60 protein-coding genes (1 of these 60 running past the window's edge) are annotated in these 57,671 nt (G+C 50.5%); 19 read left to right on the plus strand and 41 right to left on the minus strand.

Features of this window, described 5'->3' with window-relative positions; genetic code table 11:
- Positions 1–3: 3 nt before the first annotated feature.
- The 4 genes from FD07_RS12755 to FD07_RS05005 form a co-directional block, all read right to left on the minus strand.
- Entirely contained in the window at positions 4–1,170 is a 1,167-nt protein-coding gene (locus FD07_RS12755) for a MucBP domain-containing protein (RefSeq protein ID WP_020089146.1), read from the minus strand.
- Between the two features lie 247 nt (positions 1,171–1,417).
- Positions 1,418–1,669 carry a type B 50S ribosomal protein L31 gene (locus FD07_RS04995; RefSeq protein ID WP_020089147.1) on the minus strand — a complete coding sequence of 84 codons (252 nt, stop codon included), beginning with the start codon at positions 1,667–1,669 and terminating at the stop codon, positions 1,418–1,420.
- A gap of 100 nt (positions 1,670–1,769) precedes the next feature.
- Complete coding sequence (locus FD07_RS05000) at positions 1,770–3,059, minus strand: UDP-N-acetylglucosamine 1-carboxyvinyltransferase (RefSeq protein ID WP_020089148.1); 1,290 nt, start codon at positions 3,057–3,059, stop codon at positions 1,770–1,772.
- Between the two features lie 124 nt (positions 3,060–3,183).
- Positions 3,184–3,720 (minus strand): TetR/AcrR family transcriptional regulator, encoded by a 537-nt coding sequence (locus tag FD07_RS05005; RefSeq protein WP_020089149.1) that lies wholly within the window; start codon positions 3,718–3,720, stop codon positions 3,184–3,186.
- Positions 3,721–4,164: 444 nt separating this feature from the next.
- Here FD07_RS05005 and FD07_RS05010 point away from each other — a divergent pair, with 444 nt between their 5' ends.
- Positions 4,165–6,498, plus strand: a complete 2,334-nt coding sequence (locus tag FD07_RS05010; protein ID WP_020089150.1) for an ABC transporter ATP-binding protein/permease — start codon at positions 4,165–4,167, stop codon at positions 6,496–6,498.
- A gap of 600 nt (positions 6,499–7,098) precedes the next feature.
- On the opposite strand, the gene budA is transcribed toward FD07_RS05010, so the two are convergent.
- Positions 7,099–7,809, minus strand: a complete 711-nt coding sequence (gene budA, locus FD07_RS05015; protein ID WP_020089151.1) for an acetolactate decarboxylase — start codon at positions 7,807–7,809, stop codon at positions 7,099–7,101.
- Between the two features lie 13 nt (positions 7,810–7,822).
- Positions 7,823–9,499 carry an acetolactate synthase AlsS gene (gene alsS, locus FD07_RS05020; protein WP_020089152.1) on the minus strand — a complete coding sequence of 559 codons (1,677 nt, stop codon included), beginning with the start codon at positions 9,497–9,499 and terminating at the stop codon, positions 7,823–7,825.
- Positions 9,500–9,622: 123 nt separating this feature from the next.
- Here alsS and FD07_RS05025 point away from each other — a divergent pair, with 123 nt between their 5' ends.
- Together FD07_RS05025 and FD07_RS05030 are read left to right on the plus strand one after the other, a co-directional pair.
- On the plus strand, positions 9,623–10,045 hold the full coding sequence (locus tag FD07_RS05025; RefSeq protein ID WP_020089153.1) for a MarR family winged helix-turn-helix transcriptional regulator: 423 nt from the start codon (positions 9,623–9,625) through the stop codon (positions 10,043–10,045).
- Between the two features lie 64 nt (positions 10,046–10,109).
- Positions 10,110–10,385: a type II toxin-antitoxin system RelB/DinJ family antitoxin gene (locus tag FD07_RS05030; RefSeq protein ID WP_020089154.1), complete on the plus strand. Its 276-nt coding sequence runs from the start codon at positions 10,110–10,112 to the stop codon at positions 10,383–10,385.
- Positions 10,386–10,842: 457 nt separating this feature from the next.
- Here the strand turns inward: FD07_RS05030 and FD07_RS05040 are convergent, their stop codons facing one another.
- The 3 genes from FD07_RS05040 to FD07_RS05050 form a co-directional block, all read right to left on the minus strand.
- Positions 10,843–12,450, minus strand: coding sequence for a CTP synthase (locus FD07_RS05040; protein WP_020089156.1), 1,608 nt, complete (start codon positions 12,448–12,450; stop codon positions 10,843–10,845).
- A gap of 168 nt (positions 12,451–12,618) precedes the next feature.
- Positions 12,619–13,275, minus strand: coding sequence for a DNA-directed RNA polymerase subunit delta (gene rpoE, locus FD07_RS05045; RefSeq protein ID WP_020089157.1), 657 nt, complete (start codon positions 13,273–13,275; stop codon positions 12,619–12,621).
- 44 nt (positions 13,276–13,319) lie between these two features.
- Entirely contained in the window at positions 13,320–13,760 is a 441-nt protein-coding gene (locus tag FD07_RS05050; RefSeq protein WP_020089158.1) for a YwiB family protein, read from the minus strand.
- A gap of 351 nt (positions 13,761–14,111) precedes the next feature.
- Between FD07_RS05050 and FD07_RS05055 the strand changes: the two genes are divergently transcribed.
- The 4 genes from FD07_RS05055 to yidA (FD07_RS05070) all read left to right on the plus strand — a co-directional run bounded on the left by FD07_RS05055 (position 14,112) and on the right by yidA (FD07_RS05070) (position 18,078).
- On the plus strand, positions 14,112–14,945 hold the full coding sequence (locus FD07_RS05055; RefSeq protein WP_020089159.1) for a lipoate--protein ligase family protein: 834 nt from the start codon (positions 14,112–14,114) through the stop codon (positions 14,943–14,945).
- A gap of 119 nt (positions 14,946–15,064) precedes the next feature.
- A complete protein-coding gene (locus FD07_RS05060) occupies positions 15,065–16,432 on the plus strand; it encodes an HD domain-containing protein (RefSeq protein WP_020089160.1) in 1,368 nt (455 codons plus the stop codon).
- A 1-nt stretch (position 16,433) separates the two neighbouring features.
- Complete coding sequence (gene yidA, locus FD07_RS05065) at positions 16,434–17,249, plus strand: sugar-phosphatase (protein WP_020089161.1); 816 nt, start codon at positions 16,434–16,436, stop codon at positions 17,247–17,249.
- 19 nt (positions 17,250–17,268) lie between these two features.
- Positions 17,269–18,078, plus strand: coding sequence for a sugar-phosphatase (gene yidA / locus FD07_RS05070; protein WP_020089162.1), 810 nt, complete (start codon positions 17,269–17,271; stop codon positions 18,076–18,078).
- Positions 18,079–18,266: 188 nt separating this feature from the next.
- On the opposite strand, the gene FD07_RS05075 is transcribed toward yidA (FD07_RS05070), so the two are convergent.
- The 23 genes from FD07_RS05075 to trpS form a co-directional block, all read right to left on the minus strand.
- The gene (locus FD07_RS05075) at positions 18,267–18,617 is read right to left on the minus strand and encodes a DUF3899 domain-containing protein (RefSeq protein WP_020089163.1); all 351 of its coding nucleotides are present in this window, start codon (positions 18,615–18,617) and stop codon (positions 18,267–18,269) included.
- Between the two features lie 109 nt (positions 18,618–18,726).
- Entirely contained in the window at positions 18,727–19,707 is a 981-nt protein-coding gene (locus tag FD07_RS05080) for a ribose-phosphate diphosphokinase (RefSeq protein WP_020089164.1), read from the minus strand.
- An 83-nt stretch (positions 19,708–19,790) separates the two neighbouring features.
- Complete coding sequence (gene glmU, locus FD07_RS05085) at positions 19,791–21,170, minus strand: bifunctional UDP-N-acetylglucosamine diphosphorylase/glucosamine-1-phosphate N-acetyltransferase GlmU (protein ID WP_020089165.1); 1,380 nt, start codon at positions 21,168–21,170, stop codon at positions 19,791–19,793.
- 11 nt (positions 21,171–21,181) lie between these two features.
- On the minus strand, positions 21,182–22,021 hold the full coding sequence (purR, locus tag FD07_RS05090; protein WP_027825945.1) for a pur operon repressor: 840 nt from the start codon (positions 22,019–22,021) through the stop codon (positions 21,182–21,184).
- 464 nt (positions 22,022–22,485) lie between these two features.
- Entirely contained in the window at positions 22,486–23,283 is a 798-nt protein-coding gene (locus FD07_RS05095; RefSeq protein WP_020089167.1) for a metal ABC transporter permease, read from the minus strand.
- Positions 23,276–23,974: a metal ABC transporter ATP-binding protein gene (locus tag FD07_RS05100; RefSeq protein WP_020089168.1), complete on the minus strand. Its 699-nt coding sequence runs from the start codon at positions 23,972–23,974 to the stop codon at positions 23,276–23,278. The genes FD07_RS05095 and FD07_RS05100 overlap by 8 nt, the downstream gene beginning before the upstream one ends.
- Positions 23,974–24,909, minus strand: coding sequence for a metal ABC transporter solute-binding protein, Zn/Mn family (locus FD07_RS05105; RefSeq protein ID WP_020089169.1), 936 nt, complete (start codon positions 24,907–24,909; stop codon positions 23,974–23,976). Before FD07_RS05105 ends, FD07_RS05100 begins: the two co-directional genes overlap by 1 nt.
- Before the next feature lie 91 nt (positions 24,910–25,000).
- Entirely contained in the window at positions 25,001–25,936 is a 936-nt protein-coding gene (locus FD07_RS05110; protein ID WP_020089170.1) for an alpha/beta hydrolase, read from the minus strand.
- A gap of 231 nt (positions 25,937–26,167) precedes the next feature.
- Complete coding sequence (locus FD07_RS12735) at positions 26,168–26,299, minus strand: hypothetical protein (protein WP_020089171.1); 132 nt, start codon at positions 26,297–26,299, stop codon at positions 26,168–26,170.
- 137 nt (positions 26,300–26,436) lie between these two features.
- Positions 26,437–27,018, minus strand: coding sequence for a uracil-DNA glycosylase family protein (locus FD07_RS05115; protein ID WP_020089172.1), 582 nt, complete (start codon positions 27,016–27,018; stop codon positions 26,437–26,439).
- Between the two features lie 18 nt (positions 27,019–27,036).
- Positions 27,037–27,891, minus strand: coding sequence for a 4-(cytidine 5'-diphospho)-2-C-methyl-D-erythritol kinase (ispE, locus tag FD07_RS05120; RefSeq protein ID WP_020089173.1), 855 nt, complete (start codon positions 27,889–27,891; stop codon positions 27,037–27,039).
- Positions 27,892–28,081: 190 nt separating this feature from the next.
- A complete protein-coding gene (locus FD07_RS05125) occupies positions 28,082–28,318 on the minus strand; it encodes a Veg family protein (RefSeq protein ID WP_020089174.1) in 237 nt (78 codons plus the stop codon).
- A gap of 98 nt (positions 28,319–28,416) precedes the next feature.
- Positions 28,417–29,307, minus strand: coding sequence for a 16S rRNA (adenine(1518)-N(6)/adenine(1519)-N(6))-dimethyltransferase RsmA (gene rsmA, locus FD07_RS05130; RefSeq protein ID WP_020089175.1), 891 nt, complete (start codon positions 29,305–29,307; stop codon positions 28,417–28,419).
- Positions 29,300–29,869 carry a ribonuclease M5 gene (rnmV, locus tag FD07_RS05135; protein ID WP_020089176.1) on the minus strand — a complete coding sequence of 190 codons (570 nt, stop codon included), beginning with the start codon at positions 29,867–29,869 and terminating at the stop codon, positions 29,300–29,302. The genes rsmA and rnmV overlap by 8 nt, the downstream gene beginning before the upstream one ends.
- On the minus strand, positions 29,856–30,635 hold the full coding sequence (locus tag FD07_RS05140) for a TatD family hydrolase (RefSeq protein WP_020089177.1): 780 nt from the start codon (positions 30,633–30,635) through the stop codon (positions 29,856–29,858). The genes rnmV and FD07_RS05140 overlap by 14 nt, the downstream gene beginning before the upstream one ends.
- A 952-nt stretch (positions 30,636–31,587) precedes the next feature.
- Positions 31,588–33,630, minus strand: a complete 2,043-nt coding sequence (gene metG, locus FD07_RS05145) for a methionine--tRNA ligase (RefSeq protein WP_020089178.1) — start codon at positions 33,628–33,630, stop codon at positions 31,588–31,590.
- Between the two features lie 206 nt (positions 33,631–33,836).
- Positions 33,837–34,685, minus strand: coding sequence for a DUF72 domain-containing protein (locus FD07_RS05150; protein WP_020089179.1), 849 nt, complete (start codon positions 34,683–34,685; stop codon positions 33,837–33,839).
- An 11-nt stretch (positions 34,686–34,696) separates the two neighbouring features.
- A complete protein-coding gene (locus FD07_RS05155; protein ID WP_020089180.1) occupies positions 34,697–35,023 on the minus strand; it encodes a hypothetical protein in 327 nt (108 codons plus the stop codon).
- 10 nt (positions 35,024–35,033) lie between these two features.
- Positions 35,034–35,732 (minus strand): NAD-dependent protein deacylase, encoded by a 699-nt coding sequence (locus tag FD07_RS05160; protein ID WP_020089181.1) that lies wholly within the window; start codon positions 35,730–35,732, stop codon positions 35,034–35,036.
- 94 nt (positions 35,733–35,826) lie between these two features.
- Positions 35,827–36,792, minus strand: coding sequence for a hypothetical protein (locus FD07_RS05165; RefSeq protein WP_020089182.1), 966 nt, complete (start codon positions 36,790–36,792; stop codon positions 35,827–35,829).
- Positions 36,793–36,807: 15 nt separating this feature from the next.
- Positions 36,808–38,070, minus strand: coding sequence for a hydroxymethylglutaryl-CoA reductase, degradative (locus FD07_RS05170; RefSeq protein WP_020089183.1), 1,263 nt, complete (start codon positions 38,068–38,070; stop codon positions 36,808–36,810).
- 12 nt (positions 38,071–38,082) lie between these two features.
- Positions 38,083–39,003: a Ppx/GppA family phosphatase gene (locus FD07_RS05175; RefSeq protein ID WP_020089184.1), complete on the minus strand. Its 921-nt coding sequence runs from the start codon at positions 39,001–39,003 to the stop codon at positions 38,083–38,085.
- A gap of 20 nt (positions 39,004–39,023) precedes the next feature.
- Positions 39,024–40,043: a tryptophan--tRNA ligase gene (gene trpS / locus FD07_RS05180; RefSeq protein ID WP_020089185.1), complete on the minus strand. Its 1,020-nt coding sequence runs from the start codon at positions 40,041–40,043 to the stop codon at positions 39,024–39,026.
- Positions 40,044–40,528: 485 nt separating this feature from the next.
- Between trpS and helD the strand changes: the two genes are divergently transcribed.
- The 4 genes from helD (at position 40,529) to FD07_RS05200 (ending at position 44,353) form a co-directional block, all read left to right on the plus strand.
- Entirely contained in the window at positions 40,529–42,835 is a 2,307-nt protein-coding gene (helD, locus tag FD07_RS05185; RefSeq protein WP_020089186.1) for an RNA polymerase recycling motor HelD, read from the plus strand.
- A gap of 216 nt (positions 42,836–43,051) precedes the next feature.
- The gene (locus tag FD07_RS05190) at positions 43,052–43,648 is read left to right on the plus strand and encodes an SdpI family protein (RefSeq protein ID WP_020089187.1); all 597 of its coding nucleotides are present in this window, start codon (positions 43,052–43,054) and stop codon (positions 43,646–43,648) included.
- Positions 43,649–43,718: 70 nt separating this feature from the next.
- On the plus strand, positions 43,719–43,910 hold the full coding sequence (locus FD07_RS05195) for a type II toxin-antitoxin system HicA family toxin (protein ID WP_020089188.1): 192 nt from the start codon (positions 43,719–43,721) through the stop codon (positions 43,908–43,910).
- Between the two features lie 41 nt (positions 43,911–43,951).
- Positions 43,952–44,353 carry a type II toxin-antitoxin system HicB family antitoxin gene (locus FD07_RS05200; RefSeq protein WP_020089189.1) on the plus strand — a complete coding sequence of 134 codons (402 nt, stop codon included), beginning with the start codon at positions 43,952–43,954 and terminating at the stop codon, positions 44,351–44,353.
- A 97-nt stretch (positions 44,354–44,450) separates the two neighbouring features.
- Here the strand turns inward: FD07_RS05200 and FD07_RS05205 are convergent, their stop codons facing one another.
- Together FD07_RS05205 and FD07_RS05210 are read right to left on the minus strand one after the other, a co-directional pair.
- On the minus strand, positions 44,451–44,909 hold the full coding sequence (locus FD07_RS05205) for a hypothetical protein (RefSeq protein WP_020089190.1): 459 nt from the start codon (positions 44,907–44,909) through the stop codon (positions 44,451–44,453).
- 138 nt (positions 44,910–45,047) lie between these two features.
- Positions 45,048–46,232: a cation:proton antiporter gene (locus FD07_RS05210; protein ID WP_020089191.1), complete on the minus strand. Its 1,185-nt coding sequence runs from the start codon at positions 46,230–46,232 to the stop codon at positions 45,048–45,050.
- A gap of 305 nt (positions 46,233–46,537) precedes the next feature.
- Here FD07_RS05210 and FD07_RS05215 point away from each other — a divergent pair, with 305 nt between their 5' ends.
- Positions 46,538–47,530: a serine hydrolase gene (locus FD07_RS05215; RefSeq protein ID WP_020089192.1), complete on the plus strand. Its 993-nt coding sequence runs from the start codon at positions 46,538–46,540 to the stop codon at positions 47,528–47,530.
- Between the two features lie 166 nt (positions 47,531–47,696).
- Positions 47,697–48,206, plus strand: coding sequence for a DUF3278 domain-containing protein (locus tag FD07_RS05220; protein ID WP_020089193.1), 510 nt, complete (start codon positions 47,697–47,699; stop codon positions 48,204–48,206).
- A 1-nt stretch (position 48,207) separates the two neighbouring features.
- Here the strand turns inward: FD07_RS05220 and FD07_RS05225 are convergent, their stop codons facing one another.
- Positions 48,208–48,747 carry a GNAT family N-acetyltransferase gene (locus FD07_RS05225; RefSeq protein WP_020089194.1) on the minus strand — a complete coding sequence of 180 codons (540 nt, stop codon included), beginning with the start codon at positions 48,745–48,747 and terminating at the stop codon, positions 48,208–48,210.
- A gap of 109 nt (positions 48,748–48,856) precedes the next feature.
- On the opposite strand from FD07_RS05225, the gene FD07_RS05230 reads away from it, so the two are divergent.
- Together FD07_RS05230 and FD07_RS05235 are read left to right on the plus strand one after the other, a co-directional pair.
- Entirely contained in the window at positions 48,857–49,135 is a 279-nt protein-coding gene (locus FD07_RS05230; protein ID WP_020089195.1) for a hypothetical protein, read from the plus strand.
- A gap of 167 nt (positions 49,136–49,302) precedes the next feature.
- Positions 49,303–49,578, plus strand: coding sequence for a hypothetical protein (locus tag FD07_RS05235; RefSeq protein ID WP_020089196.1), 276 nt, complete (start codon positions 49,303–49,305; stop codon positions 49,576–49,578).
- Positions 49,579–49,841: 263 nt separating this feature from the next.
- Here the strand turns inward: FD07_RS05235 and FD07_RS05240 are convergent, their stop codons facing one another.
- The 5 genes from FD07_RS05240 to FD07_RS05255 all read right to left on the minus strand — a co-directional run bounded on the left by FD07_RS05240 (position 49,842) and on the right by FD07_RS05255 (position 54,119).
- On the minus strand, positions 49,842–50,051 hold the full coding sequence (locus tag FD07_RS05240; protein ID WP_020089197.1) for a hypothetical protein: 210 nt from the start codon (positions 50,049–50,051) through the stop codon (positions 49,842–49,844).
- A gap of 14 nt (positions 50,052–50,065) precedes the next feature.
- Complete coding sequence (locus FD07_RS05245) at positions 50,066–50,899, minus strand: hypothetical protein (protein WP_020089198.1); 834 nt, start codon at positions 50,897–50,899, stop codon at positions 50,066–50,068.
- A gap of 426 nt (positions 50,900–51,325) precedes the next feature.
- The gene (locus FD07_RS12325; RefSeq protein WP_155823053.1) at positions 51,326–51,469 is read right to left on the minus strand and encodes a hypothetical protein; all 144 of its coding nucleotides are present in this window, start codon (positions 51,467–51,469) and stop codon (positions 51,326–51,328) included.
- Positions 51,470–51,514: 45 nt separating this feature from the next.
- The gene (locus FD07_RS05250) at positions 51,515–52,849 is read right to left on the minus strand and encodes a dihydrolipoyl dehydrogenase family protein (protein ID WP_020089200.1); all 1,335 of its coding nucleotides are present in this window, start codon (positions 52,847–52,849) and stop codon (positions 51,515–51,517) included.
- A gap of 163 nt (positions 52,850–53,012) precedes the next feature.
- Positions 53,013–54,119 (minus strand): MFS transporter, encoded by a 1,107-nt coding sequence (locus FD07_RS05255; protein WP_020089201.1) that lies wholly within the window; start codon positions 54,117–54,119, stop codon positions 53,013–53,015.
- Between the two features lie 112 nt (positions 54,120–54,231).
- Here FD07_RS05255 and FD07_RS05260 point away from each other — a divergent pair, with 112 nt between their 5' ends.
- The 4 genes from FD07_RS05260 to FD07_RS05275 all read left to right on the plus strand — a co-directional run bounded on the left by FD07_RS05260 (position 54,232) and on the right by FD07_RS05275 (position 56,896).
- The gene (locus FD07_RS05260; RefSeq protein ID WP_020089202.1) at positions 54,232–55,125 is read left to right on the plus strand and encodes a helix-turn-helix domain-containing protein; all 894 of its coding nucleotides are present in this window, start codon (positions 54,232–54,234) and stop codon (positions 55,123–55,125) included.
- Positions 55,126–55,176: 51 nt separating this feature from the next.
- A complete protein-coding gene (locus FD07_RS05265) occupies positions 55,177–55,623 on the plus strand; it encodes a DUF3290 domain-containing protein (RefSeq protein ID WP_020089203.1) in 447 nt (148 codons plus the stop codon).
- Positions 55,624–55,626: 3 nt separating this feature from the next.
- Positions 55,627–56,265: a DUF421 domain-containing protein gene (locus tag FD07_RS05270; RefSeq protein ID WP_020089204.1), complete on the plus strand. Its 639-nt coding sequence runs from the start codon at positions 55,627–55,629 to the stop codon at positions 56,263–56,265.
- 100 nt (positions 56,266–56,365) lie between these two features.
- The gene (locus FD07_RS05275; protein WP_020089205.1) at positions 56,366–56,896 is read left to right on the plus strand and encodes an NUDIX hydrolase; all 531 of its coding nucleotides are present in this window, start codon (positions 56,366–56,368) and stop codon (positions 56,894–56,896) included.
- A gap of 594 nt (positions 56,897–57,490) precedes the next feature.
- Here FD07_RS05275 and FD07_RS05280 read toward each other — a convergent pair.
- Positions 57,491–57,671 carry the final stretch of a beta strand repeat-containing protein gene (locus FD07_RS05280; RefSeq protein ID WP_057161931.1) on the minus strand. Its footprint extends 3,440 nt past the window's final position, so the window shows 181 of its 3,621 coding nt (coding positions 3,441–3,621); the start codon falls outside the window, past its right edge; its stop codon occupies positions 57,491–57,493.

The raw sequence follows: 57,671 nt of genomic DNA on the forward strand, positions 1-57,671 counted from the left end.
TGTCTATTTTATTGACAGGGGACCACTTCTCTTAACGGCTGGATCTGCCACCTTGCAATAAGTATAAGTAATGGTCTGTTCAGAACTGGTAAACTTCCCTGTTTCCTCTCCAGTCGTCTTAACCAGGTTGTACCCAGAAATCTCAAGCGGTTCTGCCTGGTAATCAGCTCCCAGGGATCCGGTCAACGTTTTATCCGGCTTTAATGACTGGCCTTGCTCGTCAACGTAACGGATAGTAACAGGCTTGCTGGAGACTGTAGACGGTGTGGTGGGTGCAGCTACCCTTTTAAATACAAAACAGCTTGGCTGTCCCGCCATGCTTAATTGACCATCCGCAACATCCTTCATAGTTCCATCCACATCTTGCTGGGTCACAAAGTTCTTGAGTGACCTCCCTAGCAATGCCCGCTCCTGTACTTCTGAGGCTTCTGGATCTAGTTTACTGAGTTGTTCTGCAGAGTATTGCGATAAGTAAATCTTTGATTTTAAATTCAAAACTTCATTATAATTTCCTAGTATTGCTTCCTTAGTTCCAAAATATGAATCAAGCATTGGCCTAAAATTTTTTATTAATTCACTCGTAGAGGCTTCCAATCGCTTTTGACGGATATTTTCCTGATAGTCCTTTACAATTGCGTCAATATCTACGCCTTCTGGATCTAGAGAGATCTGAGCGGCCGTCTTTAGTGCCCAGCTGAGCACATAAACATACGTGCCGAGAAATTCAGTTAAATCCTTTCCTTCAGTGAGTCCATATGTTTTTAAATCGTCACCCGTTAGATAATCGGCTAAGGATTCATTAGGCGTATTTAAAAGACCACCGCCGAGAAAATGCATAGCTACCGCAACATTATCGGAAGCATCATCTTCACCGACATCCGAAACAAAAATTTCGTGAAAATTATCATCTGCCACTTCTTGAACAGTGTAGAGTTGCTTATTCTCTGGATACCAAGGAACATGAGTTGTCACGCCCTTTTCATCCGTGATTAGATTGTATGGCACTTGTACCAAATCAACTTGAATACGCTCAGGGATAACACTGGCATCGCCCGCTACCGCATCCACAGAACTCGCCGTTGCTGCCTGGGTCGTCACGGGCACAATTGCGCCACCCGCTAGGATTAACGTGAGGCCGGCCACCAACAGCCGGCGGACCAGATCAGTCATAGAATCACCTCATTATTATGATTGGTATACATTGCTCAGTTTAACACAGCAGGTGGTAAAACATGTCGATTATTAATCAGACTGATCGCATATTCTATGTGAGCCAGCCTCACATCACGTTAGATTGGCTCTGTGCTTGCTTTCCCTGGTGTCACTCTAGAAGTGGTCACTGATACACTAAAAATGAACACAAAAAAACCGGTAGCAGTCATAAACTGCCACCGGCGACAAATCATATTTATTATAATTAGTCGTTTGCCAAACCGTATTTCTTATTGAAACGGTCCACAGCACCATCGGCTTGGGTAAACTTTTGCTTACCAGTGTAGAATGGGTGTGAATCTGAAGAAATTTCGACACGGATCAATGGGTAAGTGTTGCCATCTTCCCATTCAACCGTTTCGTCAGAAGTTGCCGTTGAACCAGACAAGAACTGGAAGCCAGTACTTGAGTCTTGGAACACAACTTCGTGGTAATCTGGGTGAATTCCTTGCTTCATAATGTATTACGCTCCTTTGCCCTGGTTCATCTACTGAGCCAGAGATTGATTTAATCGTCAACCGTTGAATTATACCATGAAACCCAATTACGGGCAATGGCTAATCTTGGCCGTTTTCTACCAAACTTTCTTTACTCACAATTTCAACATCCGCGTTCAGCGCCGTCAGCTTAGCAACGATGCGATCGTAACCCCGCAGAATGTTATCGGCCTCTTCGATTTCAGTATCGCCATCGGCCATGAGTCCCGTGATGACCAGCGCAGCGCCCGCCCGGATTTCACCGGCCTCGACCTGACTGCCCGTCAGCCCCTCACTCGGATCGACCACAATCATGTCGTCCTCCGAACGAATGTTAGCACCCATCTTCCGCAGCTCCGCAATGTGCATGATACGCTTGGGATAGATGGTATCGATAACCACGCTACTCCCGTTCGCCCGGAACAACAACGGCGTTAATGGCTGTTGCAGGTCCGTCGCAAACCCAGGAAAGGGCATCGTCTTGATGCGAATCGGTTTGAGGTTTTCCGAACGTGGCACGTAAATGCTGTCTTCGTTGATCTCTAGTGGCACGCCCATTTCGATCATCTTGGCCGTAAAGGCTTCGAGATGTTCTGGAATCACGTTCTTAATAACGACGCCATCCCCAACGGCCGCAGCCATCGACAGGTAGGTCCCGGCTTCGATCCGGTCCGGAATAATCGTGTGGGTGTTCATCGCCCGCAGCGTTGGTACCCCTTCGATACGAATCACATCGGTACCGGCCCCTCGAATGTGCGCTCCCATGTTGTTCAGGAACGTCGCAACATCGATAATTTCGGGCTCCTTAGCGGCATTTTCAATCACCGTGGTCCCCACTGCTTTGACCGCCGCAAGGATCGAATTGATCGTAGCCCCGACTGAGACCATGTCCAAGAAGATCCGGGCACCATGCAAGCCTTCGGGACCGGTCGTGATGCGTACCGTGCCGTCATGTTCCTCCACCGAAGCGCCCAAGGCTTCGAATGCCTTGATATGCTGGTCGATTGGCCGTGGACCAATGTTATCGCCACCCGGGAAACTTAGCGTGGCCCGTTGGAACCGCCCCAACAAGGACCCCATAAAATAGTACGATGCCCGCAAGCTCTTGATAGCCTTGCTAGGTAGCGGTGCCTCCACAATCTCAGTTGGGTCAATGGTCAAGACCCCGTCTTCGAATGTTGAGCGCACGTTCATTGATTTCAGAATTAACATTAAATTGTGCACGTCAAGGATATCCGGTACCATATCAAAACGGACCGGGGTATCAGCGAGAATCGCTGCCGGAATTAAAGCCACTGTGCTGTTTTTGGCGCCACCGATCGTCACTTCTCCAGAAAGGCGACGGCCGCCGTGAATTATCATTTTTTTCATTATGAAGCTATCCTCACTTAATAATCTTCCTTTTAATTCCATACAGTCAGATACCATGATAAATAATGCCGGGCAAAAAGACAACACTTTCCCGGTATTCTGGCTAAAATGTAATATTAGCCCACTACAATACCTCGTCTCGGAGGTCATCTAGGTTCTTGGCGAGTATGGTGTCGATAATGATTTTCGTTAGTTTATGTGGGGATTCGGGCATGCCGTCCTTCACCCATTTTTTTAAAATGTTCTGTAGGCCAGCGCCAATGTAAGCACCCTGGTAGTCCGCAATATGCGGCGACTTAGGCCCTGTCTGGGCAACCAACTCCTGCATCCGTTTCAATAAATCGGTTCGACCTTCAATGAAGACCAGATTACTTAGCTTCTTATCTTCATAGAATGCCGTCAGGAGGTGTTCTAAGGCCTGACTGGGGCTGGCTCCCTTCAACGGGTGCAAAGCCGCCACAAAGGCCCGTTCAATGCTCGCCACGCAGTCATAGATGTCGGTGTAGTACCGGTAAAACGTGGTTCGGTTCACATCGGCCATCGTACAGACCTCCGTGACCGAAATGGCGTTAATCGGTTTACTCTCAAGTAAAGACAACACAGTATCCTGAATCACACGCTGGGTATACTGGGCCCGCCGATTATTTTTCACACCAACCATAACTCTCACTCCCACTTGCCGGCACACCGACAGTTCTCCGCTGCTCCGACACAAATCATATCGTCATCGCAGTTGCTTAATAGATTAATTATAAGAGACATTACGTGCCGCCAACCCCCACTTCATGGTAAAGTTAAGGCCGGTCAACGGGTTGTTTTTAGTCTATGCTCATTGTCTAACGTTAAAACCGCTCAGTCACGCAACTCATCTAAGTTAGGTAAGTGACGGACCTTTAGCCTAGGCATCGTTGGACGCCGGCGGCCTGTCATTAGCGCAACACCTTGGCCAAAACAGTTGCAAAGACAACAGTTCTGTTGACATTGGCGCTTGCCAATTAACGGTTTTATTTCTATCATGTTAGACACGGTGTTGCATTAATGTATATTTTATCAGAAATACACCGCAAACAACAGTCGAATTCAAAAAATGGAAGGATTATTTTAAATGCTGGAACTCAAACACATCAAGAAATATTACTACGTGGGGGACTCTGTCACGAAGGCCCTCGACGATGTTTCCGTTGCTTTCCGCTCCCAAGAGTTCGTTGCGATCCTTGGCCCAAGTGGCTCTGGGAAGACGACCATGCTGAACGGTATCGGTGGCCTGGACATTTACGACTCCGGGGACTTGGCTATCGAAGGTAAATCGACCAAGGACTTCTCCGCCGCCGACTGGGACGCCTACCGGAATAATTCTGTGGGTTTCATCTTCCAGAGCTATAACATCATCGGCCACCTGAGCATCCTCGACAACGTGGAAATGGGGATGACCCTGAGTGGTGTCTCCAACGCTGAAAAGAAGGAAAAGGCCCTCAAGGCCCTCGACCGCGTCGGCTTGACCGACCATATCAATAAGAAGCCAAACCAATTATCTGGTGGGCAACTCCAACGGGTCGCTATCGCGCGGGCCATCGCCAACGAACCAGAGATTCTGTTGTGTGACGAACCCACTGGTGCCCTGGATACCGAAACCAGCGAAGAAATTATGAAGCTGATCAAGGAACTCTCCGCTGAGCGACTGGTGATCATGGTTACCCATAACCCTGACCTGGCCCACGAATACGCCGACCGGATCATCGAGTTCGCCGATGGGAAGATTCAACACGACTCCGACCCCTACGACGATCACGCCGATGCCGAACAATTCAAGTTAAAGAAGACCAAGATGACCTTCTGGACCGCATTGAAGCTGTCATTTAACAATATTCGGACCAAGAAGGGGCGAACCGCGCTGACGGCATTTGCCTCCAGTATCGGGATCATCGGAATCGCTATCGTGCTGGCCCTCTCCAATGGTTTTCAGACCCAGATCAACAAGACCCAGTCCAACACGCTGGCGCAATTCCCCATCACCATTTCGCAAACGGCCCAGGACAGCTCGACCACTGGTCCCCAGAACAATAAGAAGACGACCAAGTCCAACAAGGTCGTCGCTAAGATCAGTGACGCCGACAAATCCGTTCACCAAAACAAGATTACCAAGAGTTACTTAAAATACGTTAAAAACATTAACGGTAACTTAAGTAAGAACATCACCTACACCTACGCGACCGGGATGAACCTCCTGCGGCAAACGGACGGCAAGACCAAGACGGTCTCCTTCTCCAACGCCGACAGTAGCAATTCGAACAGTCCAAGTGCCATGCAATCTGCCATGTCCGCTTCGACTGGTGTCGGGGGTTCCGTCTACCCGAGCGCTAACGATGGCGGCACGAACTTCCTGAAGAAGCACTACAAGGTCATCGCCGGGAGTTATCCCAAGAGTGCCAACGATGTGATCTTACTCGTTGACCGCGACAACTCGACAAACATCAATGCCCTGAAGAATCTAAACTTTGACGTTAAGGACAATCAAAAGTTGAACTACGATAAGATTGTCGGCACGAAGATCAAAGTTGTCAACAACAATAACTACTACCAAAGCCTGCCTACTGGTAACTACGTTCCAAATAAGGCAACGAATTCCCTTTACAATAACAAAGACAACACGACCATCAAGATTGCCGGTATTCTGCGGGTCAAGTCAAAATCCTCTGAGAACGTTCTGTCTTCCGGGATTGCCTACAGCGACAAACTGACGCAAAACATTATCAAAGCCAACAAGAACTCTGATATTGTAAAGGCCCAAAAGAAGGCCGACAGCAACGTTATGACGGGTCAGACCGTTAACAAGGATACCAAGACTAACTTGGTCAGCTACCTTGGTGGCTCGACCACCCCAGCAAGTATCCTGATCTACCCGAACACCTTTAAGAACAAGGATAAGGTCCTCCATTACCTGGACAAGTACAACAAGGGTAAGAGCAAATCCGACAAGGTGATCTACACCGATATGGCCGGGACTGTCTCCGACCTGACCGGGGGCTTGATGGATGCCATCACTTACGTCCTCGTTGCTTTCGCCGGGATCTCATTGGTTACCAGCATGATCATGATCGCCATCATCACGTACACCTCCGTCCTCGAACGGACCAAGGAAATCGGGATTCTCAAGGCCTTAGGGGCCCGGAAGAAAGATATCACCCGGGTATTTGATGCTGAAACGTTCATCCTCGGTGTGGGTTCCGGGGTTCTCGGAGTCATCATCGCTTGGCTCCTGACCTTCCCCATCAACATCGTCTTAAAGAGCATTACCGACCTCAGCAACGTCGCGCACCTGAACCCCGTCCACGGAATCGTGCTGATTATCATCAGTACCGTTCTAACCATGTTGGGTGGCCACATCCCAGCACGGATGGCGGCCAAGAAGGACGCGGCAACGGCATTGCGTTCGGAATAGGTTAAGAACTATCGCCTGCGGCTGTCAGGATTCCGTCTGCTGTGAGGACCGACTCCAGCCAAGAAGCTGGCTTCCGTCTCGGTTTGAAACCTCGCAAAAGTCATGCGAGTTTCCAAACACGCCCTGCGCTGTAAGACCGGGAAAAAACAAACGCCCGGTCTAACAGCGCTGCCACGGCTGACTACATCCTGACCTCCTCCGGCTAGACTAGCTTTTAACCAATGAACATTCGTTACAGCAATGACGACGGGTCCTCACTTTTTTCAAATTTAATCTAACAGAAAGGTCCCACAAATCAATTTCGATTTGCGGGACCTTTTTTCAATTATATCAACTCAAAACTTTTAATTCCGCCCGACTTCATGCCGGTTTCCACCACCGTTGCCCGGTGAGCTACCATGTAAGCCGTGAGGGTGGCAGAAATCGGCCCAGCCGTGGGAATTCTCTAAGTGGCACAGCCACTTAGAGAATTGGTGGCTGTGAAACTCGTTTCTCAGAGGTTCATGGCCAAGTCTGGAGACCGCACTACGGCTCCAGACGCCCGCCCACAGCGTCACGGCCGATTTCTGCCACCCGGTAAGGCGTGCTGGTAAGACCCAGTTAGCCTTCTGCTTCGTGGATGGCGCCTTGGATGTCATCTTTGGCGAAATCGTGTTCGCAGTATGCTTGGTCATCTACCGGCAGATGCTGTTCCAATGTTGAGAACGTTTGCACCTGGACATCCCCCGTCACCGTGCCGAAGTCCAGCAGGTGCCCGCCAAAGTCGTGGGCCGCTGACAGAAAGTGGTCATGGTAACCACCTACTGCAACGCCGTCAAACACTTGTGGTGAGTAGTAACCAAGCAGAGTCCCCTCCACCTTGTCGCGGGTGAAGATGCTCTGTTGCTTAGCCGTTTCTGCTAGTGACTTGAATGGCCGTTCGGATTTCGCCACGGCCCGGGTCTTCACGTCTGTAAAGGTCCCGGTGACCAGGATGGAGAAGAAGGTGTTGGCGTTGTGCGTCAAGCCCAGCACCTGATCGTGTAGCTCTTCCTTGGTGGCATTCTCCACCGTCATCAGTGGCTGATAAGCGGCGAAGTGGCTGTTGGCAAATGGCAACGTGAAACTCTCCGGCACCACGTTGACCTCGCCACGACTGTTGACCTGGTAAGGCTTGCCGTCGAGAATAATCAGCTCGCCGTCTAAGCCTTCCCCGGTACCGATCCCGGTGTCACCGTGAGCCAGTAATTCCTTCATCGTCAGCGTTCCCGTCAATAAGCCCGGAACCAATAAAGCCAAGGTCCCGTGTTGATAGAGTGTTGCTTCGTTCATATCATTACTCCCTTTAGCTTAAAACATCTTTCAACAATAATGATTTTAGTTTTAAATTGTCCCGATAGTCAACCGGAATCTGAACGACCACGGGTCCCTCAGTCTGGAAAGCCTGATCTAAGGTCGCGGCCAAGTCCTTGGCATGATCGACGCGTAAGCCAGTGGCACCAAAGCTTTCGGCATACTTGACGTAGTCGACGGGGCCAAAGCTGACCCCGGCTTCGTGACCGTATTTGGCAACTTCTTGGAATTTCACCATGTCGTAGGCGCCGTCGTCCCAAATCAATTGGACGATCGGTAACTTCAAGCGGACCGCCGTCTCCAACTCTTGACTGGAGAACAGGAAGCCCCCGTCACCGGCAACCGAAACGATTGGTTGGCCGGGACGTTCCAACGCAGCGGCAATCGCCCACGGAAAGGCAACCCCCAGCGTCTGCATCCCGTTACTGAACAGGAGGTGCCGTGGTTGGTAGCTCCGGAAGTAGCGGGCCATCCAGATGTAGAAACTGCCGACGTCAACGGTGACCGTCGTTTCATCGTTTACCTTATTCTGAAGCGCTTGGATGATGGCCAGTGGGTGAATTCCGTGTTGGTCATCGGCAGCGGGTGCTTCGGCCTGAGCGGCTAACGTCTTGCCAGACTGGTCGAGTTGCGCCTGAACCTCTTCGGACAGAGCCCAATCAGCAGGTAACTTCTGGACGATGGCCCGTAGCGTCTTGGCAATGTCGGCGTGAACAACCATTTCGGGTTGGTAGTCCGTGGTAATTTCAGGAACTACGCTGTCCAAACTGATTACATCGCCTGTCCGATCGGCATTCCAAATACGCGCTTCATATTCCACGGGATCGTAACCAACCGTGATGACCAAGTCGCTTTGTTTTAGCAAGTTATCGCCGACTTGGTTCCGGAAAAGGCCGACCCGACCAAAGTAGTTGGTGACCAAGTCACGTGAGACCACCCCGGCACCTTGGAACGTTTCCACAACGGGAACAGCAACATGCTGTAAGAGCTCGCGAATAGCCGCCGTCACGTCGCTGGCTGAGGCTCGCATCCCGGCTAGGATGACGGGCAACTTAGCATGCTGAATCTTTTCGACGATGGCATCAATGGTCGCAGCGTCCGCCACCCCTTGATCGACCGTTGGCACGGCCTTGATTTCTGGTCGATCAACGGCGCCGTTCAGGACGTTTTGTGGCAGAGAAATAAAAGTAGCGCCCGCCTTGGGTGCAACTGCCGTCTGGTAAGCGTTTGCAAACGCTTCAGAAAGACTATTGGCGTTCTGAACTTCTACGCTAGACTTAGTGGCCGAGCTCATCAGTTCCTTGCTAGGAATACTCTGGTGGGTCAGCCGACCAATATCGTCTTGCGGAACTTGTCCACCGAGGGCGATGACGGGGTCCCCTTCGGCCGTGGCCGTGATGAGACTGGTCGTCAGGTTCGATACCCCGGGACCGGAAGTCGTCGCAACTACGCCGGGCTTGCCAGTCAGCCGGCCGATCCCAGAAGCAATCAACGCTGCATTCTGCTCGTGCCGCGTAATAATTAATTTGGGCGCGCGTGGATCCTTGCTGTATTCAATACCCTCAAATAGTTGGTCGACCTTGGCTCCTGGAATACCAAAAACATACTTAATGCCTTGATTAATCATGCTTTGAATCAGTGCTTGTGCACCAGTCTTCGTATCTTTCACCGTTACCCCGCCTTTTTTAAAGTTTATTCAGTCATTTGATTGTGTTGACAAGTCAACTTAGATTCATCATAATGGCATTAAGTTGTTTTGTCAACACAGAAGATTTCGGGGAAGGAGTTATCCATGAAAGATCTCGGTTATTTGGCACAGGACATTTCGATTCTGCACCGCAAATACTACAAGGACACGCGTGAGGCGTTTGCCAAATTGGGGCTCAACCCCACGGCTGCTTGCGTTTTATTGACGGTTCACGAACACCCCGACATTAATCAAAATCAGGTTGCTAAGACACTGGTCATCGACAAGGGGCTAACCACCCGTGAGGTCAACAAGATTCTCGGCCTCGGCTACCTGACCAAGACCGCTGGCACGGGCAAGACGCAATTGTTGACGCTGACCTCTGCCGGCGAAGACGTGGTCGACCAGGTACAAACGATCCGCCGTAGCTGGTGGCAGGACCGCTTTGACCAAACCGGCATCGACGCCAATAGTCCACTGATTCCAGCGATTGAGACGGCAGTGACGAATATTATTGAAGTGGACTAATCGGCGAGTAAGATCAGTTGACGTGTACGACGCATGGTGTACACTATGTTTTGGAGGTGGTTCCATGCAAACTAAAGAAACAGATCGTATCAACGCTAGAGTTCAGCATGACGTTAAAGTTCGTGCACAGATTGAACTTGAAAAAAACGGACTCACAATTTCAGAGTATTTGCGGATCGTTTTAACTTCAGTCGCCAACAACGGTCTTCCTGAACACTTTGCACAGCCTAAACAGGAAGTTGTTGATTCAATTATGGAAATGACTGATGCTATGACCAATAACAAATCATTATCCGGTGGCACCTCCAAAGAGGCGTTTGAACGGTCATTGCGTGAATGAGCCACATCCTTAATGAAACTTCACAGTTCAAGCATCAATTGAGACGCGTCAGGAAAAGTCCTCGTTGGCGCCCTATTTTTGAGGGACATGTTCCCTTCGATAGTGATGAAAGATCTCCTTGGGATTATGTCACCGACTGCCTACTGACTGGGAGCGAGATCCCTGATTATTTCTACGTTCATCCTCTACATTTTCCAAAAGCATTAGAAAAGCAAATCAAACGTCGACTGCCTACAAGTGAACACGTCACGATTCAAGTCCTCGAGCTACATTTCGATGGTCACAATGGAAATCATTTACTAGTTTTTTATGACAGTACCGATGTGACGACATTGCTAGCTATCGGCACTCATAGTGACCTATTTTCGTAAAAATACTCGCACGTAAAAAACGCCACATCTTCCAGAAATATGGACGATGTGGCGTTTTATTTAGTGACATTAACTTGATTTATAGCCTAGTCCTTAACTTCTTTGCTAGCAGCGGCGATAAAGTCGCGGAACAAGCCTTCAGGACGGTTAGGCCGGGAGAGAAATTCTGGATGGTATTGGGAAGCCACGAAGAACTTCTTTTCTGGCAGTTCAATAACTTCGACCAGGTGATCGTCAGGAGACGTCCCGGAGAAGACCAAACCCTTGGCTGCCATTTCGGCACGGTATTGGTTGTTGAATTCGTAACGGTGACGGTGACGTTCTTGGACCATTGCTTGGTTGTCGTAAGCCGCAGCGGCCTTGCTCCCTGGCAACAGCTTGCAAGGGTATAGCCCCAACCGTTGGGTCCCTCCCATTTCGTGGACGTCAGTCTGATCGGCCATCAGGTCAATGATCTTGTGGCTAGTCTCGGAGTCCATTTCAGTGGAGTTGGCATCCTTGTAGCCGAGAACGTCGCGCGCAAATTCAATGCTGGCAACTTGCATCCCCAGGCAGATTCCCAGGAATGGCACGTCCTGTTCACGGGCGTACTTGATGGCCGTAATCATGCCTTCAATCCCCCGGTCACCAAACCCACCGGGAACGATGATCCCATCGGCAGCGCCTAAGATATCGGAAACATTGTCATCAGTAATCTTTTCGGCATCAATCATGTCCAAATCAATCTGAGCATCGACCGGATAACCGGCGTGTTGTAAGGCTTCGGCCACGGAGATATAGGCATCGTGTAAGCCCACGTACTTGCCGACCAGGGCAATCTTGATAGTCCGCTTTAAGTTTTGCATGTGATCGACCATCTGGGCCCACTTCGTCATGTCAGACTTCGGTGCGTCGACCTTGAAGTGATCCAAGACGATTTGATCTAAGCCCTGTTCCTGTAAGCGTAATGGAATGGAATAGATGGTTGGCACGTCCATAGATTCAATAACCGCGGATGGTTGCACGTCACAGAACAACGCAATCTTTTGCCGCATGTCATCGGTAATATGGTTTTCAGTCCGGACAACCAAAATGTTGGGTTGAATCCCAATACTCCGGAGTTCCCGCACGGAATGTTGCGTAGGCTTCGTCTTCATTTCGTGAGCCGCGTGCAGGGTCGGAACCAACGTTGTGTGGATGTAAACGACATTTTCGTCGCCCACTTCGGACTTCATTTGCCGAATGGCTTCCAGGAAGGGTTGGGATTCGATATCCCCAACGGTCCCACCGATTTCAGTGATAACGAAATCAGCGCCCAACGTCTTGCCGGCGCGCATGATTTTTTCCTTGATCATGCCGGTGATGTGCGGGATCACTTGCACAGTTGCTCCCAGATAATCACCACGCCGTTCCTTTTCCAAAACTTCTGAATAAATCTTACCAGTCGTCACGTTTGAGTACTTGTTCAGATTGTTATCGATGAAACGTTCGTAATGACCTAAGTCCAAATCCGTTTCGGTCCCATCGTCGGTCACGAAGACTTCCCCATGTTGATAAGGGTTCATCGTGCCGGGATCCACGTTAATGTACGGATCGAATTTCTGAATGGTTACGTTTAACCCACGGTTCTTCAACAGCCGTCCTAGGGAAGCAGCAACGATCCCCTTACCTAGTGATGAAACCACGCCGCCAGTCACAAAAATATATTTGGTCATGTGCAAACTCCTTGTAAGATTATTTAGGGTTTCAAACTATAAAAAAGCTCCCTATTCATTCGGAATAGGGAGCTACTTCACCGTCCAGTTGTCCTTGCTACAAGTAGCAGGGAGCCCAAAAAATATAGTACCTGTTTTTAGACTGGAGGTCAAGCGAACAGAAAAAACTTATTTCTGTTCTTCGTCATCATCATCGTCATCGTCGGCTTCGTCGTCATCGGCGGAAAAGTCGAGATTGTCAGTATCGTCATCATCTGGCGCTTCCATTTGAGAAAGCTGATCTTCGATACCATCAGGGATGTCTTCTGTATCGTCTTCTTCGTCATCGTCATCGATGCCCAAGCCGGTCTGTAACTTACCCAGATCTGGCCCAGACCCAGTGGCGCTATCATCATCGTCGTCATCAGTGGCGTAGGTGGTGGTATCGTCGTCTTCTGGATCGTCGTCATCGTAATCGATCACATCATCGTCATCGGTCGTGTCAGCCAAGAAGGCGTTAACCTTCTTACGCTTCTTACGCTTAGGTTGATCTTCATCTTCCTCGGCGTGAACCGTTGCTTCATCGATGGATTCAAACGGATACCAAGTTCGCAGTCCCCAAAGGTTATCACCCAGAGAAATGAAACTACCATCGACATTTAAATCCGTATAGAATTGGGACAGCCGGTCACGAACTTCCGCGTCGCTGTCACCCAAATATGCTTGGACGGCGTTTGCCAAGTCGGCAAAAGCCATCACATCGCCATGTTGTGACAAAATGGCGTGAGCAACTTCGATCATTGATAATTCCTTTTTATTCTGGCCCTCAAAGACTTTTAATTCCAAACTGGTGCACGTCCTTTCCACAGTCTACGAAATATGATACTCGCTTATGCCGTAAATTGCAATCTAATCTTGTAGTTCCCGACTAATTCTTCCCCGGCATAGAGGAGATAGTCGATCTTCACATTTCCACTAAATGGCTTTTCCTTGAAGCTGGTCTCCAGATACGGCGTGACCGTTTCGATTGGCATGATGCCATAAGGTGTGTTGTACCGGGCTGTCACGCGCTTGCCACTGATGAAATGCAGGCGCAATTCCGCCTCGGCGTTTCGCGTCAGGTGAACTTCACCCTCCGGCGTAAATTTCATCGTCACTGGTGTCTGCTCCCCGGTCTCATTATCGGGTTCCAGATACCGCAAGTACAGGTTGGCTCCCATCTGGACCAGCTGACCATCAACGTCTAACTGGTAGTCGGAAACGTCATCATTTTGCTTGATATGGGTCTCCAAGTGAATCATCACGGGCACCCCCGCCGATAGTTGATCCATCTGCACACTTCCTTTCCGCGAATTGTCTGGGTTAATTATAGTTCATTTCCCACGGAAAGCCTACTTATTATGCTCTTTTAACTAACTTCTGAATCAGAAATTTTCGTCTGCATCGGGCAGGGATTCTGCCGCTGCAAAGATCGCCTCTGGTCAAAGTGCGGGCTTCCGGTTCGGATTGGAACCCGGCCAAGTTCATGCGAGTTTCCTGTAAGGTTGGAAAATCCCTGATAGCGGCAGTCCGCAACTTTCCCCTCCCTTACCATCAAGCAGAATTGGTCCAGACCATGACGTGGCCCAAGTTTTCTAGTATAATGAGAGCATTGAAACGATTTCACGAAAGCAGGTGGCATGATGGGACCCTTCGATTTACCCGGTGACAGTATTCAGACCGTAACTACGGCGATTCCGGCTGATCAGAAAAATCTGGCCTTTGGCTATACCAATGCTCTGCTAGACCTGGTACCGACGCTTAAACAGCCCATATTGCACTTCTGGACCATGCAGCCCACGGTAATCATGGGACTGAAGGATAAACGGCTTCCAGAGCTGACAGCGGCTATTAGAGCCGTTCAGCGGTATGGCTATGATTACGTTCTTCGAAATTCTGGTGGTTTGGCCGTGGTCGCCGATGGTGGCGTCCTGAACGTTTCACTTTTTTCTCCGCTGACCACGCCAATTCCCAGTATTGAAGCGGCTTACGCTCAGATGACCAGTCTCGTGGATGCCACCTGGCCCGAGCTGGCACTACAACACTATGAAATCACGCGATCCTACTGTCCCGGCGACTACGACCTGAGCGTTAACGGCCTAAAGATTGCCGGAATTGCCCAGCGTCGCAGCACCAATGCCTTGGTCACGATGCTCTACCTCAGTGTCACCGGTGATCAGCCCATGCGTGGCGATCTGATTCGCAGCTTCTATCGTGCGGGTCTGGGCGATCATTCCAACGACTGGCATTTTCCTGATGTCGATCCTAACGTGATGACCACCACAGCTGCCCTGCTCAACCAACCGTTGACCGTGGCCGATGCGCAAGAACGTTTTCTCACCGCTTGTTCGACAGCCGGTCTCCGCGTCGGTCGGGCTAAGTTAGCAGCAATGATGGCCGAGCCGCAATTTACGACAACGCTGACGCGCGAGACTGCCCAGATGGCCCGTCGCCAACCGCGCTTGACTGCTATGTAAGACTTGCTTGATCAGAGTCGTTTCGTTCTGGTTTCATCCCCTGAACTGGTACACTAGGCCCAGTAAGAACGATAACGATGCTAAAAAAATATAATTTTAAATTGTCAGGAGGAATCACTGTGAGCTACGCAACCGCACGACTGCCCCGTGAAAAAGTTTTCCGGGACCCCGTGCATAACTACATTTACGTGCAACATCAAGTTATTTTAGACCTGATTAATTCCCGAGAATTTCAACGACTCCGCCGCATCAAACAACTGGGCACAGCCTCGCTGATCTTCCATGGTGCGGAACACTCACGTTTCACCCACTCACTGGGTGTCTACGAAGTCACGCGCCAAATCTGCGATAACTTCCAACGCAACTACCCTACGAAAACGCCAGGTGATGGCGGTTGGGATGACAACGAACGGCTGACCGCGCTGTGTGCGGCTTTACTTCACGACATCGGTCACGGCCCATACTCACACACGTTTGAGCATATTTTCCACACGGATCATGAGGCAATTACCGCTGAAATTCTGACTTCGCCCAAAACCGAAGTCAACCAAATTTTACGGCGGGTCAGTCCAACCTTCCCGCAAGAAGTAGCCAGCGTTATTCAAAAGACCTATCCAAATCCGCAAGTGGTCCAGATGATCTCCAGCCAAATCGACGCCGATCGAATGGACTACCTCTTGCGGGACGCCTACTTCACTGGGACTGAATACGGAACCTTTGACCTGACGCGGATTCTGCGGGTAATGCGGCCATACAAGGACGGCATCGCCTTCGCTATGAACGGCATGCACGCCGTCGAAGACTACATTGTGAGTCGCTTCCAGATGTACCAGCAAGTCTATTTCCACCCGGTTTCTCGATCGATGGAAGTCGTGCTGGATCACCTACTCGGCCGCGCCAATGAATTATATCAGGCAGGTAAGAGCGACGAAAGTTTCATCCCCCACCTCCTGTTGCCCTTCTTCAACCACCAATTCGACCTGGAAGATTACCTCAACCTAGACGATGGCGTGTTGACGACCTACTTCATTCACTGGCGACAATCACCGGATGAAATCTTGGCCGATCTGGCGCACCGCTTCTTGGATCGAAAGCCACTAAAGAGTGCCATTTTTGACGCGCATACTCAGCAACAGTTGCCACATCTGCGTGATCTGATTCGCTCGGTCGGCTTCAACACCGAGTACTACACGGCCACCGACAATAGCTATGACCTGCCTTACGACGATGCTTACGATCCCAAAGTCACGCATCCTTTGACACAGATTGAACTTCAGGAACCAGACGGCAGTCTCCGTGAACTTTCAACGGTCTCTGACTTGGTCAACGCCATCCGCGGGAAATTTACCGGAGATCAACGGTTCTTCTTCCCGAAAGAGATGTTGAATCCAGGCAACGATGCTCCTGAAATTTTCCAGCCAGTCTTTGACGAGTTCGGTGGCTACATCCAAAACGACCAACTCATCGATCGGAAAGGTTCTGACTAAGGTGACACCTAAGCTGATTGCCGTGGACATCGACGGCACACTTCTCGATCCACAGAATACGCTGACTGTAGCCACGATCGCTGCCATCCAGGCAGCAGTTGCGACCGGAATCAAGGTCGTCTTGTGCACCGGGCGGCCCTTGACCGGCGTGCAACCCTACCTCAACGCCCTCGGCCTCCACGGTGACGACCAATACGTCATTACCTACAATGGCGGCCTGGTGCAGACCACAACGGGAACAGTGCTTGCGAGCAATGCCTTGAGTTATGCCGATTACGTAGACCTCGAAGCGTTCGCCCGCAAGTCTCGCGTTCATTTCCACGTGGTCACACCCAAGCACCTGTACACGGCCGACCGCGACATTAGCCGCTATACGGTCAAGGAAAGTCAGTTGGTCCACTTACCGTTGCGTTTCCGAGAGGCCACAGCGATGGACCCCCAGTTGTTGATGCCAACCGCCGTCTATATCGACGAGGTGGCCAAAATTGATGCGCTTCGATTACCCGCTACGTTCTATCAGCGCTTCTACGTGGTTCGCACCGATCCACACTTCATCGAGGTCATGGCCCCGCAGACCAACAAGGGCAATGCCCTAAAGAAACTAGCCACCTACCTCAACTTGCCAATAGCAGCAGTTATGGCGCTTGGCGACCAAGACAATGATTTACCAATGATTTCCACCGCCGGACTAGGGGTGGCCATGGGAAACGCTAACGACCGTGTCAAAGCGGCTGCCGACGTGACCACCCTGACCAATGCCGACGATGGCGTGGCGGCGGCCATTTATAAATACGCGTTGAATCCAGACTTAGCATAAAAGGAGAATTGCGAACAACATGACAATTAAAATGATTGCGATTGATATTGACGGAACCTTACTGAACGAAAAGAACGAATTGGCCCCGGCCACGATTGAAGCCGTCCAAGCTGCCAAGGCTCAGGGCATCAAAGTCGTTCTGTGTACCGGTCGCCCCCTGACTGGGGTGCAACCTTACCTGGACGCCCTCGGCCTCAGCGGCGACGACCAATACGCCATCACCTACAACGGCTCGGTGTCCCAGACGGTCTCCGGCAAGATGATGACCAACCACTCCCTGAGTTTCGATGATTACATCGACCTCGAGGCCCTGGCCCGCAAGATGCAGGTTCACTTCCAGATTGAAACGCCAGACTTCATCTACACGGCAAACAAGGACCTCAGTGGCTACACAATCTTCGAAAGTTACCTGGTACGCATGCTGATTCGGTACCGCGAAGTCGGCGAAATGGATCGCGACTTAACCATTTCTAAAGCCATGTTTGTGGACGACCCCGATATCATCAACCGAGTTAACAAGGAAATCCCTCAAGATGTTCGCGACCGCTACTACGTGGTTCAAAGTACGCCATTCTTTATCGAAGTCATGAACAAGAAGGCCAGCAAGGGGAATACGCTGGGTGAACTGGCTACTAAGCTGGGCTTCACAGCTGATGAGGTCATGGCTCTGGGTGACCAAGGAAACGACCTGACCATGATTCAGTACGCCGGTCTCGGTGTTGCTATGGGCAATGCCATCGACGAGGTCAAGGACGCTGCTCAAGCCGTAACACTGACTAACGCTGAAGATGGTGTGGCAGCAGCCATCCGGAAGTACGCTTTGAAGTAATACTCTAATTTGATTTTAGGATTGACCGACACTAACTTAGTCGGTCAATTTTTTTGCGTACTTTTTTCCAACGCCTTCAGTCGCCAATAATCAGTAGCGTAACCAAAAAAGGGACGCTCGCCACTTGGCCAACATCCCCATCACTAAATCGATTTAATTTTCAGCACCATCACTGCACTATTCGGGCCCTAAAACAAGGTCAAAATAACGCCAACAACGATATAAATAGCGCCGGCTAACAGCCCGAAGCGCGCACCACCATTCACCACAATCGGTGAATTTTTCACGCTCGCCACGTGTCGCACGTCGACTTTTTCTCCGGGTAGCGGCTCCTGCCCCTTCTTACGCTTGTGCCGCCAGCCAGTGAACATGTGTCCCTTGGCCAGCACACAGATCAGGCCAAAGAGCACTAAGGCTAGTCCCACCATAAATAACAGGTTACCAATCACCATCAAGGGTTGCCCCAAGATGCGCATGGCCAGGGCAACTAGCAGACCACCGGCAACCCAGCCCGTGGTCCATCTCTGCCAACTTTTCATTTCATAAACTCCCTTCAGCGTTAGCCCAGTAACTAACGGGTCTTATTTCAAAAATGATAAGAAAAAAACTTGAGCCAACGCCCAGCGCCGCTCAAGTTTTTTGTCTGTTTTATTGTTCGTGACTCCGGAAACGGTTCTTGAACAATGGGCTGACCGGCCGGTTTTCGTTGATCCGCTTGATGGCTTGACCAATCAGGGGACCGACGGAAATTTGTTGAATCTTTTCAATCTGCTTGTCGGCAGTCAATTGAATCGAATCCGTCACCACTAACTTCTTAATTGGTGAGTTCTTGATTCGTTCGATTGCGGGACCGGATAATACCGGGTGCGTACAGCTAGCGTAGACTTCCTTGGCGCCAGCATCCATCAAGGCCTGTGACCCCAACGTAATGGTCCCCGCGGTATCGATCATATCATCGATCATGATACAACGCTTACCCTTGACATCCCCGATAATATTCATGATTTCCGCAACATTGGCCCGTGGCCGCCGCTTGTCAATAATGGCAATCGGTGCCTTCAGGAATTCAGCCAATGCCCGGGCCCGAGTTACCCCACCATGGTCGGGTGAAACGACAACAGCGTCTTCATCCAAGTGGTTAGTTAAGAAGTAATCGGCCAACAGTGGCGCGCCCATCAAATGATCAACTGGCACGTCGAAGAAGCCTTGAATTTGGGCAGCATGCAGGTCTAAAGCCAAGACCCGCGTAACGCCTGCCGTTTGTAACATGTTTGCCACTAATTTCGCCGTGATTGGTTCCCGTGACCGGGCTTTCCGGTCTTGACGAGCATAGCCGTAGTACGGAATGACCACGTTGATGGTAGCCGCACTCGCGCGCCGCAAAGCATCGATCATGATCAACAGTTCCATCAAATTGTCGTTGACGGGAGCCGACGTCGACTGAATTACGTAGACGTGGCAGCCCCGCACACTCTGTTCGATGTTAATGCGAATTTCACCGTCGCTGAACCGGTCCACCGAAGTTTTCCCCAATTCAACACCAACTTCGTTAGCAATCTTACGGGCTAACGGTTTGTTGGAGTTCAACGCAAAGATCTTTAATTTAGGGTCAAAATATTGCGTAGCCATAATTTCCTCCAATAGCAAGTTATCTGCCAGAATTCACTACAATAATTTTATGCTATCGGGTCTCGAAACACAAGACCTTCAGCTTAATCTTCACCGCGATAAGGCAGTTTCTGGTAATAATTTGGCTTGTTAGTCTGCCGTTCCCGAGCAATCGCCATGTCATATTGATTGACGGCATCGGTAATGGTCGAGCCCGCTGCGATAAAGCTGTGATCAGCCACATCTAACGGTGCCACTAAGTTCGAGTTAGAACCAATGAAGGCATCGTCACCCACAACGGTCTCATGCTTATTCTTGCCATCGTAATTAACGAAGACCACACCACAACCAACGTTGATGTGCTTGCCTAATTTTGCATTCCCAACGTAGGTCAAATGACCCACCTTAGTCCCCTCACCAATCGTAGCCTTTTTCACTTCGACAAAGTTACCGAGGTGAACTTTAGGTCCAATGTGAGATTCTGGCCGCAAGTGGCTGTTAGGTCCAATGTTAGAGCCACTGGCCATGTCGGAATCTTCAAGTAAGGAAGATGTCACGGTCACGTGGTCGGCCAACGTAGCGTTCCGTAGTTCGGAGTGAGACCCAATGTAGCAGTCATCGCCAATCACGGTATTGCCCTTTAGTTGAACGCTAGGTTCGATAATGGTATCGGCCCCGATCTTCACACCGGCGTCAATGTACGTCGTGGCGGGATCGATCAAGGTTACGCCGTCACGCATGTGTTGTTTGTTGATCCGGTCACGCATGATCTTAGTGGCGTTGGCCAGTGCGACCCGGTCGTTAACACCCATGGATTCATCAAAGTCAGCCATCTTGTACGCTGCCACGATGTCTCCGTCATGCTTCAGGATTTCAACGACATCGGTCAGGTAATATTCACCCTGGGCGTTGTCGTTAGAGGTCTTGTGTAAGGCAGCGAAAAGCTTCTTGTTGTCGAACACGTAAACCCCTGTGTTAATTTCGTGAATTTCTTGTTCTTCGGAGTTGGCATCCTTTTGTTCCACGATTTTTTCCACGATACCGATATTGTTCCGCACGATTCGACCGTAACCGGTAGGATCTGGGGCAACGGACGTTAAGATCGTAGCGGCCGCATGCTTGGCTTCGTGGTAGGCGAAGAGGTCTTCAAACGTCTGTGCTTGGAACAGTGGCGTATCGCCACTCACAATCAGCGTTGTCCCTTCTTCATCCTTCAAAATGGGTTCAGCTTGTAACACAGCATCCCCAGTCCCAAGTTGCTTGGCTTGCAGGGCGTATTGCGTCCGGTCGCCCAGCGTGGCTTGCACGTCATCGGCACCGTAGCCGACAATCGTGACAACCTTATCCATGTTGGTCTTTTCAACTTGGGTCAGCACGTGGTCGACCATGGCCTTGCCACAAACCTTGTGTAGAACCTTATACAGCTTTGACTTCATCCGCGTACCCTTACCGGCTGCGAGGATAATCGTATTTCTCGTGCTCATTCCGATATCTCCTAATTTAATGAATTATTTTCATCGCCAAAAATCTGAGTCAGGTAATTCCCTGGCGCCACACGGATCTGTTCATCCGCGGTCTGGATTTTCAGTAACGAGGTGTACTTGCTAACGGTCCGTTGACCGTCAAAATCACCTTCGGCAAAGACTGCCACGCCGGCGAGTTGTGAGTCAAACTCATCGACCAGAGAGCGCAGGCCCCCAACGGTCCCGCCACCCTTCATGTAATCATCAACGATTAACACGCGTGAATTTGGCTTCACACTCCGCTTGGACAACGCCATCCGTTCGATCCGCTTGGTCGAACCGGAAACGTAGTTCACACTCACCGTTGAACCTTCAGTAATCTGAGAGTCATGCCGCACAATCACAAACGGCACATTCAGGTAACTGGCAACACTCTGCGCCAGCGGGATCCCTTTGGTAGCTACCGTCACGACAACGTCAACGGACTGGTTCAGGTACTGGGTTGCCAAGATCCGACCAATTTGTCGCAAGGCTGCGGGCCGGCCCAAGATATCTGACATATAGACGTAGCCACCGGGTAGATACCGGTCGGCTTCGGACAATTCAGTAATCATTTCATCAACAAATTGTTCGGCTTCTTCTCGTAAAATGTAAGGAATAAAACGGGCACCACCAGCGGCGCCGGGGACGGTCTCCAGCAGACCGGTACCACGAGCTTGGAGCGTCCGCTTCAAAATAGTCAGATCTTCACTGATGGAAGACTTGGCCGATTCATACCGCGCTGCAAAAAATGTCAAAGACACCAATTGGTGCGGGCGTTCTAACAAATACCGAGTCATATCGACCAAACGGTCACTTCTTCTGACTTTCAACCTCTTCACCTCATCTATTTCTTTAGAGTTAATTGTAAGCCCAATTTTAGCATAAATGTTCGGGTTTTTCGTTACATTTCGGTTAGAATTAATAATTTTTTGGGACTTTTATCAAAATGAAAGCATAATCCACCATTATCTGACCATGAAAGCCAAGAAAGGTCTGAACCATTTACGCTTAATCAACCTCACTTCGGGGCAATCCCCTCACTTCCAGTTATCAGCCTATAGGTTTCCCACGTCACTTTCAACTGATTGCCATCACGATATGCAAAAAAAACGTGACGACTCAACGCAAAACGTTGAGTCACCACAGCTTCAGACCACTTTTTATTTAACTATTGCTTATAATTCAAAATACCTCAAACCGCAAATCGTGCCAGGATAATACACCGCAGTCGAGCCAACATCATATTTGAAAACAAGCTTAGCCGCAGACGACCGTTTTCAACCTGTATGCTAGCTCATTCCGCCGTCTGTAGTCGTTGCCAACCCAGCGCAATGAAGTAGAAGACGGCTTCGATAGCCGCGATGAAGAATGACACGGGGAAGTTCGTCACGTAGCTCAGCACCAGCCCGCTCCAGACGCCGACTAAGGCCAACGTGATGGCGAGCACCATCATCCCCCCCACCGTGTGGGCGAAGTACTTGGCCGTTGCCGCTGGTAGCGTCAGCAGGATGAAGATCAACAGTGACCCCACGATTTGGGCCGCCACGCTGACACTCAACGCCAGCAAGACCAAGAAGGTAATCGACAGTGCATTGGTCCAAAGCCCCTTGACCCGGGCCCCTGTATGGTCAAATGAATCGAATTTCAGGAACCGGTAGATCACGAAGACCACAACCAGTACGAGCAGGGACAGCCATAGCATCTGCTGGACATCACCAGCACTGATACCGATAACACTCCCGAATAAAATACTCGTCGCGTAACTGGCATTCTTATTAGCCAGCGAGAGGAACAGAATCCCCAGCCCAATGAACAGCGCCGAAATAGCACTCGTCGCCGCTTCTCGTCGTTCGGAACGCGCCGAGAGTTGCCCCACAATGACCGAGCTGACCACCGTAAACAGTAACATCCCGTTTAACGGTGCCCAACCGGCAAAGACCCCGAAGGCTGCCCCGGAGAAACCAATTTCAGAGAGCGTATGCGTCAAAAAAGACATGTTGCGGGCAATCACGAAGACACCCATGATGCCACAGATGATGGCAATAATGGTGCCGGCCGCGAAGGCGTTTCGCATAAATTCATAACTAAACATTTTCGCCCTCCCACACCTTTTCGGTCGTCAAATTCGCGATGGGCCCCTGTTCTACCTTGCCGGGGGTCATCATCAAGTAGTGTTGCGTATACTTCTGCGCCATCGGAATATCGTGAGTCACGAAGAGCACCGTCAACTTCAAGCGTTGATTCAACTCCGTCACCAAATCCAGAAGCTCCGTCTTGGTCACGGGGTCCAAACTAGCCGTCGATTCATCTAAAATCAACAAGTTGGGGGCTTCTACCAAAGCCTGCGCAAGGTACGCCTTCTGCTTTTCACCACCCGAAGCCTGACCGATGGGCCGCTTGGCCAACTGCTTCAGACCGGTCTGGTCCAGAATCTTTTGAACCTTAGCGCGTTCCTTGGCCGAAAGCCATGGCAGTTTCCAACCCGTCAGATTCAGTCCAACGAAGTCCTTGATGGTCAGCGGATAATCGGCATCGATATTTCTGAATTGCGGCACGTAACCGATCGTCACTTCGCCCTGGCTAGGCAAATACGAAATCTTTCCGTGAGTTGGGCGCAATTGATGGAGGATGGTCCGCATCAACGTCGTTTTCCCGACCCCGTTTTTTCCGATGATACTCCAGATTTCGCCCTGGTTGATTGTCAGATTAAGGTCGTTAAATACCGGGTGATTGGGAAAGGTCACGCCGAGATGTTCTAATTTTAAAATGGGTGCACTTTCCATTAGGACTGCCCCTCCTTCGCTTGAATTCGTTGAACCTGTTGATACTGCTTCAGCATCCAGGTCCGGTAGCTTTGATTGACCGGCATCGTCTCGGTTACCTTGACGATGGGGATATTGTATTCCTTGGCCAGATTGACCATTGCCGTCACATTTTTACTGGTGTTCTGTGTGTTTTCCACGAAAAATGCGATCTTACGCTGTTTGATTTGATTTTGGAGCTTGGTAATATCAGCCGGGGTTGGGTCGCTGTCCTCTTCAATTGACTGGGCAAAATGTCCATCGCTGATTCGATAGCCCATTGCACTTAACGCCAAGTCAAAGACGGGCTCACTTACCGCAACCTGTTGGTAATTGCTGTGTTTGGCCAATTGCTTAGCGAGGCGCGGCAAGACCGCTAGTTGTTTCTCATAGGCGATGCCGCGACGTTTGAATGCCGCCGCATGGCTCGGATCAAGCTTACTAAATTGCGCCACCAAGTGACGGGTTACCTTGACCATGGTCGTAGGGTCCGTCCACAAGTGGGGATTATCCCCCGTTTTCTTACCCATGAGGGTGCCAATCGTGAGTTTCTTCGTCTGAGCATCATCGTTAGCCGCTACAACCCGGTCCATCCAGCTATCATAGCCCAATCCATTGGCAATGACGACATCGGCCTTAGCGACCTTCTTAGCCGTCTTCACGTCTGGCTCATAACTTTCGGCATCAATGCTAGGACTATTGATAACCGTGGTCACCTGACCGCGATCACCCAGAATGGTCTTGGCCGCTTCGCCATAGAACCCCAGCGTCGCCACCACATGAATCTGATTGTCGGCACGCTTAGTGGTGGGCGCCGCCGAGCATGCACTCAGGGTAACTCCCACCATTAAGACGGCCAGCAAGGTCAGCAGACCCCGCCGCCAAAATTTTCGTTTTCCAAGCTGCAATCGACTCATCCCATCTCTCCGCTAAATATGTAAACAGTAATGATTACCGTTTAATATCTTACCAGATAATGAAAACTTGTCAACCACGCTTAAGGCTTCTTTAATCAACATATTTTTTCAGAAAATCTGCCACCATTTGGTCATACTTGACCGGATCCGTTTTCCGCGTCGCTATGTGAGCGGCACTAGGGTCACGATACTTTTCCTTAGGCCCCGCTGCGGCTCGATAAAGAACATCCAAGTTCTCCACGGGAACCGTTTGATCGTTGGCTCCCTGGATCAATAGCAACGGCAAATGCGTATGCCGGAGCTGCTCAGCAATGTTCCCGTCGGATAAGCGGTACCCCTCAGCCAACCGGGAATATTGATTAGCAATCGGGACAATTGGATACGTTGGCAAGTGGTATCGGTGGCGAATCCGGAAGCGGGCTTCCGCCAAGACGGAGGCGTACCCGGAATCGGCAATTATGGCCTTAACGTTGTGTGGCAGATCTTCGCCGGCAGTCGCCATCACCGTGGCGGCCCCCATCGAGATACCTATCAAAACGATCTCACAGTCATCCCCATACTTGGCGATCACCTGATTGATCCAGCCGGTATAATCCAAACGATCGGGCCAGCCGTAACCAATCGTGTGGCCCTCGCTATCGCCGTGAGCCCGAGCATCGGGCATCAGCGTGGCGTACCCCCAATTATGGAAGACTCGGGCATACGGAATCATTTGTTCGCGAGCGTGACCTAGGCCGTGGGCCAAAATGGCCACGCGCTTCGTGGGCTTCTCGGCCTCCACCAAACTTGCCCGCAGAATCAGCCCATCTAAGCTGGTCTGCGTCCATTCAGCCGGATCGTGTCGCAGATACCAAGCATTATCGTCCGCCGTATTTTCAGCAATGGCGCGTTTTTTAGTTTTGAGTCGATTATGACTGAAGGATTTCGTGGCGGCCTGATAGACCACTGCGGCGCCACCCAAAACACTGACAGCCCCAACGGCAGCCACAGCCGCGGTACCGCCCAGAATTTTTTGCCAAGTTTTCATATTGACTACCCCATTTCTAGTTATTTTCGACGCTGTATCGGATTCAGCGGTCACTAAAAAATAGGTTTGACCCCCACCACACTAAATCAGACGACTACAACGTTCATTTTAGGTTTATTACCTCTACTCTAGCTAAAAATGAGAGCGTTTTCCACTCTTTACTTAAAATTAGTTCCAATTTCAGGGGATACTTTCCCAATACCACTTGGCGACACTGCAAAAACGGCCGACCTACTTCGACTTGTTCCCCTTATGGTCACTGTATAACAGCTGAATCAATTCCAACTGCGTTAATTGTCCTTTCAGGACTGCCCCGACTTCAGCAACTAGCCGTGGATCTACGGGGATATTTTCTCTCTCCAATGCCTTCACCTCACCTAGCTATCATGACCGTTTTTACTGGGCAACACCAGCCAAACGCCTTATAAATTTTGTTATATGCAAAAAGGCGCCACATCAACGTTTTCATTGGCATGACGCCTCTTAAATTCCAAGCTAATTTAATGAATAATTTGTTTTACGCGAGCCTGCAGATCAGGCACAACATTATCTAAAAACCACGGGTGCTGATGCAGCCACCCATAGTTTAAGGGCGACGGGTGTACCAGCGGAAAGTAATCCGGTAAGTAGTCCTGATAATGGTCTACCGTAGCCGTCAACGTCCGCTCACGCTGCGGCAGATAGTATTTCTGCGCGTACTGACCAATCAACAGAGTCAGCTTAATGTTGGGCATCAGCTCCAACAGAGGCGCGTGCCATTTGTCCGCAAATCCCTTACGCGGCGGCAAATCGCCGCCGTGAGCGTGCTTGCCTGGATAGTAAAAATCCAACGGCAACACGGCGATCTTTCCCGAATGATAGAACTGATCCTTGGTTACGCCCATCCAGTCCCGCAAGCGATTCCCACTGGCATCATCCCAGAAGGTCATCGAGGCTTGGGCCCGCCGACTCGGCGCCTGACTGACCAGTAGAATCTCCGCCCCGGATTCAGTGTGGTAAAGTGGCTGAATCCCCTGTTCGGTAAAGGCTTGATTCTGTGGATCGTCCTGAATGGCTTGAAAAATCTGTGTGGCCGTCTGCATCAATGATTCCTCCTCAACTTACGGTAATGGCCGTACCAAATACACCTCGCGGCAGAACCCCTTCATGCCGTTAAACACACGTTGGGCCCGCGACTGCTTACTGCATAAACCAAAGACGGTCGGTCCAGTCCCACTCATCTGAGCAGCATCGGCTCCGAACTTCATCAGCTGTTGTTTCAACTGGGTAATCTCCGGGTAACGGTGGGCCGTCAGCGGCTCTAGTACGTTTCCCATGACCGCACACATCTCCGCAATATCCTGATTGCGCACCGCCTTCAACAGGCTATCAATATCCGGATGTTCCAAGTCATCGTAGCGAATCTGCTGAAGAATACTGGGCGTGGAGACGCTCACCTTAGGCTTGGCCAAGACCACCCACGCAGCCGGCAACTTCGACAGCGGCGTAATCCGCTCGCCACGACCGCGCACATGGGCCGTCCGACCGTAAACACAGTACGGCACGTCCGAATCAATCCGCAAACCAAGCTCGGCCAGCTCCTGCCAACTCAATCCCAGGTTCCACAGTTGATTCAGGCCCCGTAACACGGCGGCGGCATCGGATGAGCCACCCCCTAATCCCGCAGCCACGGGAATATTCTTTTTAATCCGAATGTTGACTCCCTCACCCACATTGAATTTCGTTTGGAGTAAATGGGCGGCCTGATAGGCCAAGTTTCGCTGATCATTTGGCAAAAAGCCACTATCCGAGGCAACCCGGATGCGTTTGTGTTTGGTTAACGTTTGAATTTCAACATAGTCCGCCAAGTCCACGGACGTCATGACCATGTTCCACTCCTCCGCGCCATCCTGGTGATGGTACGGGGTGTCAAGCCCGAGGTTTATCTTGGCAGGCGCCTTTTCAATCAGTTGCATGAGCTCACCTTAATTCCAGATAGGCCACTGCCTACCGTTCTCCTGAATCTGATTAAGCCTATTATACTATGGTTGTGGCGAAAATAAAAAGGGTTCTCCAAGCCCCACGCTAATTCCTGATTAGCTGGTGCCCGTGAACCCTTAATTCTAAATTTTTGCCAAAATAAAAAGGCCTTACTGGCCAAATTATTTATTCATCAAAGTCAACTTCGATGTTTTTGGTTAAAATATCGGTATAGCTATATGAAACCCGTTCAAACGAATTTTCGTCCTGGTCTAAATCCACAACGAATACAGCTGGATAGGTTTCCCGAAGAATTCCATGCCGTTCTGTTGTCTTCTTACGCCCGGCCTGCGCGATCACCATTAACTTTTCGCCAATGCGCTCGTCCAGTTTGTTCTTAATGTTCGCTAAACTTGTTGGCATGCACTTCACCTCTGTGAAACATGATACCATGGTTTCACAAAAAACGCAAATTATACCACACTAGCCTACAATCCGCAAGAATCCGCAATTGAAAAGGGTTACATAAGTCCTTCATTGTGAAAAGCGTTGGTTAATTCGATGAAATTTATCAAGGTTAGCCGTTCTGGCCGTAACTGTTGCGAAATACCAACATCTGTCAGGACCGCTTCAATCCGTTCACGAACTTCTGGCTGCTTTCCAAAAATCCCTTGAAGATTGTTCCACAACGTCTTGCGGCGATGCACGAAGCAACCCTTAACGAACTTGTACAAGGCTTGATCTTCGTACGGTTTGACTGGCAATGGCCCACGCGGCGTCAAGCGAATGATGGCGGAGTCAACGTTCGGTTGTGGAATAAAAGCTGTCCGTGGCACATCAAAAGCAACGGCCACGTGGGCGCGATATTGCATGACCACGGAGAGCGACCCGTAGGCCTTGGTACCCGGTTCAGCGACCAAACGATCAGCCACTTCACTCTGCATCATCACCACGATTTCATCGAAGCTGACCCCGCTCTGCAACACGCCCATCAAAATTGGTGTCGTGATGTAGTACGGTAGGTTCGCCACGATTTTCACGGGGTGGCCCGGTTCGAATTCATCCTTAATGACGGCCGGCAAATTTGCCTTCAAGATATCTTGATTGATCACCTTGACGTTATCGTAATCCATCAACGTTTCGTCGAGGACTGGCAACAGGTTTTCATCGATTTCAAAGGCCACGACCTTTCGTGCCCGCTTAGCGATCTGTTCCGTCAGGGCTCCGATCCCAGGACCGATTTCAATGACGTTGTCGTTGTCAGTCACGTCCGCAGCGTTAACGATGTTGCGCAGGATATTTAAGTCCGAAAGAAAGTTTTGTCCCAGGCTCTTCTTAGCCACTAAACGGTAACGGGACAAGATGGCCTTGGTACGAGCTGGTGAGCCAATTTCGGGTACGCTATTATTCATGGAAATCCTCCTTTTGACGAATCTGTTGCACTGCAGCGGCGAAGTCTGCGGGTTGAATGCTAAACATCCGCAAGCGCTTCTCCAACTGCTTACCATTCACGTAACCAATCTGGAGAAGCTCACCGAGTTGTTCACGGCGGGCTTTAGCGCCGGCCCCGCCAATCAAGCCCGCCGCCATTAAATCTTCGTGGGTGATCAACGTGGGGGCTGCAGTCGTTTCGGTATACACGTGGTCGAGGGCGGCCCGAATGGCTTCCGGACTCGCATGTTCCACGCCAAGTGAGCCACCGGCCTTGTCCGGACGGCCCTCTGCTTTAGGTAAAAAGGCGTGCTTGGCATTCGGCACGGCCTCAGCCACAATCTTACGAATCTTTTCGCCGGAGAAATCAGGGTCGGTGAAAATGATCACGCCGCGCTGATCGGCTAACTTTTCAATGAGGGCTAGCGTATCGTCATCGATAGCGGAACCCCGTGTCTCGATGGTGTCGGCGTTGACCGCTCGATTGATTGATTTGGTATCATCTTTGCCCTCCACCACGAGGACTTCTTTAATCTTCTTCATTGATTTGATAAAACTCCTCTGCGTTGTGGTAAGTGGCGGCTGCGATTTCTTCCGGCGTCGTGTCACGTTCCTTGGCAATGGCTTCAACCGTATACCGAGTAAAGGCCGGTTCGTTCTGTTCCCCACGGTGGGGTTCCGGTGACAGATAGGGTGCATCGGTCTCAACCATCATCACATCGAGTGGCGTGGCCCGCACGGAGTCATGGACTTCGTGGGCGTTCTTGAAGCTAGCCACCCCAGAATATGAAATGTGCATCCCCAGGTCCAAGAACTTCTTGAGCCATTCGGGATCACCGTTAAAGCTGTGCATGACACCACCAATTTCACTGATGCCGCCTTCCTTGAGAATCCGGTAGGTATCTTCAAAGGCGTCCCGGTTGTGAATGGCAACGGGCTTGCCAACCTCTTTGGCAATCGCGACCTGCCGAGCAAACACCTTGCGTTGCACGTCTTGTGGTGAACTGTCCCAGTGGTAGTCCAAGCCAATCTCGCCGAGCGCAACGACCCGGTCATCGGCTAATTGTTCTTCCATAACCTTTTCAGCCGCCGCATCGTAATTCTTAGAATCCTCAGGGTGCCAGCCCACAGCCGCATACAGCTGTGGATACTGATGCGCCAGCTTAATGGCGTCGGCGTTCAGCTGCGTGTTGGAGCCAATGTTGACCATCTTGACGACACCTAGATCCGCCGCCTGCTTGAGGTAGCGGGGCACTTCTTTAATAAATTCTTCGCTATTTAAATGGGTATGTGAATCAAAGATTTTCATCATGATCCTCCTATTTCCGTGAAACACTTTCCTTTGATACTTTGGTAACGATTACCGCCTGCGGCTGCCAGGATTCCGCCTGCTGTGGGGACCGGTCCAAGCCAAAGTTCGGTCTTGAACCTCGACTTGAAACCTCGCACAAACCCGCGAGTTTCCAAGCTCGTCCCATGGCGTAAGAACGGGCAAGATCCCCCGTCCTAACGCCATCGTCACGGCCGGCTCCATCCTGGCCTCCTCCGGCTAAACGAGTTGTTAACCCGCTATCATGACTGACCTGACTCCCAACTAAGAGTCTCAAAATCAGCCTATAGTAGCCTCGCTGACAACGTAGAAACAACCATCACCAGATAGTAAAGATACCACCATTGCGGACTAAACGCGATATCGCTATCCAAAATAGTTATTCACAAGTGGATAACTATTTGAAGTTAGCGGTTATCAACAGCAAAATCAGCACTTATTCACTCATTTCACTGCCTACCGCCATTATCGCAGACCTTATGAACAATTTCATCCACAATTCGCTGAATTATCAACCGACTTGTACACCTATCTGTTTATAGGTGGCGGAAGTTGTCCACATTTTACCGGCATTCATAATTCTGCCAATATCTTTTACACCGGTGGATAAGTTCGTAAGTGGATAACTCTTCCCTCTATCCACACACAGCTATCATCAGGAACTTATCAGCCAATTGAGACTCGCAGTTAAAAGCTAGCTTAGCCGGCGGAATCTCTGGTTGCGCAGGCGACGACCTTTTAACCACCTTGCCGAAACGTGTTCCAGAGGGCAGCTGGTTGCGCTTAACCCCGCCGCGTCAAAAATCCAAGTTCAGGATTTTTCACGCAACGACGTTAATACTCGCCAGCTAACCGCCCTCTTCCACACTCTTTTGACATAAAAACGCGGGTTTGGCGTCTCATCGACCCGCCGCCCACGCTTATGCGAACATTATTCGACTGATGAACCGTTGACCAATTCATTTGGTACGGTGATTAACTGGACCTTACCATCATGTTCTGCGGACAGTAACATCCCTTGGCTGACCTGACCACGCATCTTCCGTGGCTTCAAGTTGGCCACAATGACCACCTTTTTACCCACGAGCGATTGTGGTTCTGGATACCATTGAGCAATCCCAGACAGAATCTGACGGTTGCCTTGGTCGCCGGCATCCAATTGGAACTTCAGGAGTTTGTCGGCACCTTCTACGTGGTCGACCGCTTTGACTTCGGCGACCCGCAGTTCAATCTTTTCAAATTTATCAAACCGAATTTCCGGCTTGTTTAGTGTTAACTCAGAGTCACTTTCGGTCTCAGACTTGGCAGCTTCCTGCTGAGCCTGTGCCTTGGCAGCCATTGCGGCCCGGCCCTTCGTCTTTTCAGACTTGGTCATCTGACCTTGAATGAAGTCGACTTCTTCCTTCACGTCGATCCGTGGGAAGATTGGTGTCCCCTTGGCAACGACTTGTTTGCCAGCTGGTAAATCAGCCAGCTTCAGGTCAACCATGTCGATGGTAGCTGGATCTAAGCCAAGTTGGGCAAAGATTTCCTTGGGCGCGTGCGTCATGACTGGACTGATCAGCGTCGCGATTACTCGCAAACTGGCCGCCAGATGGGCCATAACAGCGGCCAATTCGGTTGCCTTGCTGTCGTCCTTAGCCAACTGCCAAGGTTCTGTCTCATCAATGTACTTGTTTGTCCGGGAAACTAACTTCCAGATTTCAGAAAGGGCATCGGCAAAGTGCATCTTGTCCATCAAGTCATGGTAGTTAGCAATGACGGATTCAGAAGTAGCTTCGAGGTCCGCGTCAAATTCAGTCACGCCGGCCTTGAATTCAGGCAACTTGCCAGCTTCATACTTGTTGATCATGGCAACGGTCCGGTTCAACAGGTTCCCCAGGTCGTTTGCCAAATCGTAATTCAACCGGTCGACAAAGTCTTCGGGCGTAAAGGTCCCATCGTTTCCGTAAGGCATTGCCCGCATTAAGTAGTAACGCAAAGCATCGAGGCCGTAACGATCAACCAGTGTCTCGGGGTAAATCACGTTCCCCTTAGACTTGGACATCTTGCCGTCTCTCATCAGTAACCAGCCGTGCGCAAACAACTCGTCTGGGGCTTCGATACCCAGTGCGTGCAACACGATTGGCCAGTAAATGGAGTGGAAACGTACGATTTCTTTCCCGACCATTTGAACGTTGGCGGGCCAGAACTTCTTGAACAGACTTTCATCGTCACTGGTATAACCCAATGCCGTGATATAGTTGAGCAACGCATCGATCCACACGTAAACCACGTGCTTCGGGTCACTCTTAACGGGCACACCCCAAGTGAAGGTCGTCCGGGAAACGGCAAGGTCTTCCAGACCAGGCTTGATGAAGTTGTTGATCATTTCAGTCATCCGAGATTCTGGTTGAATGAAGTGTGGGTGACTGTGGTAGAAGTCCAGCAACCAGTCAGCGTACTTACTCATTTTGAAGAAGTAAGACTGTTCCTTGACCAGAGAGACTTCGTGACCAGAAGGTGCCTTCCCACCAATTACCTTACCGTTGTCGTCATGGTAGACTTCGGCCAATTGGGTTTCGGTGAAGTATTCTTCGTCATCCTCTGAGTACCAACCTTCGTATTCGCCCAGGTAGATATCGCCCTGCTTTAACAGGCGTTCGAAGACTTCCTGCACAGCCGCCACGTGTTCCTTGTCGGTCGTTCGGATGAATTTGTCGTTGGAAATTTCCAACGTCTTCCAGAGTTGCTTGATACCGTCAGCCATGCCATCTACGTATTCTTGTGGTGATTGGCCTTGGGACTTCGCCTTGTCCTCAATCTTCAGACCATGTTCATCGGTCCCCGTTAAGAAAAAGACGTCGTAACCGTTGCTCCGTTTGTAACGAGCCACCGTGTCACAAGCAATCGTCGTATAAGAGTTCCCGATGTGTAACCGCCCAGATGGGTAGTAGATCGGCGTGGTAATGTAAAAACTTGGTTTGTCTGCCATAAAATAAAAGCCTTCCCTCGCTCTAAATTGTTCCCTTATTTTTAGGTTAAATTTCAGTTTAAATTCTAATCCAGTATAGCATAAACCCCGGTTGAGCCATAGCGGTTCCCGGGGATTTTAAGGCTACAAATTTTCGATTTAGTCGTTTGAACACTTACCGTTTGGGTCACCACCACGACCGGAGTCACCCAACGCCAACAATTCAGTCAGAACAGATCCAACTGTTGTGGCGCCAGATTGTCCCAGTGCAGGCCCAGAATAGCTTGCAAGCGCAGGGCATTCGGTGCCGCATCCTTACCGGAGTTGTTGTTAAAGATCACGCAAACATCCTTGGCTTGCGTCGCCAACCGGCGAACCAAGTCCGCTAACGCCTGCAGCTCTTCTTCACTGTATTTGTACAGCGTGCGTGTCTTACGCCAACTCGCTCCCTGATTGAACCACCCCTGTTCATTTCGCCCGTGCAAGCGCACAACAGCTAGATCAGGGGTTGTCACCGTTTCAACCAGTGGGATTCCGTTGTTCAAGTTATGGGGCTCATCGGTCGTGACGTTGGTCATCCGTAGCGATTGTAGGTATGCCGTCACATCAGCCGTCATTCCCGGCTCTTCAAACCAACTGGGGCTACGAAATTCCACCGCCACCGGTAGGTCCCCCATTTGAACGCGTACGTCACGTAAGTACTGGATATTCGCAGTTGTCCGGTTAAAGTACGGTGGAAACTGGAAGAGAACCGTTCGCAGCTGGTCATGGTCGACCAGGGGTTGAATGGCCTCACGAAATTGAATAAAGGCGGTTGCTCGCTCCGCATCAGTGGCAGGCGCGCTACGTTGGTCATGCTGCGTCATCACTTGATTAGCTTTCAAGATGTACTGAAAGCCATCGGGTACCGCCGCCTGCCAATTCGCCACCGTGCTCTGTCGGGGAATCCCGTAGAAGGGCGTATCCAATTCGACGACTGGAAAATGCCCTGCATACTCACTCAACGTTACCGGGCGGTCCTCCCCACCAATCAAGGCGGGATGTTCCTTCCAGGTCGTCAATCCAATCGTAATCATCCTGTCACCTCTTACTTTAAACGTTCAAACCGTTTGATCAAATCCACTTCTGGCGTGGTCAATTGCCCCGTCAGTTGGCTGATCAAACGTTTACCAGCAACTCGGTCGTTATACCGAATTGCCGTCACACAGATATCAATTAAGGCAAACATGACCGTCACCAAGATGGCCTCGCGCCGATTAAAGGTCGCATTAAAGAGCGTCACCAATTGGCCGCTAAACGCCAACTGAATGATACTGTAGACCAGCAGCGTGTCTGGCAACAGTTGAAGCACGTTCAACCACCGCAACCGCCGCACTAACTTTCTTAATTGTGCAATGACTTCTTGATGACTCATCGTTTCACCCTCAGACTCGCAACGCGTCGAAGAACTCGGTTGCGTCGGCTTGAACCATATCATAGGTAAAGCCCAGGTTTAATTTTTCTTGGTTAACGACCACGACCTGTGCCTGTTGATTGCGGTAATCGAGGAGGCCAGCAAACGGATAGACCCGCATGGAGGTCCCCACGATAACGACCAGATCAGCTTGACTCATCGCCGCCACCGCGCGTTGCACGTTGGTGGTGTTCAAGCCCTCATCGTACAGCACAACGTCGGGCCGTAACCAGCCACCATCGGCATCATGGTACGGCGACTTTAGGTAGTCGTGCCAGTCGGCCTTGGCACCACAGATCTGGCAGTACACGTTATAGAGGTTCCCGTGAAATTCGACCAGGTGCTGGGTATCCGCGACGTTGTACAAGTTATCGATATTTTGGGTAATGACCGTGGCCCGGTTTTGCCGAGTCAAGGCCGCTTGTTTCTCGTGAATGACGTTGGGTTTGGCATCTGGATAGTACAGGTTCTGCTTCACATAATCGTAAAAGACTTCTGGTTCCTGTACCAAACAGCTGTGACTCAGATAGTATTCGGCGTTCCGATGGCCGGTGTACAAACCATTCTTGGACCGGTAATCCGGAATCCCAGACGGCGTAGACACACCCGCCCCGGTTAAGAATACAATGTGCTGAGCTTGATCAAAGGTCGCTTGTAAGCGCGCTTCCATCCCCATCATCCTTTCCTTGTCTTGATTCTCTAAACTTGTCGTTGTTGTCTTCGCCTGCGGCTGCTAGGGTTACAAACAAACATCTACGCTCAGTCTACCGCAAGATAAATGGCATTTCGAGTTTGTTGAAGAGTTCTTCAACCGTCATGTCATAGAGCTTCGTGAAGTAATCTGGCGTGTCATCCTTAGGCGCTGGTGATGGCAACACAAAAGCATTCTGCTCGTCAGCCCGGTTGAAGCCCACGTATGCCCGCCGTTGCGTCTTCTTTTCGTGCATATCGGAGTGATACAATTCAAAGATTTGCTTGACCTTCAAGCCGAGTTGCCGTTTGGACATGACACTGGTTAACGTGGTGAATTCGGTGTTGTGCAGCGCTGGTAAATGCCAAGCTTCCAATTGGGCATCGAAGGCCTTGAACAACTTGACCACGTTCCGGCGCAGCGTGAATGGTGAATCGACTGGCTTGGCCGTAATGACTGCATACAGCTTCTTAGCCGCAGCCAAACTGATGGGGTAATCCTTTTCGAAGTCCGTCATGACCTTGGCATCATCGGGGCCGAAGAAGACCAATGCATCCAGCAATGTCAGCGTCCGTAACGTCATTTCATCGTCGACGGGTGTTGGTTCTGGCTTGATGGTGGCCTTCACACCGGCCAGGTAGAGGTCCTTGATCTCCGGTGTAATCAGGCCGTGCTTCTGCTGTTCGCTAACCACGACAAAGTGGCTCACGATATCGTAGAGTTCGGTTCCCATGATCATCAGCTGTTCATCAAGCTTAGGCTGCCCCGTCGTTAATGAGAAGAAGACTTGGGGGAACCCAGAGAGAATCATTAACAAATGGAGTAATTCGTGCGAAGCCGTGTAGTTAGGCGCCGTCAAGTCAGCCACTTGGATGGCAATGTCCTTACCCATTTGCATCTGTTGGGCTTGGTCGTGTCGCACGTAGCCAGCTTGGAGTTCACCAATGAATTGGACTTCGACTTTACCAGGATAAATGGCGTTGACCTGATTCAATAATCCCTGGACCGCCTCGTTAAGTTGAACATCTTTTGCTTTCATAATTTAAGTTGTCACCTATTTCTCTAAATTTGCTTGGCGTACAGCAAGCAGAGCCGCTTTAGCCTGTGCCGTCGTCGGTTGTGTGCTACCGCGAAGTCGGCCGACCACCGCCGGAACTTCTCCCGGCGTTGCGCCAACCGACAGCGCGAGTGATTTTAATTGTAATTGCATGTGACCGTGCTGAATCCCATCAGTCACCAACGCACGCAGGGCTGCCAAATTTTGGGCCAACCCCACCGCTGCCGTCACACCCATCAGTTCACGGGCCGAGGTGATCTGCGCAATTTGCTGGTTGATGACCACTAACGGAAAGACCCGCGTGGCACCACCAACGTAACCCAGTGCTAGTGGCAAGGTCAGTTCACCGTGTAACGTTGTGTCCTCCAGCCACCAACGGCTGAGGCTCTGATAGCTTCCATGACGACTCGCATAGGCATGCGCACCACTCTCCACGGCTCGCCAGTCATTGCCCATCGCCAAGACGACGGCATCAATACCGTTCATGATACCCTTGTTGTGGGTCACCGCCCGATACGGATCGTGCTCAGCAAAGTCACTGGCATCACAGATCCGTTGGGCAACGGTCGTACCATCAATGGTTTTTGTCGCCAATTGGTCAACCGGTACCGCCACTTCGGCGGTCACTAGACTGTGAGTCGCATAGTTACTTAAGATACTCATCAAAACGTTGACGGTTAAATGTTCCTTTAAGTAATTCGCAACGGCCTCACAGATTGTGTTGACCAGATTGGCGCCCATCGCTTCACCGACATCGATGAACAAGTCCAGCGACATCCAGTACGGTGGGATACAACGAATCCGTAACGAACGGGCCCCGCCCCCATGACCGATCAGCGAGGGATGAACCTCGTTGGCCACCTTCAAGAGCTCGTCTTGATGGGCGATCAACCAGGCTTTGACCCCGGTACGATCGGCAACATGACTCAGGACGATCTGCCCCATGACTTCGCGGCGTTCAACTTTGGTGGTGATCCCCCGTTCGCTGGTCAACAGTCGACCTCCGTTGCTGGCAGCGGCGATAACAGAGGGTTCCTCCGTCACCATCGGCACGGCAATAGTCTGACCGTTGACCCGTAGATTAACGGCGACTCCTTCAGGGAGACCGTAAGTCGTGAGGTAATTTTCAATCAAATCAGCATCGGCTGACCGCTGTCTAGCGGCAATCTTCGCCAATTGCTGAACCGTTAAATGACTCTGCTGAGCCAACAAGTCGCGCCGGGCCCCATAGGGTAGCCGGTAGAATGGTGTTTGTGCCATAAGACATTCCTCCTAGCGTTGACTGAGATATTCGGAAATAATGCCTTCGCGGACCCCACTCTCGGAGAAAACAACCCGATCGGAGTCCAACATCTGTAAAAGTGTTACCAATGGCAACATCCCACCGATAATAATATCGGCGCGGTCTAGTTCTAGGCCGGAGATACGTTTTCGTTCGGCCAACGGCACCCGTAACAGGCGTTCGAAGGTCTTCATGACTTGCTCAGTGGTCAAACGGTACCCGTGGATGTTCTCCACGTGTAGAATCTTTTGTTGCTGCCGATTCATGCGGGCCAGCGTCCGGTTAGCGCCGCCCAACAAGACCAACGGTAAATGCTTGGCATCGTTCAGCCACCAAATATCGCGGAGTCGTTCACGCAAGAAGACTTGCGCGGAGAACAGATCCACCGCTCGCACCCGGTCATCCAGCCGAAATTGCTCGGACAGGTTGACGGCGCCAAACGGCACGCTGATCAAGTTGGCATCGCGGCCATCCTTGACGTGGACCAATTCACAACTGGCTCCACCGGTATCTAGAAGCAGACAGTCTTTGACCTTCAGTCGGTTCACGGCCCCCAGGTAATCGTAATAGGCTTCCTGGTCACCGGATAACACTTCGAGGTCAATATCGGTCGCCACCGCGACACGCTTGAGAAATTCATCCCGGTTACGCGCCTGACGAACCGCCGCCGTGGCGATTCCCCTGACGACAAGGTTTGGCAATTGTTCGTAGTACGGTCGAAACGACTTCAACGCACTGATCGTACGGTCCATCGCCTTCGGTTGGAGAATTTTCTCGGGGCCCATGCCCTCCGACAGACGGCTGTCCACCTTGACGCGATTAACCTCGCGGTAGGTGCCGTCATCGTGGAGTTCGTTAACGGCCATGCGGACCGAATTCGATCCTAGATCAACAATGGCTAAGTTTTGCATAGACTCTCCTCCGTTTCAGTTTAGCCGAAGTAGTCGATACCGATGGCGTGCCGAACTTCGTGTAACGTCTGTGCGGCAACCTGGTTAGCTTTTTCACTACCCTGCTTCAAGATATCGTAAACGGCATCCTCGTTGGCAGCGTACTGTTCGCGACGGTCGCGAATCGGTTGGAGCTTGGCCTGAAGGACCTCGTTCAAATACCGCTTAATTTTAACATCACCGAGCCCACCGTGCTGGTATTGTGCTTTCAAATCAGCAACGTGGTCCGTATCGTCGGCAAAAATATCGAGATACGTAAAGACAGTATTGCCTTCAATGTGGCCAGGGTCTTCAATGTGCACGTGCTCAGGGTCAGTGTACATCGACATTACTTTCTTCTGAATATCATCGGCGCTGTCAGCCAAGTAGATGGCATTATCCAACGACTTACTCATTTTGGCATTACCATCGAGCCCAGGAATCCGGCCTTGTCCCTTAGGTGGGAAGTAGCCTTCTGGTTCAACCAGAATCTCTTGTTGGTAAATGCTGTTGAAACTGCGGACGATTTCACGCGTCTGTTCCAGCATCGGTTCTTGGTCTTCTCCAACGGGCACCGTGTCGGCCTTGAACGCAGTGATATCAGCGGCTTGGCTCACAGGGTAGATGAAGAAACCAGCTGGGACACTTTCACCGAACGCCTTTTGTTTGATTTCCGTCTTAACCGTTGGGTTCCGGTTCAACCGAGCAACGCTGACCAAGTTCAAATAAGCCATCGTCAATTCGCTAAGAGCTGGAATCTGAGATTGAACAAGAATCGTGGACTTGGCGGGATCGATTCCCACTGCCAAGTAGTCCAACGCCACTTGTAACAGGCTGTGGCGGATTTTTTCGGGATCGCGGGCGTTGTCAGTCAGCGCCTGCATGTCGGCAATCATGATGAAGGTATCGTAATCGCCAGTGTTTTGCAGGGCAACCCGATTCTTCAGAGACCCCACGTAATGTCCAATATGAAGTTTACCTGTTGGTCGGTCACCAGTTAATATAACGTGCTTTTTAGTCATTAATACTCTTCCTTTCTGAAAAAGCGCCCCATTGGAGAAAGACTCCAATAGGACGCTAACTTGCGCGGTACCACCTAAATTGTGATCACTATGACCACCACTTTTGTCGTTAACGGGACCCCGCGATAATTGATTATCGATTGAATGTTCGGACGTGACCCAATTCGACGCTAAAACCGTTTCAGCACGGGCGGTTTCTCTCTGGACTTGGCCTACTCTATATCACGACTTTCATGTACTTATTTTAGAGGTTTTCACTGGGAAAGTAAACCGTCTTGTCAATACAAAGATTTTTATCATAACTGCTGGTTTGTTTGCTACACATTAAAGGAAAAATGTCGTCTGCGGCTGCTAGGGATTCCACCTGCCATGAGGACTGCCGGGAATCCAGAAATCCCAGCATCCCCAATCGCTTTGATTGACAGGGACCCCTAAAATGACTAAACTTGTTAAGCAATTTAGCCTATCCAAAGGAGGCGGTCATTTTGACCACCAGCGAAGAAGCACAGGAACAACAGCGTGTTGACCACGTCGCTGCTCAGATCGGTGAGCGGATCGATAAGACCACGTCCGACTATACCGCCGCGCATAAAGAATTGCGCAACGTGTTGAAAAACTACAGCGAAAACACCTCAGTTAACTGGTTCGAAGTCGATGACCGAATCGAAACCAGTGCCGAACTGCAACAGCAACGGGCATTGGTTTCCCGGCTAACTGAAAATCAAAACATCATTCAAGATCAACTCGATACCTTTAAAGAACTCCAACGGTCACCTTACTTTGGCCGGATTGACATCCAGGATCCGGGTGAAACGACACCGGAATCCCTCTACATTGGTACGGCCTCTTTTGTCGATGACGATCAGAACTTTCTGGTCTACGACTGGCGGGCGCCAATCTCCAGTATCTACTATAATGGGGTCCTCGGTCAGGTCGCTTACAACACACCCGCTGGCAATCAGCAGACCGACCTCCTGAAGAAGCGGCAATTTCTAATCAAAGATGGCCAGATTGAAAATATGTTCGACACCAACGAAACCGTGGGTGATGAAATGCTGCAACATGCGCTGGGTGAGCAGAACGATGCCACCATGCAAAACATTGTGGCCACTATTCAACGGGAACAAAACGACATCATTCGCGACACTAAGAGCGACCTGCTCGTCGTACAAGGCGTGGCCGGCTCCGGCAAAACTTCCGCAATTCTACAACGGATCGCCTTTCTGCTGTATCACAGCCGCCGCGACCTAGAGGCCGACCAAATCGTTCTCTTCTCGCCCAACCGACTGTTCAGCCACTATATCAGCGATGTCCTCCCTAGCCTAGGGGAACGCAACATGCGCCAGGTCACCCTCGCTGAATTTCTCACACAACGCTTCCAAGGATTAAAAGTCCAGACACAGTTCGAACGTTACGAAGCTGATCAACAAGTCCCAGTCAATCACCGGCTGCGCGACTTCCGTGAGAGTGCCGCATTGATGACTGCGGTCAAGGATTACTGTCATACCTGCCCAGCCGATGAGCTGAAGTTTACCGACATTCGTTTCGACGGTCGCGTGTTCTTCAGTAAGGAAGAAATTCGCGATATCTACGAACAGTTCCCAGACGCCACCGCACCAGCCGACCGCTTTCTGCGGACCAAGAATGCCCTGGAAAAACGGTTGAAACACCGCATTGCCGATGAGGCCAAGGCCGACTGGGTGCGTGACGAGATCGACCAGCTCAACGATGAAGATTATCACAATTGGTTGGGTGCCAACCATCTCGGTGAATTCGAACAACTCGATGACGAGATTGACTTCATTGCCCGGCAAATTGTGCGCAAACGCCTGCGATCGGTTGACGACGCCATTTATAATGGCTACTTTTTAGACGCTTACAGTCAATACACGGCCTTCCTGAAGCACTGTCCGTTACCAGACAACGTGTCCGCTGACGAATGGCAGACGGTGGTCGATGCCTACCAACACGACATTGAATTCCACCGATTGGCGCTGACCGATGCCGCCCCCCTGCTCTACCTGCGCGACCTCTTGATCGGTGGCGGGGCGAACCACCGGATGCAGCACCTGTTCGTCGATGAGATGCAGGATTATTCGATGGCCCAACTGATTTACCTGCAACACGCGTTTCCTCGAGCCAAGCTGACCCTGCTGGGCGACAGTGAACAGGCGTTGTTCAAGGCGGTAGAATCCCCAGAATCCATCCTGAAAAAGTTAGATTCTGCTCTGAACGTCAAACGGTCACGGTTGATCACGTTGCGGCGTTCCTACCGCTCGACCTACCCCATCACGACCTTTGCCAAGGCGCTGTTACCGGATGGCGACCAGATCGAGGCTTTCAACCGGCCAGGTGATTTGCCCAAGGTCGTCATTCGCTACGATGAGGACGCTGCTTTCAAGGCATTGGCTAACGAAGTCTCGACGGAGCTTGCCACCAACGGTACCGTCGCCATCCTCACCAAGAGTACGACTGAGGCCAAACGCGTCTATCAGGAACTGCATGGCCAGTTCGACCTGACACGACTGACCGACACGGACCGTTCCTTACCTAAGGGCGTCGTCGTTCTGCCAATTTACTTGGCTAAGGGCTTGGAATTCGACAGTGTCATCGCCTACAACGTCTCGGCGGAAAATTACCCTGATGAACAAATGACGGGGACGCTCTACACGATTGCGTCACGGGCCATGCATCACCTGACGTTATTGAGTATCGGTGCAGTGTCACCGTTGATTGCCTCGGGAAAGATTCCACAGGCTGATTTGACGATTGAACATGAATTTCAAAACTAACAGCCTATAACTTTCGGAAGTCTAACTTAATCAGAACTCAAACGACTTTGACTAGCAGTTGCCGGTTAAGGTCGTTTTTTTGATGTCCCATCCGTCCACCCAATCGCTTAGTTCAGCCGCTTCAGTTAACAAGGTCAGTCGTTTTGATTGTTCCCGCCAGCCCAACCGACTATTGTGGGCCTCACACAAAGAAAATTCTGACTTGGAGTGACCGCGATGCTATTACCAAAGTACTGTCAAACTAAACTCGGCGTCTTTAAGATTAGCAACGCCGTGATTCTGCTGTTCTGCTGGATTGTTCAGGTACTTGCCGTCAAGCTGGGACCCATCCAGCCCTTGCGCACGCTACGAACGTTGTTGATTTTCACCGTCGCCTATGCCGTGATGCTCTATCTCCCGGTGAAACTGAAGAAATACGTGACTCCCAAAGTACTAACTGAAATTTTGTTAAATTTCAATGTCGTTTTGACCGTGTATAGTCTGATCCTACTCATCCTGCCGCGCGCCTTGGATACGGCTAACCTGTCTTCCTCACAAGCCGGGCTGGGCATCTTCTTTTCCTTGCTGGGTATCCCCATGCCCTACATGCGGCCAAACGGGGTTTACGGTGTTCGGCTACCTTGGACGCGTAACTCCACGGAAATCTGGGACAAGACAAACCTGTTAGGCGCCCGCCTGCTCTTTGTTGTTGGCGTAGTCAGTCTCCTGATTGGGGCCTTCCAAGCTGCCTGGTTCCTGATGTCCCTGATGATCGGTGTAATCATCCTTACCGCTGCCACAGTTGGATACGCCTACCATTTGTCACAACCATAGTTTTTGAAAGCGATACGCTTGTTTTTATACGTACTAAGGCGTATCATGCTAATATCTAGGAGGCACTGATTTGAAAATCACTGCTAAAGAAGTTCTTGATCGACTTAGTAACGAAGGATTCGTAGAGACTCGAATCAAGGGTGATCATCATAGGTTTGAAGATAATCAAGGCCACAAGGTGTCCGTTCCCTATACTCGACTCAAAGATACTATTAGCCCAACTACTTATCGCTTCATAAAAAGACAAGCTGGCTGGAAATAATTCTGCCTCCGCAGCATTCAAAAATCAATGAGGTGAAAATAATGGCTAAGACTCAAATTGTTGTTTATCCAGCTGTATTCATCAAAGATACAGAAACCAATACCTTCACAGTAATTTTTCCGGATATTCCTAGCGCCATTAGTCAAGCTGATACCCTTGGCATGGCAATGGTCAACGCTGAGGAGGTTCTGGGCCTGATGCTTTATGACGAGGAAACCCGCCCTGTCGCTTCGCCACTTAAAAAGATTCAAGAAGATTATCCGCGAGACCAGGTTCAATTAGTCGCCGTTGATTTGGTCAAAGCTGGTAAGATGGTTTCAAAACCCCTAGTAAAGAAAAACACGACTATTCCAGCAGACTTAGCTCGCGAGGCCAGCGCACGCGGCATCAATTTCAGTGCTGTACTTACAAATGCTCTCAAACATGAGTTAGAAAAGGCTTAGAGTTACTACCATGATTCAGCATCGTGTCTAACTAAAAAAATCCCGTCGTCGCAAATAGCTTAGGTTATTTGTAACAACGGGATCTTTGTGTTTAATTTTAAAAAATTGCTGGCGCCTTCATCGTGGGAAACGTCGTATGGCGGCCATAGTTGTGATAGCCCTTGTAGAAGTGTAATTGACTCTTTTGGACCTTCAACTTGTAGGTCATCCGCTGCCCATCGAACTGAACTTTACCGCCCTTGGGCGAATATTGAATGCCCGATAGCTGATAGACGTGATGCCCCAATGACCGATATTTCAGCTTCTTCAGCCCATACCCTGGTAAGCGATAATAGTGTTCGCTACCTTCATCTAGACCAAAGAGATTCCCCGTGCTCTTGGTCTTACTGTACGTGATGTAGGCTTTATTGTCACCCTTGCCGTTATGGAACCAGGTGTGGCGCAAGACTTTAGGCGTCCCCGCGTGCCACGTTGCCGCTTGGGCCGAGGTCAGGTCGGTTGCCGCTAAACCTAGCGACACGGCCGCAAGACCAATTAAAAAATAAGGTTTAACCATGGTGTAAATTCCTCCTCCGAATAACCACCGGGATTACTTCTCTTTGACAATACGCGTTGCCTACCGGTAAAGCAAGACAATTCGTTTTAACCCCGCAATGGCCCGCAACGCGGACTAATCAACGATCGGACGATTTACTCATTCGACTGCTGATGCCGCGGTTGTTTTGGGCATGTGCTTTAACGCCTGCTTCAACAATAGTGGCGCGATAATCGTGGCCAACACAATCACCAGAATCATGGCGGAGTAGTTGGCATCCCCCAGCAGACCAGCTTGATGCCCAATCTGAGCGGTGATCAGCCCCATCTCGCCGCGCGCAATCATCCCGGTTCCAATTACGCTACTACTGGTCCAGGAGAACCCGCACAGCCGCGCACCGAGGCCACAACCAACCAGCTTGGTCAGACAGGCTAAGACGGTCAGCCCCACGATAATCCCCATATTCTCTGCCATGTGGTCGAGGGTCATATTCAACCCCACACTGACGAAGAAAACCGGGATAAAGATGGCATTCCCCAGTGGCTCCACGTGATCGGCCAAGACGGCCCGGTACGGCGTGTGTGCCACGGCGATGCCGGCAAAGAAGGCCCCAATGGCCCCACTCAACCCAACGATATCGGCCAACCAAGCCATTCCCAAACAGATGACCATCGACATAATGGTCACACTGGAAGCCATAACTAATCGTTCACTCAGGTGCATCAGGTACGGTGCGACCCATTTAACCAATATGTACGTCCCACCAAAGAAGGCAATCTGCTCAATCAGAACTACGGCCAGGTTGGGCTGACTACCCGCTGCCTTGATGCCTTGACTAGCCAGTAGACTGATCATCAGGGACAGTAGAACCACCCCCATGATATCGTCGGCCACAGCCGCCCCCAGGATGGTCGCGCCCTCACGCGTAGACAACGCGTGGTACTCTTTCAGCACAGCCACAGAAATCGAGACTGAAGTGGCGGAGAAGATTACCCCGATGAAGAGGGCTTCCAGCGCATTGAAGCCCCACCACCAGGAAGCCAAACCCATTACCGTGATTGGGAAGACAACGCCCAGCGTCGCCACCACAATGGCCGGTCGTAGATACTTCATCAGCAGCTCCAAATTACTTTCCAAGCCACCCAGAAACATCAGAATAACCACCCCAATATCGGCAAACAAGTTCACCAGGCTATTAAGCTGCACCCAATCGAGCATGGCCGGTCCGATCAAGATTCCAATGACCAGCTCACCAATCACGGCGGGCACACCCAAACGGTTGGCAAAGTTTCCCGCCAACGTGGTTAATACCAGAATCAAACACAGTGTTCCGAGAAAAGCCATCCCCGTCCCTCCTTCTTAAAAATTAATTAGTTTCTATCATACGCCACTTTTTCAGCCCACAAAAGAGCAAACTGCCGTCAAATTCTGGCACAAGATCATTAATGACGGATTGAAAAATTCAATTACCCCATCAGGTTGTCGTCACCGTTAATTAATTCAACCGATTTTGGTACTTTCACCTAACAATTAGTGGTAAACTTTGATTACGCTTTCAATTACAATTGATTTGCTCAGATAAACTGTTTGACCTAACCAACGTCTGTGATAAATCTGTAAAAATCCAGAATCGAAGTGAGATGCTCGTTATGAAACACGCTTTCCGGCCACCCCGCCACAAAATACATATTAGCTGGTTGCTGCCCTACCTCCGCAACCGCAGAATCTTAGCTGGCCTCGGCATCTTCTTGATTGTCTTTGCCAGTCTGATTACGGTGCAGGCCCACCGCAACCGCACAAATCAACCCGCAGCGGCGGCTAATCAGCCAGCCAATGCGCATCAGATTGCCCAGAAACAACGTCACGTGAAGCACCAACTCCATCACTACTTAAAATCCGTGACGGCCGATGGCACCGCCAGCGTGAGCTTCTACAATTTAGGACCGGCCGCTGGTAGCGCCGCAGCGAAGTCGGCAACGGCCACCAAGTTCTACAAGTCTGGGGCCCTCGCAACTTCAGCCAACGCCCACACGCCGGAAATCTCGGCTAGCACTTACAAGTTGTACATTGCGGCCTACCTCTTTCATCAACATGCGGCCGGACTATACACCTGGACGCCAGCCGAAGAAGATGGCTTTCAGCGGATGATCGTCAACAGTGCCAATGACTTCTCTGAAGACGTGATTGATACTTACGGTCCCGTCGCACTAGACGATTATCTCGCCAGCCGGCACTACTACTCGCCAACCTTCGTCAGTGGTCAAGTTGCCACCACGACCGCTTATAGCCTAACCCTCGTACTGAAGGACCTTGCCACGCAGAGTGGACCGTTCAGTCACGCTAAGGATCAACAGAAGCTCCTGTCGTTGATGAAACAACAGGTCTACCGTACGGGGATTCCCGCCGGAGCCGCGGCTGCGAAAAAGGGGACGGTCGTTGCCGACAAGGTAGGCTTCCTGGCCGACACCAATAACGATGCCGCCATCGTCACCCTGCCCAACGGCGAACGCTACATTCTGGTCATCATGACCCACGGCCACGAACAGGCCGGCTTTAGTGGTTTCCCTCGAATGGCTAAGATTGCTACTCACGTTCAGAAACTCGTCTACGACCCTGCGATTGTTAAGGGGATCAGTAAATAAATCTCATAATGATCACTGACTAATTTAGTCGGTGGTCATTTTCTTTGGTGTTGGTTACCTAACCTTTCCTATTGTGCCTCTAAATTGACCACGTCCCGCGCCGGTCCTACCATCAGTTTATCAAAATACCACACTGTGAACCGGCACTGGTCAGGAGGGAATCATCATGAAAGACAGCCACTATATTCGTTGGGTCAAGCACCTGTTCCACATACAGGGGAGCCTCGCACCAAACCAGTCCCAAGAGGCCAATCAGGTCGGTGCTAACGCCTTTACCTATCTGTATTTTTACATCTTAATTTCTAGTCTGGTCTTCACCGGATTATCCTCTTGGATCTCCCGCACCCAGCTATTCCAGTTCGTCATTATTAGCGATGTCCTCGTTACGTTCATCATTGGGGGGCTGTACTTCAAGGAGTCGCTGACGCTGCTAGGTCTGAAGGCGCAACCCGAAGCACCGACAACACAGGCGGCCCAGATTCGTTTTGCCTGCCAACAAGCCTTCCAGAATGCCGCCCTCTTCTGGATTCTCATGGTCTTTAACGATCAACTTTCCGGGACATCATTCGTCAAATCCGTTGAAAATCTAAAGACTTTCTTGGTTACCATGGTGTTGGCCATTTTCATCGGCATTTCCACTCTAATCACTGAAAGCCGTCGTCGCCACAAGCCTTAACTTAATTGTCGTTTTGCTGTCGCCATTCGTCACGCAGACAACCATACTTCACCGAATCCCAGTACTGATCCTGCCAATAACGCACCTGCCGCACACGAGCCTCCTGTTGCAGACCCAGACTTTCGGCTAGCCGACACATACGAACGTTGCCCGACCACGTTGTGAGTCCGATATGGGGTAAATCAACGTGGTCCCACAGCCAATCAATCCACAGTGTCAGCGCCTGTTTGCCAATGCCACGATGCCAGTCTTCCGGTCGATACAAGACGATTCCCAAGTCGAGCCACCGCCGAAGTGCCCCGTCCTCGTAGTCGTACGAAACAATCCCGACCATGCAACCATCGACTCTGATGATTTGCCGAGCAGAATTCCCGATAAATTTCTGCGGCGCAATCTCGGTCAGAAACTTTTCCCGACTGGGCACCTTGTCGTGAAAATAAGGACCATTCCACTTAAGCCATTCGGCCTGTGGATCACTAAAGGCTAACTGCCAAAAAGCCGGTGCCTCCGCTGCAGTTAGCGGTGCTAAGGTTACCATCATATTACCCACCTCCAAATTTTTCTCAGTATACCAAAGAATAATTGCCAATCACATTATAGGACTGTGACTAGCTATAATCATCCATTCCGCCGAAAGGGGAGCATTTATCATGACACTCAAAACAAAATTCCTTCGCTTGATCAGTCTCACGTTATTACTAGATGCCGGAACAGTCACCAGTAAACTCATCGCTGATTGGCTCGCACTCTCCGACGCACCCCGCTTTTTGTTTGCATTACTTTGGAGTATCAGCATCGTTATCGTATTCGGTCTAGCTACAAAACTCTACAAGAAACTACGATCACAGTCAGTTGCTAAGAAATTCGTACTCACCTATTACATTATTTCACTGATAACGCTTCTGACTATCGGATTCGGTATGACGTAAAGACATTACTGATTTTCGAGTCCAGTCGTCGCAATACTGCTATTGACTAGCTCTAAAAAAAGGATATAACTAAATCTATAGATACATTTTCTAATGATAATCTAATTATCGGAGTTTAGGTTCCATTAGTTTTTTTCACTATTCTAGTCGGAAAGAAGTCGGGAAAAATGAGTAAATTATTACATCCAACCTTGAACATTCTATTCAAAGTTGCCTTCTTGGATTTTTATGTTTTTTTAGCAGCCGGAGTTTGTGCCATCGTACGGGTGCCTGACCACATTCTGTTCACCATTTGGACAGCCGTTGCCGTCATCTTCGTCCTCTCAGCGTTACTTACACTGAGTGGCATCATCTTCGCACAACTCTACCGCGAGATGGAGGCTATCTCAATCTTTGTACTCCAGGCAGGCTTAAGTATTTTCCTTTTGACCATGGTTCTATAAGCTATTTTTATCCAACGACCTTTCCCGACAGCGTTATGGGAAGGCCGCTTTTTGCTGACAGCTTTTCAACTCGCTACCAGGAATTTTCCTAACTATACGGGACTCCGAGGTGAATAGCAATGTAAAGTTGCAAACAACACCAAATCCGCTATAAAGATTGTTGTGACGGCGTTTCCAGCGATCCTCATTTTCACACAAAAAGCAGCAACGCATCGCCAATTCAAGCGATACATCGCTGCTAATTATTTTCTATAGGCTAAACCCTATTCAGTCGTAAACTTCATGTACTCCGCCTTGATGTAAACCGTTTTATCATCTTTCTCATGGATAGCCATAAAGCCATTACTATCTGGAAAATCTATTTTAAGGATGTTTTTCCCATCGACTTCGTAGGTATAAATCCCAGCATCCAACCCTTTGGCCCCACTAGAATACTCAAGCGATACTATTTTATTTATTTTGTTCTCCTCCAAATTTTCTCTAACTCCTAGTAAGCCGTGTCATCCGCGATTGGCGTGAAGTAGGTCTGACTGCCTAACTTGTACAAGCTGTAATAGACCCCCGGCATATCATCATCCGAAAAGCCCGCCCGATGTTGGGGCTGGTGTAAATTCTTCATAGCCAGCCGATACTGGGTCTGGCCACGCTTGGCCACGTGCTTCAGTGTTAATCCCTTAATTTTACGACCAAAGTACAGGTAGCGTGTGGCCCCTTTCACCCGAGTTCGATTAATCTTGGCCGATTGCAACGGCTTCGGGGTCATCGTTCCAGTGGTTGCCACGTACTTATGAATTTCGAGATAGCCGTCCGAGGTGACTTGAACCCTCCGTTTGCTGGTCAGCTTATCAATCGCCGACTTGCTCCCAAGGTAGAGATCGCCGTGACTCCAGGTTGGCAAATAGACCGGCCGCTTAACCTTCTTGAAGGCTGCCGGACTAACCGTGAGATCCCGGACACTGGGCACGTAGCTCGGGTGCTGCGTGAAGGCCGTCTTCAAAACGTGATAGCTTAACTCGTTATCGTGATTGATCGACAGTGCCTGTTTCTTACTAGTGATATGATACTTCTGGCCAGAAACGACCGTATTCTTGGGAATCTTGACGGTCTTCGATGCAAAGGTGCCATCGGTATGGTTGGCCGTCATCTTGACCGTCACGGCCTTAGTTGACCGGTAGAACGTACTCGTGTAGAGATAATCGCGAGGAACCTGGTTCTTGCCAATCCTCACGGTTGCCGACTTGGCACTGGCCTGCGTTCCCAGTCCAACTACACCCATCATCAAGGTAACTATGATGAGGCCTAACTTTGTGCTCATTTTCATTGTAAAATCTCCCCTTTACTTAAAAATCTACGTCCGATCTATGTAATTGCTACCGATTCATCCCCGAAACAAATTGCTGTCGATTACATCTTCATTGTCGCGCAAATGCGGCAAGATTGCTATAGGCCACTGGCATTTAAAGCTATCTCTAAATTTCAGAATCTAAAAATTGCCGTCCCAAAAAGGACAGCAATTTTTTTACACGCTCATCACTTGTAAATGATTCAACTCCCGCATGACTACCGGATCAGTTGCTCGTCCCCTAGTCGTCACACGACCGTTTGCCAGGACAATCACCACATCTGCGAAGGCAAATAGCGTCGGATTGTATCGATGCGTAATCGTTGCTCAGCCCTCATCCAGTGTCATCAGGTGTTGTCCAATCATCCCGACTCTCCGTTTTATCCCCCGCCAACTTAGAGCTCGTTAATACGTCCGTAGCAGACTCAATCGCACACTGGCACTGATCGTATTCTGCCATTTAACCTTAGCGTATGAACTCCAGAAGTAAAAGACGGCGGCCACAATGACGTAGCTCCCGACTAACAACAGTAGCCATCCATAACTCATGTGGGCCGGTATCCGTAATTAATTGAAGCAGCGCTGCCAAATTCGTTAATTGAAGTAAGTTAAATCCGAAGCCAGCGTTGGATAAGCCGTAATCGTCTGGCCAATCTCCGCGCTACCCATATGATTCTCGATCACGAAGTCCAGGTAGTTGATAACCTGCTCAGCCTCACTGCTCAGAACCGCCGCCCCCACAATGTGTTGGCTCATCCGATCCACGACCACTTTGATTCTCGCGTGAGGGTCCTGAATCCGCTGGTAACTGTACCAGTGAGTCAAATCAAGATCATTGACCTGGTACTTATCTGGTGCCTGTGCCGCCTCAGTGGTCGTCACCCCCAATTGGGCCAATTGCGCTTTGCCATAGACCACTGAAGGAATCGTCGGATACACGATGTCCGGTGAATCACAGGTTGTCAGCGTCTGCGTTAAGTAGCGGCCTTCAAAGCCAGCAACCGGCGTCAGCTTGGGCTGTGGCCGGTCGACCACGTCACCCAACGCAAAGATATGTGGATTGGTGGTCTGTAGATTGCCATTGACCGTGATACCATGGGCCGTTGTGGCCACGTTGACGCGGTCCAGGTGCAGGTCGTCCACGACTGGCTTACGGCCAGCGGTGGCGAAGACCATCCCCGTCGTCCAGCTATCTCCCACAGCCGTGGTGACCTTGAACTGGTCGTCGGCAGGGGCAACGGTCGTGATCGTCGTGTTCAGTTGCACGTCAACGCCCTCCGCCTTGAGCCGATCCAACAGATCGTTAACTAAGTCACCGTCAAAGGCGCGCAGTGGCCGGTCGCTGTGATGGACCAGGTGAACACGACTACCAGCAGCGTTCGCAATCGACGCGAGCTCGACACCCACGTAACCCGCACCCATCAAAATAATATCAGCTGGCAAGTTATCTAAGTCTAAGAATTCATTACTAGTATTCAACCACTCGGCCCCGTCAATGGCGGGAATTCGTGGCTCCTGACCGGTCGCTACGATCCAGTTAGCCGCGTTGAGCTGGTCGTCACCGACTGTCAACGTGCCGTCAGCATTAAAGCTGGCTGCGCCATGGAACGTCGCAATCTTGGCCGCTTCTAGGCCGCCGTGGGTCCCCGCTGGAATCTTAGTCGTATAAGCACGTTTAGCCGCCATCAGGGCCGGCCAATCAATCTGCGGCACACTGGCTAGTCCGTGGCCTTGCAGAGCTTCTGCACGGCCCTGAGCCTCAACCGCGGCCATCAAAATTTTCTTGGGATCACATCCCCGGTTAGGACACGTCCCTCCCCAGAGATCCTTCTCAACGACAGCAACGCTCATTCCCCGTGCGTGTAACCCATACACTGCGGCTAATCCACCGGGGCCGCCACCAATCACAACGATATCGAACTCTTGCATCTGTATGAACCTTCCCTTCTTGGAAAACCTGATAGGAACTGGCTAGTATCACACCAGCCAAGGCAATTCTATCAATCGGCCACTATCCATCGGGCAAACGCAGATCAGCTCAAGGTACTCTGACTTTACCCAACTATATGGTTAATTCTAGCACGGAAATGGTTTATTCCTGACCAATTTGCCCATTTACCTTTTCACGACGTAGTGTCCTGATGAGCTGGTAGCCCGTATAGCAGATGACCAGCAGCCCCGTAATCAGGTAAACCGGTCCGGCTGGAAAGTTCTGGAAGAAGGCTCCATAGACGATGGTGCCCGCGGGCAAGGCCAGCGTCATCAGCGTGCTAAACGTTGACCCCACCCGACCAAGCAACTTGGTAGGCACCGTCATCTGCATGTAGACCGACATCGGCGTATTGATAAAGGCGAGGATCAGGCCAACGGCGACCGACCAGACAATCAGCCCAACCACCAGATTACGACCAGTGAACGCACTAAGAAAGATAATGCCCAACAGGGTAATACCCACCCCAGTCAGCACGCATAGCCGGAGAACCGCGAGGAGTACTTTCTTAAACGATGGTAATACGGAGAGAATGAGGTTCCCCACCAGAACGCCCCCGGCAAAGCCACTCATGACCAGACTTAAGTTAGCATTTCCCAGATGCCGCTCCTGCACGATGGCGTAGGGTAAGCCGACATCTATCGAGCTCAGTAGAAAGTTCAGCCCGACCCCTAGCACAACAACCGATCGGAGTGTGAGCCGATTCTTGATGTAGACCAGGCCAATCTTAAATTGTTCCCACTCGCCGCCAGCCGTAGCCGCCTGCTCGATGGTTGCGAGTGTCTTAACGTGTTTGTCATTGACCAGCTCATGGACCGCCGCGGTAAACGTTGTGTTGGTCACCTTGTCACAGCAGGCGATGACGATCAGCAGCAGAATTGCGAGTAGCATGGGATCGTTGATATTGGCCGTCAATACGGCGTACAGCACCAAGGCTACGATGACCGTTGCTTTACTCAGTAGGATCAGGGGTTTGTGGCGCCGGCGATCCACGAGATTTCCCACCGGCATGACCAGCAGAAGGCCAATCAGCGGGTAGATGATGGACCCGAGGCCAAAGCTAATGGCTGAATGCGTCCGGTGAAGTAACATCAATCCCATCGCAAAACTAAAGGTATCCCCACCCAGCGTACTAATAATATCGCTACTTGCCGCCTTGACGATTTGAATCGTCGACTGTCGGTTGCTGATTTGAACGGAGTCAGCCATCTGCAATCATCCCTTCCGTTTGCATTGTTGCTCATTATTGTAGTCGCAATTCCCGCCAATTAATCCTATAATATGTAGCAAATATGCCACGTTGCTGAAAGGAGTGCCTCCCATGTCCACCATCGGCTCAACCTTAAAACAGATTCGCCAAGCCAAGGGCTTTACTCAAAAGGAAGTCTATGGAGCCATCGTTTCCCGCTCCTTTGCGAGTCGCCTAGAGAGCGGCCAACACGACATTGCCGCTGAAAAGCTCTTTGCAATTCTGGACCGGTTGGGCGTTAGTGCCAATGAATTTCGTTTCATTCAAAACGACTATCAACCGACCGCGACCGAGCTGGCCCGCAGCCAGGTCATGTTGGCCTACGACCAGCAAAACTTCCCCCAGATTAGCCATCTTGCAGCAAAATACGCTCACAGCGAAAACCCGGCAGAACAGCGAATCGCGGTCGTCGCCAATACATTGATAATGGCCTTTGACCACCGCACCATGGCGATCACCCCGGCGATGGAAACGTTGTGGCAACAGATTGCACTGACCAAGACCTGGACGCTCCAGGAGATTGACTTTGGTTCCATTCTGATTGTCTTGACGAGTCTGAAACAAACACCACTCGCCGCGACAATTCGCAAGTATCACTTGACCTGTGACCGCTACGTCTCAGCGGCGGCCGATCCTTTTCGCGTCATGGATTCACGGGCATCTTTCGACCTAGTCGCGTTGCAACAATTGCTGAGCGAGAAGGCCTACCCTGCAGCCAAAGCCTTCAAACTACAATTATTGGCCGGCCACACGGAACACTTGACCAGTGATGGCATCCTCAATCAGCAATTATCGCTGTGGCTCTGGGAAAGTTATTTCGGCGAGACCGCTCGGGCACAATCCTTGGGAAACGCGCTCCGCCAGATGCCGACGCCCCGCTTCCACCTGGGGATTCACGCCCTATTACACGCCTGGGAGGGTCGGGCGCAACAGTATCGACGCCGCAACATTAGCGACCACCGTTAACCTTGCGCCTGTGCTAAAATAATCTCTAGTAATGGTTAGAGGGGGAACACAATGACATTCTATACGTATAGCTATCTCACGACCCACCACAGTACGTGGCAATACGCGCGGATTGGCCTGCTAATTGCCCTGTTGATCGTGTTTATTGGCCTATTCGTGCATTACCTACGCAACCAGTGGAACGTCAAATATAAAGATCTTAGTATTATCACCGCAACGTTATTATTACTAGTCCTTGGCCTGCAAATCAATAGTCTGGTCTCGCTCCAGTCAGCAACCAAACAAACCGGCCAGATCACCGCGACCGTCCAGCAGGTGGCCAAGCAGCTCAAAGTCAAGCCGGGTAAGCTCAGTATCAACGCCACCACGACCGGCAGCGACCTACTGGTGAAATCACCCAAGGGTTACTACCGTCTGGACTACAACTCGGATGGTTCGGCGTTTGTGCTGGAAAAGATTACGTTGGAGAATCCTGAGATCACACTGGTAAAGGAGTAGGCCATGTTTGTATATTCGGATGTATTTATTAAATTAGTTGTTGGTTTCCTATTTATGACGGTATTGATCAACTTTTCCGGTAAGGGTAATCTAGCCCCCACCTCGGCAATTGATCAGGTCCAGAACTACGTCTTAGGGGGGATCGTTGGTGGGGTCATCTATAACTCCGCCGTTACTCTCCTGCAATTCGTACTGGTACTATTGATCTGGTCGTTGCTCATTCTGGTCACGCGTTATTTGAAAATTCATATCAGGGTGATCGGTAAATTTATTGACGGCGGTCCCATCACGGTGATTCGTGACGGTAAACTATTGGTGCACAACTGCCTGAAGGCCAACCTCTCCGCCAAAGAAATTGATTTTAAATTACGGACGGCCGGCGTCTATCAAATCGACGAGGTTAAACGGGCCATCGTGGAACAAAACGGTAGTCTGACCGTCCTACGCCAAGGTGACGGCTCGATTCGCTACCCAATTATTGTTGACGGTCAGATTGATCAGGACGTGTTGGAACTGATGAATCACGACGAGACTTGGTTACTGGCCCAACTGCAGCAGCACGGCGTCCAAAACATTCGTGATGTTTACATGGCCAAGTATGAGAACCACCAGTTCGAGATTACACGGTACGATGAAGCCTAGGTCCTCCGACAGAAGCGTTGTGAGCAATATCAATTACCCGGTTATTTATTTACTCTAAAAGTGGTACGCTAAATGTAATAAGCATGAGGAGGGAACCCGTATGGCCGCAGATCGATTACTGGAAGAATGGCAAATCTACAACCGACAGCTTCAATGCATTGGCACTCGCCGACGCGAAGAGACGTTGGCACCTGGCGAATACCATCTGGTCGTTAATGCTTTTATCTTCAATGCGGGCGGCCAAGTCCTTCTGCAACAACGGTCTCCCAATAAGCTGTACTTTCCCAGCTACTGGGATTCCTCGGTTGGCGGGTCCGTGCAGGCTGGCGAAACGATTGCCACGGCGATGCACCGCGAAATAGCGGAAGAAATCGGATGGGACATCCCCGTGAAAGCGGCCGATAACTACCTATTAGCGCCCCATTCTCACTGGATCAGTGCATGGTTTGCGTTTCAGACAGACCACGCCGCGACTGACTTCATCGTCCAACACGATGAGCTACAACGGGTGGCGTTCTTTGACCAACCAGCGGCTCACGCCCACCTTCACCAAATTGGCTTCGATCCCTATACAGCAGAGTTGGATCGGGCTTGGGATCATTTACAATTAGTGGACGCTCATCAAGACTAGCACGTTTCACGTACAATACTTGAGGTCGAACGCATCCGAGCGATTCGACCTTTTTTTGACCATATTTTTTAATTCAATACCACGTCCGTAAGCTGACAAGAAAGGGAACCACGGTCATTGTGCCGTGGTTCCCTCTTTATAAATGCGGTTGGCCACTCCCCAGTAGCCAACCGCCTATTCGCTTATACCGGCTAAACGTGATATTCCATGAGTGCTCACTTGAACCATCACAGACACGCCTCCCCCTTGCCAGTATTGTAACGACCCTACTCCATGGCCGGACAATAACATGTCACTAATGTCAACGATTACCAGCATACCAGGTCTTCCTGAAAAAAGAAATAGTTTCTGATTTAGCACGTCAGATTTGGAACGTTTACCGGTTAAATCTGCACTGGATCGCCTATTCTACAACGAACTGTGGCCCACAAGCAAAAAGGGAACCACGGTTGGTTTACCGCGGTTCCTTTAGATTCATCACTGTAGTCACTTGTGATGATTTATCTTGCTGACTTGACTGCTTCATCATTGCGTCACAACAGTCAATCAGATTTTCTGGTTGTTGCCCTAGTCATTTTTTTAATTTGTTACGCTTTAATCCTTACGCTTCCGGAATAGACGCCATGCACCGAGAATGAAGGTTCCCATCAGTGCGCCCAACCAAGCTAGTTTGGACTGGCCTTCGTTGGTCTGCGGGAGGTCACCATTGCTGGTGTCTTCAGTGGCCACGTCCTGGCTCGTACGTAGCAGCGGATCTTCAAATCCGTCGTAACTG

It is taken from the genome of Levilactobacillus parabrevis ATCC 53295 (genome assembly GCF_001434055.1).
Classification (GTDB): domain Bacteria; phylum Bacillota; class Bacilli; order Lactobacillales; family Lactobacillaceae; genus Levilactobacillus; species Levilactobacillus parabrevis.

Bases quoted from the DNA above. Each gene is read 5' to 3' on its own strand.
- FD07_RS05105 (WP_020089169.1), bottom strand. From the start codon at position 24,909: ATGAGTCGATTGCAGCTTGGAAAACGAAAATTTTGGCGGCGGGGTCTG.
- FD07_RS05025 (WP_020089153.1), top strand. From the start codon at position 9,623: ATGAAAGATCTCGGTTATTTGGCACAGGACATTTCGATTCTGCACCGC.
- FD07_RS05245 (WP_020089198.1), bottom strand. From the start codon at position 50,899: ATGAAAATGAGCACAAAGTTAGGCCTCATCATAGTTACCTTGATGATG.
- FD07_RS05155 (WP_020089180.1), bottom strand. From the start codon at position 35,023: ATGAGTCATCAAGAAGTCATTGCACAATTAAGAAAGTTAGTGCGGCGG.
- FD07_RS05270 (WP_020089204.1), top strand. From the start codon at position 55,627: ATGTTTGTATATTCGGATGTATTTATTAAATTAGTTGTTGGTTTCCTA.
- FD07_RS12325 (WP_155823053.1), bottom strand. From the start codon at position 51,469: ATGAGTTATGGATGGCTACTGTTGTTAGTCGGGAGCTACGTCATTGTG.
- FD07_RS05275 (WP_020089205.1), top strand. From the start codon at position 56,366: ATGGCCGCAGATCGATTACTGGAAGAATGGCAAATCTACAACCGACAG.
- glmU (WP_020089165.1), bottom strand. From the start codon at position 21,170: ATGAGCACGAGAAATACGATTATCCTCGCAGCCGGTAAGGGTACGCGG.
- FD07_RS05115 (WP_020089172.1), bottom strand. From the start codon at position 27,018: ATGCAGACGGCCACACAGATTTTTCAAGCCATTCAGGACGATCCACAG.
- budA (WP_020089151.1), bottom strand. From the start codon at position 7,809: ATGAACGAAGCAACACTCTATCAACACGGGACCTTGGCTTTATTGGTT.
- FD07_RS05165 (WP_020089182.1), bottom strand. From the start codon at position 36,792: ATGAAAGCAAAAGATGTTCAACTTAACGAGGCGGTCCAGGGATTATTG.
- FD07_RS04995 (WP_020089147.1), bottom strand. From the start codon at position 1,669: ATGAAGCAAGGAATTCACCCAGATTACCACGAAGTTGTGTTCCAAGAC.
- metG (WP_020089178.1), bottom strand. From the start codon at position 33,630: ATGGCAGACAAACCAAGTTTTTACATTACCACGCCGATCTACTACCCA.
- FD07_RS05190 (WP_020089187.1), top strand. From the start codon at position 43,052: ATGCTATTACCAAAGTACTGTCAAACTAAACTCGGCGTCTTTAAGATT.
- FD07_RS05140 (WP_020089177.1), bottom strand. From the start codon at position 30,635: ATGAAAATCTTTGATTCACATACCCATTTAAATAGCGAAGAATTTATT.
- trpS (WP_020089185.1), bottom strand. From the start codon at position 40,043: ATGACTAAAAAGCACGTTATATTAACTGGTGACCGACCAACAGGTAAA.
- rsmA (WP_020089175.1), bottom strand. From the start codon at position 29,307: ATGAATAATAGCGTACCCGAAATTGGCTCACCAGCTCGTACCAAGGCC.
- FD07_RS05055 (WP_020089159.1), top strand. From the start codon at position 14,112: ATGGGACCCTTCGATTTACCCGGTGACAGTATTCAGACCGTAACTACG.
- FD07_RS05200 (WP_020089189.1), top strand. From the start codon at position 43,952: ATGGCTAAGACTCAAATTGTTGTTTATCCAGCTGTATTCATCAAAGAT.
- FD07_RS05255 (WP_020089201.1), bottom strand. From the start codon at position 54,119: ATGGCTGACTCCGTTCAAATCAGCAACCGACAGTCGACGATTCAAATC.
- FD07_RS05220 (WP_020089193.1), top strand. From the start codon at position 47,697: ATGAAAGACAGCCACTATATTCGTTGGGTCAAGCACCTGTTCCACATA.
- FD07_RS05250 (WP_020089200.1), bottom strand. From the start codon at position 52,849: ATGCAAGAGTTCGATATCGTTGTGATTGGTGGCGGCCCCGGTGGATTA.
- FD07_RS05225 (WP_020089194.1), bottom strand. From the start codon at position 48,747: ATGATGGTAACCTTAGCACCGCTAACTGCAGCGGAGGCACCGGCTTTT.
- FD07_RS05095 (WP_020089167.1), bottom strand. From the start codon at position 23,283: ATGTTTAGTTATGAATTTATGCGAAACGCCTTCGCGGCCGGCACCATT.
- FD07_RS12755 (WP_020089146.1), bottom strand. From the start codon at position 1,170: ATGACTGATCTGGTCCGCCGGCTGTTGGTGGCCGGCCTCACGTTAATC.
- FD07_RS05110 (WP_020089170.1), bottom strand. From the start codon at position 25,936: ATGAAAACTTGGCAAAAAATTCTGGGCGGTACCGCGGCTGTGGCTGCC.
- FD07_RS05000 (WP_020089148.1), bottom strand. From the start codon at position 3,059: ATGAAAAAAATGATAATTCACGGCGGCCGTCGCCTTTCTGGAGAAGTG.
- FD07_RS05100 (WP_020089168.1), bottom strand. From the start codon at position 23,974: ATGGAAAGTGCACCCATTTTAAAATTAGAACATCTCGGCGTGACCTTT.
- FD07_RS05040 (WP_020089156.1), bottom strand. From the start codon at position 12,450: ATGACCAAATATATTTTTGTGACTGGCGGCGTGGTTTCATCACTAGGT.
- FD07_RS05170 (WP_020089183.1), bottom strand. From the start codon at position 38,070: ATGGCACAAACACCATTCTACCGGCTACCCTATGGGGCCCGGCGCGAC.
- FD07_RS05230 (WP_020089195.1), top strand. From the start codon at position 48,857: ATGACACTCAAAACAAAATTCCTTCGCTTGATCAGTCTCACGTTATTA.
- FD07_RS05235 (WP_020089196.1), top strand. From the start codon at position 49,303: ATGAGTAAATTATTACATCCAACCTTGAACATTCTATTCAAAGTTGCC.
- FD07_RS05005 (WP_020089149.1), bottom strand. From the start codon at position 3,720: ATGGTTGGTGTGAAAAATAATCGGCGGGCCCAGTATACCCAGCGTGTG.
- ispE (WP_020089173.1), bottom strand. From the start codon at position 27,891: ATGCAACTGATTGAAAAGGCGCCTGCCAAGATAAACCTCGGGCTTGAC.
- rnmV (WP_020089176.1), bottom strand. From the start codon at position 29,869: ATGAAGAAGATTAAAGAAGTCCTCGTGGTGGAGGGCAAAGATGATACC.
- FD07_RS05215 (WP_020089192.1), top strand. From the start codon at position 46,538: ATGAAACACGCTTTCCGGCCACCCCGCCACAAAATACATATTAGCTGG.
- yidA (WP_020089162.1), top strand. From the start codon at position 17,269: ATGACAATTAAAATGATTGCGATTGATATTGACGGAACCTTACTGAAC.
- FD07_RS05050 (WP_020089158.1), bottom strand. From the start codon at position 13,760: ATGGATCAACTATCGGCGGGGGTGCCCGTGATGATTCACTTGGAGACC.
- FD07_RS05010 (WP_020089150.1), top strand. From the start codon at position 4,165: ATGCTGGAACTCAAACACATCAAGAAATATTACTACGTGGGGGACTCT.
- FD07_RS05125 (WP_020089174.1), bottom strand. From the start codon at position 28,318: ATGCCAACAAGTTTAGCGAACATTAAGAACAAACTGGACGAGCGCATT.
- FD07_RS05210 (WP_020089191.1), bottom strand. From the start codon at position 46,232: ATGGCTTTTCTCGGAACACTGTGTTTGATTCTGGTATTAACCACGTTG.
- FD07_RS05160 (WP_020089181.1), bottom strand. From the start codon at position 35,732: ATGGAAGCGCGCTTACAAGCGACCTTTGATCAAGCTCAGCACATTGTA.
- FD07_RS05150 (WP_020089179.1), bottom strand. From the start codon at position 34,685: ATGATTACGATTGGATTGACGACCTGGAAGGAACATCCCGCCTTGATT.
- FD07_RS05175 (WP_020089184.1), bottom strand. From the start codon at position 39,003: ATGCAAAACTTAGCCATTGTTGATCTAGGATCGAATTCGGTCCGCATG.
- FD07_RS05030 (WP_020089154.1), top strand. From the start codon at position 10,110: ATGCAAACTAAAGAAACAGATCGTATCAACGCTAGAGTTCAGCATGAC.
- FD07_RS05265 (WP_020089203.1), top strand. From the start codon at position 55,177: ATGACATTCTATACGTATAGCTATCTCACGACCCACCACAGTACGTGG.
- FD07_RS05075 (WP_020089163.1), bottom strand. From the start codon at position 18,617: ATGAAAAGTTGGCAGAGATGGACCACGGGCTGGGTTGCCGGTGGTCTG.
- FD07_RS05260 (WP_020089202.1), top strand. From the start codon at position 54,232: ATGTCCACCATCGGCTCAACCTTAAAACAGATTCGCCAAGCCAAGGGC.
- FD07_RS05080 (WP_020089164.1), bottom strand. From the start codon at position 19,707: ATGGCTACGCAATATTTTGACCCTAAATTAAAGATCTTTGCGTTGAAC.
- FD07_RS05205 (WP_020089190.1), bottom strand. From the start codon at position 44,909: ATGGTTAAACCTTATTTTTTAATTGGTCTTGCGGCCGTGTCGCTAGGT.